Consider the following 57,671-nt stretch of genomic DNA (forward strand, 5'->3'; position numbering starts at 1 on the left):
CCCTTTGGGGCGAGCAGTAACAATAGCCCTTTGGAGGGCTAATAATAAACCACCAGTTGAACTGGTGGTTGCTAACTTAGTTCTTGCACTGTCAACCCTCCCTTCTCTGCCTGTCTGGGAGTGGCAACGTTCATTAGTATAACATACAATTCTTATTTCTAAAATAAAAAAATTCCCTGTTTTTATAAAAATTCAAGGCTTCGAAAAAAAGTTCTTGCCCGGTAGTTACTACCGTACGGTATGCTAAGGATAACAAAGCAAATCAGCGAAAGGGGAATGTAGTATGAACATTACGATGGAGAATTTTAAAACCGCAAAGTATGATGTGTTTTCTATTTTTGATGACCGCTGGGGTTTGTGTACTGCGGGTACGCCAAGGGAGTATAATACGATGACGATCGGATGGGGTACGATGGGGACGATCTGGGGACCGCCAAAGAAAGGAAAGCAGATCATTACCGTATTTATCCGGGAAAGCCGCCGGACGCATCAGATTCTGCAGAAGGAAGACGAGTTTACGGTCTGCTTTTTTCCAGAGAAATATCGGAAGGATCTTGGAATCCTGGGATCAAAATCGGGAAATGATGTGCCGGATAAGATCAGTCTGACCAGTCTGACACCGAAGATGCTGGGAAATGCGGTTGGATTTGAAGAGGCAGAGCTGACCTTTGTCTGCAAAAAAATCTATGCGGTCAGAATGGAGAAAGAAGATCTGCCGGAATTTACGCGCGATACTTTATATAAAGATGGCGATCTCCATTATCTGTATATGGGCGAGATTGAAGATGTCTTTGGCATGATTGAGGAATGAAACAGGAAAATTGGCGTGATGTATCAGTATTTCTTATCACAATCTTGTATATACTGCACCGGGCAGAAAGGCATCAGACTGCGTGAAATGCGGAAAATGTGAGAAAGTATGTCTGCAGCACCTGCAGATCAGAAACCTGCTGGAGGATGTGGTGAAAGAGTTTGAAGCGGAGCGTGCTTGAAAAAATTTCCGAAATTTACAAAAAGTATATCAGAGTTTGATCCAAGGGGACCATTCTGCTGCAGAATAATTGGATTAATAGTTGGCTTTATAAGAATTTCTCTTTTCCGCCGTTACGCGGTGCATCCGCTCTGCCATTACAACCATCAGAATCAAAATGGCCATCAGGAATACCGGATACAGTCCGAAGGAAATATGCTGGCCGAGAACACCGAAAACCGGCGGCATCAGGCAGGTTCCGACGTAAGCAAAGGCCATCTGGATGCCGATGATTCCCTGGCTTAAGTCGGCACCGAAGTTTGCCGGTGTCTCATGAATGATGGAAGGATAAATCGGCGCACAGCCAAGTCCGATCAGGATCAGGCCGATAAAAAGAAGGGAATCGCCAAACGGCAGCAGCATCAGAACCGCACCAACGGCGATGAAAAACTGTCCCAGACGAATCATATTCTGATCGTTCAGCTTCATGGTAACGAAACCGCAGATAAAACGTCCGATGGTAATACCAATGTAAAACAGGCTGGCCCAGCTTGCGGCACGCTGTGCATCAATACCGCGGAACAGCGTACAGTAACTTGCAGCCCACATGCCAGCAGTAGATTCCACTGCACAATAACAGAAAAAGCAGATCAGCACCTCTTTGACACCAGGAACACGGATCAGACTGGAAAAACTCCGCTCCGCCGGAACAGAGGTATCCTCTTCGGCAGCTCCGGCAGGTTTCTGCCAAAGAGGAAGGCTTAAGAACAAAACCAATGTCAGCACAATCTGGAAAATGGAAATGATAAGATATCCTTTGTTCCAGTTCAGGTGACTGATTGCCCAGCTCATCACAACAGGGCCGGTACTGCAGCCAACACCCCACATGCAGTGCAGCCAGCTCATATGGCGCGCCTTATAATGAAGCGCAACGTAGTTATTCAAAGCGGCATCGACGCTTCCGGCGCCGAGACCGTAGGGAATTCCCCAGAGGCACAGGGCCCAGAAAGAATGGCTGATGGAAAAACCAAACAGTGCCACAGCGGTTGTCAGAACACTGACAGCGGTGACCTTTCCGGTGCCAAACCGTGTGTTCAGCCGGTCACTGTTCAGACTGGAAACAATTGTTCCGGCAGAGATAATCATGGAAATGATACCGGCTGCGGAAACGGAAGTTCCCAGTTCCTGGTACATGACCGGCCACGCAGAGCCGAGCAGAGAATCCGGCAGTCCAAGACTGATGAATGCCAGATAAATGACAGGCAGCAAAAGTGAAACCATAGTAAAACCCTCCTAATAAAAAAATCATCGTAAGAAATCAGAAAAAAGAAAAGATATGCTTATTTCGGATTTCTGCAGATAGCAAGCAGGTACAGAAAATTTTCGTTAAGTTTAACGCAGAACCTCTGTACGCAATAATTTCAAGGTATCATACTTGAAAAAAAGAATCAATACTTTCTTTTCAGAAAACAAAAAAAGCGATATAGTAGAAGAAAGAAAATTCTTTCCCAAAAGCAAAGCGTGTTTGAAAAACATTTCTGCAGTTTGCAAAAAGCCTTTTTCAAATATGCTTCAGGAAAGAAATAAAAAACGAAACAAATAAAACGAGAGGGAGACATATGGAAACAAGAGTACTTCGCTATTTTCTTGCCGTAGCACGGGAAGAAAACATCAGCCGTGCGGCAGAGGTCCTGCATATCACGCAGCCAACCCTAAGCCGTCAGCTGTCCCAGATGGAAGAAGAACTGGGGGTAATCCTGTTTGAACGGGGAACTAGGAGAATCCGGCTGACAGATGCGGGGGTCCTGCTGCGCCGCAGGGCAGAAGAAATTATCGGGCTGATTGATAAGACAGAAAAAGAACTGGCAGAGCAGGAAGCACTGATCGACGGACGTGTGACAATCGGATGCGGAGAGACAAGGTCTGTGAATGTTCTGGCAGATCTGATCGAAACTTTCAGCCAAAAATATCCGAACGTGACGTTCGATCTGGTGACGGGAACCGCAGATGTATTGAAGGAGCAGATGGATCGTGGTCTGATGGATGTTGCACTGCTTCTGGAGCCGGTTGATGTGGGAAAATATGAGTTTGTGCGTCTGAAAGAAGGGGAGCGGCAGCAGGTGCTGATGCGTCCGGATGATCCGCTGGCACAAAAAGAAGTCGTACATCCGGAAGATTTAAAAGATCTTCCGCTGATTCTGCCAAGAAGACAGGATGTGCAAAATGAAATTACCAACTGGTTCGGAGCATATTATCAGAAGCTGAACATCCGATTTACCTGTAATATGCCGACAAATGGAGCAAAAATGGTTCGGAAGGGACTCGGTTATCTGATTACGGTGCAGGGCGTTTCCGAGCTATGGAAGGAAGAAGAGATTGTCGGACGATTCTTAGATCCGCCGATCATCTGCCGCAGTGTGTTTACCTGGAAAAGGGAACAGCCATTCAGCCTTGCTGCGACGAAGTTTATCGATCATATCCGGGAAAATTTGTGAAAACAGCCAGAAAATGATTTATTAATGTAAGTTATTTTTGTAATCTAATTTATTAGAAAAACTTTACAATCCGGGAAAAATCGTGTTACACTATAACAGGACAGAGCGTATGTGTAAAGAAAAACTGTGGAAACAGGGCAACCGCCCGAATTGCATATGCGTTTCGTATGATAAGGGAGAAAAAATACAAAAGAGAGGTAAACGACAAATGGGAGGCTTTTTTGGAGTTGCATCAAGAAAAGACTGTACACTGGAACTGTTTTATGGAGTAGACTATCACTCACATCTCGGAACAAGAAGAGGCGGTATGGCGACATACGGAGCAAATGGCTTTTCACGTGCTATCCACAACATTGAAAATTCACCGTTCCGTACAAAATTTGAGCGTGATGTGGAAGAAATGGAGGGAAACCTCGGCATTGGCTGCATTTCCGACTATGAACCGCAGCCGCTTTTGATCCAGTCACACCTTGGAAGCTTTGCGATTACCACGGTTGGAAAAATTAACAACATGGATCAGCTTTTAAAAGAGGTTTACGGCAACGGCCGCACCCATTTCCAGGAGATGAGCACCGGTCAGATCAATGCAACCGAGCTTGCGGCATCTCTGATCTGCAGTGAAAAGACGATTCCGGAGGGCATCCGCCATCTGCAGGATGTTGTAGACGGTTCCATGACGTTGCTGCTGCTGACAAAAGACGGTATCTACGCTGCGCGCGATAAAAAAGGCCGCACCCCGCTTGTTATTGGAAAGAAAGAGGGAGCGTACTGCGCATCCTTTGAAAATTTTGCATATCTGAACCTGGGTTACACGGATTACCATGAACTCGGACCGGGTGAGATTGACTTTATTACACCGGAGAGCGTCGAGATGCTCGTGCCGCCACAGGAAGAGATGAAGATCTGTTCCTTCCTATGGGTTTACTATGGTTACCCGACTGCGTCCTACGAGGGAATTAATGTCGAGGAGATGCGGTATCACTGCGGTGCCATGCTTGCCAAACGTGATGCGGGAAGCAATGTCCACCCGGATCTCATTGCAGGCGTGCCGGATTCCGGAATTGCCCATGCAATCGGCTATGCGAATGAGTCCAAAGTTCCGTTTGCAAGACCATTCATCAAATATACCCCGACCTGGCCACGCTCCTTTATGCCGACAAATCAGGAACAGAGAAATCTGATTGCCCGAATGAAGCTGATCCCGGTGCAGGCACTGATCGATCAGAAAAAACTGCTGCTGATCGACGACTCCATCGTGCGCGGTACGCAGCTCCGTGAGACAACGGAATTTTTATATCAGAGCGGTGCAAAAGAAGTTCATGTCCGCCCGGCGTGCCCGCCGCTGTTGTATGGCTGCAAATTCCTGAATTTCTCTCGCTCCAAATCCGAGCTGGATCTGATCACCAGACGGATTATTCTGGAAAAAGAGGGAGAAAACGCAGAGAAAGTACTGGAAGAGTATGCAGATCCGAAGAGTGACCGCTACGAGTCCATGTGTCAGGAAATCTGCCGCCGTCAGAATTTCACCAGCCTCAGGTATCACCGTCTGGACGATCTGGTAGAGTCGATCGGACTGCCGAAATGCAAAATGTGTACCTATTGCTTTGACGGAAAAGAATAAACAGGTTATAATGGTTTTTAAACAGGCCAGCTGACAGAAAAATAAGAGTCTGTCGGCTGGCTTTTTTTCTGTAGGAAAAAGAAGAAAAATATATTGGGGGCTTACCTATGGGAATTAGTATTCTGATTGTAGATGATGATAAGCTTCTGGTGGAAAAGCTGGAAGAAACCGTCAACTGGAGCGGAATTGGAATTGATATGGTATTTACGGCAAACAACATCCGCCAGGCGCAGAAGCTGCTGGAAGAGTATCCGATTGAAATGCTGCTGTGTGACATTGATATGCCGCAGGGGAACGGGCTGGAGCTTCTGGAATGGATCCGGTACAAAAAGCTGGATATCGAATGTACCTTCCTGAGCAGCTATGCAAATTTCGAGTATGCGCAGATGGCGCTGAAGCTGTCATCAAGGGAATATCTGTTAAAACCGATTTCCAATGCGGATCTGGAAACAGCGCTGCGCAGAATTGTCGGGATTGTGCAGGAAAAACATCAAAAACAGAAGAAACAGGAGAAAAAAGGAGAGAATGAAAAGCAATTCTGGGAGGATCTTCTGGTTCAGTGTCTGCAGGAGGAGTATTGGATTGAAAGGGCAAAAAAGAGCGGATATTGTACTCCGGATGAGACCTTCCGTCTGATTCTGCTGCGGGTACTGGAAATTCCGGATAAGGAACATTATAAAAAAGAGATCAGCTTATATAATTTTGTGATTACAAATGTTCTGACGGAATATGTGGAAACAACAGAAATGCAACTGGAAACCGTGGTACATGTCAGTGATCTGGAATGGGCAGTTGTGTTGCGAAATCACGGAAGTGCGATGGGAACGCAGGAGGAACTGGCAGGACTGCGGACCTGTCTGGCGGGCGCGTTTCCGGCAAGATTCTGCATGTACATGGGAAAACCGGCGGTACTGGATGAGATTTCAAAGAGCCGCGATCAGCTCGAAGAGATGGAAAAGTATGTAGTGCCGGATGAAACAGGGATTCTGTATGAGACACGCTGGTCTTTCGTAGAGCGTGATTATCAGGAAGTGCCGTGGAAAACGTATCTGGCTGAGATGGAGCGATCCGATTCCCTTGCAGCTGTGCGGGAAAAGCTGCAGGAATATCTGAGAAAGCGTGAGAAAAGCGGCGGTCTGCGAAAAGATTTCACAAGTCGTTTTTTTGAAGAAATGATACAGAATATATATGTTTATTTAAAAGAAAGCAATATCGTTTTCGGACAGATTTTTGACAGTGAAGAGTATGAAACGAAACGGAGAGAGGCGGTTCTCTCTGTGGTAGGTGCCCATGCGTTCATCGATTATCTGTTTGATGTGCTGGAAGGTCAGAAAAAGAACGAATCCCGCAGTGACAATGTGGTGGAGCAGCTAAAAGACTATATCGAACAGAATCTGAACGAGGATCTTTCAAGATCCGTGCTTGCAGGAAAAGTGTTCCTCTCAGAGGACTACGTTTCCAAAATTTTTATGAAAACAACGGGAATGTCGCTTCCGAATTATATTGCCGAGCGGCGCATTGAGCGGGCCAAGGAGTATTTACGCAGTTCCTCACTTCCGATCAGCAAAATTGCGATGGAAGTCGGCTATGGAAATTTTTCTTATTTCAGTAAAACGTTCCGGGAGCTGGTCGGATGTACACCAAATGAGTACCGGAGCAGACAAAAATAACAAAAAAACGATGTCAATAACAAAAAAACGTTCTGCTTAAAAAAGAGATGTGAAAAGACATCTCTTTTTTAATATACAGACTGCCGGAAAATGATAGAAAAACACCCATCTTTTTTGTATAATATGTTCATCGGTTGAAACGAGAGCATGAAAAAGAAAAATGGTAACTGTTTCAGAGCCATGCGAAATGGAAGAAAAATCGAGATGGGACTCTGAACAGTTACGAAAAATTTAAAGGAAAGAAGGGATGATATGTGAGCGCCAACCATAGTAAAACCAAAAAGAAGAGCTCTATAGGATTTGTAGAGGGAGTGAGAAGAAGCAGGCCATTATACTTACTGATGCTTCCTTCCATCATCATTTTTGCACTGTTTACGTACTATCCGATGTACGGAATTGTGATTGCATTTAAAAACTTTACACCTGCGGATGGAATTATGGGAAGCAGCTGGGCTGGACTGAAATACTTCAAACAGTACTTTAACTCCTATCAGTTCGGTCTGACCATCAAAAACACAATCATCATCAGTCTTTACACCATCGCGGTAACATTCCCGCTTCCGGTTATCATGGGACTGCTGGTTAACCAGATGAAGGCACAGAAGTTTAAAAAGTTCTTCCAGGTATCAACCTACCTGCCGCACTTCATCTCTACCGTTGTTATGGCCGGAATGTTGATCCTGTTCCTCTCCCCGAGTACAGGTATTATCGCAAAGCTGGTCGGACTGCTTGGATTCAAGCTCCCGAACCTGATGGGAAGCGCAAAAGCATTCCCGCACATTTATGTATGGTCTGAGGCATGGCAGCATGTAGGATGGGACAGTATCCTCTATATCGCAACACTTTCCTCTGTAGACCCGACCCTGTATGAAGCGGCAACAATGGACGGTGCCAACAAATGGCATAAAATGATCCACATCGATGTTCCGGCTCTGCTGCCGACGGCAACCATCATGTTTATCATGAGAATGGGAAGCGTCATGAGCGTTGGATTTGAGAAGGTTTACCTGCTGCAGAATACACTGAACAGTACCTCAAGTGAGATCATTTCCACCTATGTGTATAAGATGGGTCTTGTGAGCAGCCAGTACAGCCTTTCCGCTGCAATTGGCCTGTTTAACAACATTATCAACCTGGTTCTTCTTCTGGCAGTCAACTTCATTTCCAGTAAAATGAGTGATACCTCACTGATCTGACAGAATTTTGAGCCTACATAGGAATGGAGAGCAAAGATATGAGTAAAGCAAAAGCAGTATCAACAAATAGAGTAAAAAAATCCAGAGAAGACTGGATTTTCGATATCATCCTGTATACGATCGGCGTGCTTCTGATCATCATTACCCTGTATCCGATGTACTTCATCGTCATTGCATCGTTCAGTGATCCGGCAGCCGTATCCAACGGACAGATTATGTTCCTTCCAAAAGGAGTTAACTTCAAAGGGTATAAGCAGCTGGCGAGCTACGCAAAGCTGTGGACCGGCTACCGGAATACGATTGCTTACGTAATTATGGGAACGCTTGTGACACTCGTTGTCAATATTCCGGCTTCCTACGCGCTTTCCAGAAAGCATTTATATGGAAGAAAATTCTTCACGGCATTTTATCTGATCCCGATGTTCTTCACCGGTGGTCTGATCCCGACCTACCTGGCAGTACAGAGATTTCATCTGCTGGATACCTTCTGGGTTATGGTTGTTCCGTTCTCCGTTGTAACGTATTATATCATCGTAGGACGAACATTCTTTAATAACAGTATCCCGGAGGATCTCTGGGAGGCGGCGCAGCTCGATGGATGCGGATATCTTGGCTTCTTCTTCAAGATTGTCCTTCCACTTTCCAAAGCCGTTATCGCTGTTATCGCCCTGTGGGCAGCAGTAGGACAGTGGAACTCCTACTTTAATGCATTGATTTATATCCGAAGCGAAAGTCTGCAGCCGCTGCAGATTGTCCTTCGAAGCATTCTGGTCGGCAATCAGACCATGAGTGCCATGAGTACCGGCGCTGCAGCCGTTGAGGCAAAGCAGATGGCCGACCTCATCAAATACGCGATCATCGTGGTTTCCTCCGCGCCGATCATGTGTATGTACCCGTTAGTGCAGAAATACTTCAATCAGGGTGTTATGCTCGGATCACTAAAAGGCTGATCCTGCGGACAGGAGAGAAGTATTGCAAATAAAAAATCATAAAGGAGAGATGATGATGCGAAAGAAAACAAAAATGGCCTGGAGCGTTGCTCTTTCGGCCGCAATGGCAGCCGGACTGCTTGCAGGATGTGGAAGTAATGGAGGAACGGAAAGTAAGAGTGGAAGCACTGCAGCAAGTTCTGCCAAGACAGAATCTTCTGCCAGTGACACGACAGATACCAGTGACCGCCCAACCTACAAAATTGCAACGGTAAGATGGACCGATACCTGGCCGACCGATTTCCTGCATGAAGGCGTCATGAAGGAAATCGAGGACAAGATGAATATCAACATCGACTGGCAGGTTTATTACAACAGTGACTGGTCCGAGCAGAAATCTCTGCTGCTGGCTTCCGGAGACCTCCCGGATGCATTCCTTGGATCTATCTGCTTAACACAGGCAGATATGGCACAGAACAAATCGGCATTCCTGGATCTGACAGATCTGATCGAAAAAGATATGCCAAACCTGAAAGCAGCCTTTGAGGCTGATCCGGAACTGAAAGCAGTCTGCACCGGCCGTGACGGAAGAATCTACAGCTTACCGAAGAAGCTTCCGCTTCGTCCGAAGGTTTGCGGCGATGTTATGTGCATCAACCAGGAATGGCTGGATAACTTAGGACTGGAAACTCCGAAGACCTATAAAGAACTGGAAGAGGTTCTTGTTAAATTTGCGACAGAAGATGCTGACGGCGATGGCGATCCAACCAATGAGATCGGTATCACAAATGCAGCAAGCAGCGGACTGTTAAGCGGTGATCTGCGCCACATCCTTTCCCCGTTCGGAACCATGGTAAGCCGTGACGGAAACTACATGGGACTGAATGGCGAAGGAAAACCGGTCTTCATGCCGATGGAAGAAAATTACAAAGAAGCAGTAAAATGGATGCGTCAGTTATGGGAAGAGGGCGTTGTTGACCCAGAGTACTTCACACAGGATGGCTCCATGCAGACAGCAAAACAGCAGGCTGATGGCGGTTCTCAGGTAGGTCTTATCTTTGGATGGACTGCAGACGCTCAGGTTGGTCCGAACGTAAATCAGTTTAAGACTCTTGAGGCAGTAGAAGGCTACGATGGAAACCACTACGTAGAAGCAGCAACCAATTACCTTGATATCTCCGACCGTGAGCTCATGATCTCCAAAGACTGTAAAGATCCTGACACCCTGCTGAAGTGGGCAGATGAATTTTACACCGATCTTGCATCGTTACAGACCTTCTATGGTTCCGTTGGAAGCCAGATCACAGACAATGGCGACGGAACCTACAATGTAGATGTACCAAGCGATGGATCTTCTCTGGATACCTCTGCATGGTCCAACTCCTTACGTGATTTCGGTCCGAAATACATGAACGAGGATTTCTATGACAAAGTTTCTCTTCCTGAGGATCAGGGCGACGGTGTCAAACTGGCCGATGATGCAATCAATGAGAAATACGTTGATACTGAGAAAAACTGCGGATTCCCGATGGTTCAGTATACCGACGAAGACCTTTCCAGAATCACGGCAATCGGAACCGATATCTACAAATACGTAGAAGCACAGTATGCTCACTGGGTAGTAGACGGCGGCATCGATGATGAATGGGATTCCTACATCGATCAGCTGAAAGCTATGGGTATTGATGAGTTCCTCCAGATTCAGACAGATGCTTACAATGCATACAAAGAAAATCTGGCAAAATAAACAGAAAAAATATTACCTGTAAGAAGCAGGCGTTGATCCGGCGGGTCAATGTCTGAGGTGCAAAACAGCAGGAGAAACGGCAGGCCAGAAATGACCTGCCGTTTTTGAAAAAAGGAGGATTTTTACATGTTTTGGGAAAAAGAGGGTAAGTTAATTTATTCTTACGATGGCGAGACCGTCTGCATCGAAGCGTGGGGAAAAGATGCACTGCGTGTGCGCGCGACAAAAAATCGAAGCTTTACCGGCCGCGACTGGGCGCTGGAAGCAAAGGACGCGCATGCGGGAGAGGTTGAAATCTTTGAGGATCCATCAGCAAAAGGCGGAGCCTTTGCCAATATGTACGAGGGAACGGATACTTCCTACGGAAAAATCACAAATGGAAAGCTTCATGCAGTGATCGATTCCGGCAGCGTCATTACGTTCTATCATGAGGATGGAAGAGTTCTGTTAAAGGAGCATTTCCGCCGTCTGCGCGATGAGGAAAGCATGCCGCTCAACATCATGGGACGCGAGTACAGCAACGGCGTCGGGGATAATTTCCGTATTGTAACGCGGTTTGTAGCAAGAAAAGGTGAGAAAATCTTCGGAATGGGACAGTATCAGCAGCATGAGCTGGATCTGAAGGGCTGTATGCTGGAGCTGGCACAGAGAAACTCACAGGTCAGTGTTCCGTTTTATCTTTCCAGTATCGGCTACGGCTTCTTATGGAACAATCCGGGCGTCGGACAGGTGATGTTTGCGAATAATGGAACGGAATGGGTAACAGAATCCGGGAAAGAAATCGATTATCTTGTGATTGCAGGTGATACGCCTGCCGAGATCGAGGAGAATTATATGACGCTGACCGGAAAACCGCCGATGATGCCGGAGTACGGTATGGGCTTCTGGCAGTGCAAGCTCCGCTACTGGAACCAGGAGCAGCTCTTGTCTGTAGCAAGAAAATACAAAGAGCTTGGCGTACCGCTTGATGTGATTGTCGTCGATTTCTTCCACTGGACGAAGCAGGGCGAGTTCAAATTTGATCCGAAATACTGGCCGGATGTGCCGGGCATGTGCCGCGAATTAAAGGAGATGGGAATTCAGGTTGTTGTGTCGGTATGGCCGACCGTTGACATTTATTCCGAAAACTTCGAGGAGATGAAAGAGAAGGGCTATCTGGTTCGCACGGAGCACGGTGTACCGCTGACGATGCTCTGCGGCGGAAATGAAGTTTTCTTCGATGCGACTAACCCGGATGCAAGAACATATGTCTGGGAGAAGATCAAGAAAAATTATTATGATCAGGGTGCCAAGCTCTTCTGGCTGGATGTGGCAGAGCCGGAATACAGCGTTTATGATTTCAAGAACTACCGTTATCAGCTCGGAAGCGTACAGGAGGTCGGAAATATTTATCCGAAATATTATCTGAAAGCGTTCTATGACGGCATGACGGCAGAAGGCGATACCATGCCGATCAGCCTGATCCGTTCTGCCTGGGCAGGCAGCGCGAAATATGGTGCACTCGTATGGTCTGGCGATATTGTAAGTACCTTCGAGTGCTTCCAACGTCAGGTACAGGCAGGTCTTAACATGGCGGTTGCCGGTATTCCGTGGTGGACCACTGATATCGGCGGCTTCCACGGCGCAAGAACCGATGACCCGGATTTCCATCGTCTGTACATCCGCTGGTTTGAGTACGGATGCTTCTGCCCTGTCATGCGTCTGCACGGAAACCGCAACCCACAGGAGGGCTACGGTGCAGAACAGATCGGATCCGGCAGTGACAATGAGATCTGGAGCTTTAGCGATGAGGCATATGAGATTTCAAAGAAATACATTTTCCTGCGTGAGCGCCTGAGAGATTATATCCGGGTACAGATGAAGAAAGCACATGAGGACGGAACCCCGGTGATGCGGCCTGTTTTCTATGATTTCCCGGCCGATCAGGAAAGCTGGAATGTGGAGGACGCTTATCTGTTTGGACCGGATCTCTATGTTGCACCTGTGATGGAGGATCACATAACGGAGCGCGAGGTTTATCTCCCGGATGGAACGGCATGGTTTAACGCATGGACCGGAGAAAAGTATGAGGGAGGACAGAACGTAACGGTTGCTGCACCGATGGATATCATTCCGGTATTCGTAAGGGAAGGAGCAGATACAGAACATCTGCTGAACATTTTTTCTGAATAAGAGAATGTTACCGCTCACCGGTAGCAGGCGAACGGTAACAAAGAATCCTGTTCTTGCCATGTGAAACACGGACTCTGCATGGACAAAGCAAAAAAATGTGATATAATGGACTGTGTTACAAAGAACATAGCTGCAAATATATTCCGTGAGTGTAAAATGACTGCCGGAGCTGCGCGGTAAGGTGCGGCGTCCGGCAGTCGCTCTGCAGAAAGAAAAAAGGAGGGGTGGATGCGCTTATGAATTTCTGGCAGAAAGGAAAACGAAGGATGCTGCATAGCGTTCGAATACGCAGTATGAAGGATACGTCCCTGCGGCTTGGAACTCCGGTTTTTCTGGTCCTGATGGGGCTTGTTGTCTGCCTGCTCTGGGGCGTTTGGGAAAACCGCAAGCTGGCAGATAAATACATTGCCGATACGGCAAAGCTCTATGTCGATCAGATCAACCGTGATATGTCGCAGATCAACAGTGAACTGATCTATCTGCTGGATTCTGACAGCAACATCAAAGAAATCCCGGATCAGATAACATCGACAGATGCTCAGTATTATGAAATGGAGCAGACGCTGCGGGAGCGAAACCGCGTGCTGAAGATCCGTTACCATGAGATACAGACCTTCTTTGTCTACGGCCAGAAAGCCAATGTTCTGATTACGGACAGCGGAACTATGTTTACCGAGAGTAAGGGAATGACAACGCTGAATCAGATGCTGATGTCCTATCTGCAGATTATGACATCCAAGGATTCGATCAGCACACAATGGACCGTGATTACGTTTGGCGACGACGACTATATTGTCGGCTGGTACGCGAAAAACAAAAAAGTTATCGGCTGCGTCATCAATCTGAATCTGATTTTCCGGACCATCCGCGCCAAAACAGAGGAGTATGATGTCATTCCGTTTATGGTAGATGCCAGAGGGCGCGTGATGACGCAGGCAGACACATCGGAAAAATATAAGAATGAGATTATCGATTTTTCCAAAGCGGGAAAGAAAAAGGAGAAAAATGCGACGGTCTATTCCTACCAGCTTGGCACGGTCGGAAAAATCAATCTTATGGTTCTTCCGGGAGGAGGTATTCTTGAGAATGTACTGATTATGCAGATTGCATTCGTCGTCCTGATCGCGGTTCTTCTGATTGTCTGCGCACTGGAAATTACAGCATATTACCACCGGATTCTGGAACCGCTGGAAAAATTCGGACAAAAACTGGAGGAGCTGGAAAAAGAACAGAGTCTGAATGACGATGGAAGCAACAATCTGTTAGAGCTGGAGTCTGTGAGCGGCAAATTCAAGGAACTGCTGCGGAAAATACAGGGATTGAAAATTGCAATCTACGAAAAAGAGCTTGCCGAACAGAAAGCCGAGCTGGAATACACGCAGGAACAGATCAAGCCGCATTTTTTCCTGAACTGCCTGAGCCTGATCCATGGCATTGCGGATAAGAATAACGAAGGCGAGATCGTTGAGATCACAACGGTGCTGTCCGACTATATGCGCTACATTTTCCAGGATTCCAAGAAGCAGCGCGATGTGGAGGAAGAGCTGGAACACATTGAGGCATATATCCGCATCCAGAAGCTGCGGTACGGAGAAGAAGCCTTTTCCTTTGAAGCAACGACGGATGGTGATATCGGAGAATGGAAGGTTCCGTCTCTTCTGCTACAGACACTGGTGGAAAACTCCGTAGTACACGGTGTATCCCTGGACCGGAAGAGCGAGATTTCCCTGTATCTGACAAATGAAACGTACGAGGACGGTGAGTACCTCTATATCTGTATTTCCGACACCGGAAACGGATTTTCGAAAGAGGCACTGGATGCAATCGAAAACGACACGCCTATCATCTACCACGGCCGTCACCATGTCGGCATCTCCAATATAAAACGCCGCCTGGCGCTGATGTACGGCGAACGGGCGAGCATTACGTGCTCCAATATGGATGAAAATTACGGAGCCGTCGTAGAGGTGCGGTTGCCGAAAACAGAATAAAGCGAAAAGAAAAAAGGCGGGAACCCGGAGAAACATAGAGGGTTCCCGCCTTTTTGCGTGAAAAAACTGCAGGAGCTTCCGGAACCTGATGGCTCCGGGAAGCTCCTGCAAAAGGGGAGATGATTCAAAAACTGTTTTCTGTATCAGATACGGGAAACTCCGTCATCGGTATAACGCTCATAGGAAGCGCCTTCGTATCCGACCATGCGGATGCTTTCCTCTTTGATATCCGGTACGGATTCTGCAAAATCGGCAACCGGGATTGCGCAGCCTTTGCGGATGAAGAGCGGAACCTCATTCAGGGCAACTTCTACATAGTGGATACCTTTCGGAAGAATCTCCTGGAACATGTTTCCGTTGCCGAGAAATTTTACAAACATCATTTCTTCCGGCAGATATACGTAACGGCCGATGGCATTCTGGGTGTAAACCGGTGCGATCATGATCTCATTACCGATCATCAACTGATCTTCTGTATTTCTTGCCAGCTTGTCATCCGGGTAAACGAAGGCAAGCGGTTTGAAGTACATATCATCGTTTAAAGCAGCCTTCATGTACTCGCTGTACAGATACGGAACGAGGCGGTAGCGGACGCCGATGACGTTGCGGAAGTCCTCGATATGCTCAAACTGGTAAGGTTCCTGCTCACGTGTTCCAAGTGCGGCATGGTTTCTCATCAGAGGAGTGAAAACACCAAGTGCCAGCCAGCGGAGCAGCAGGTCTCTTGTGGTATTTGCACCGAATCCGCCGAGGTCGGCTCCGGTATAGAGGAAACCGCACATGTTGAGGGACGGCATCATCTTCAGGTTCAGCAGGATGTGTGACCACCACGAGCAGTTGTCTCCGGTCCAGATTCCACCGTAACGGTGCATGCCGATGTAGGAAGAACGGGAGAACATCAGGATTCGCTTATCCGGGGAAATTCGTTCAAAAGCTTCACCGGCAGAACGGGTCATGTTGTAGCCAAACAGATTGTGTACCTTGTCATGGCGGACCTGTTCGCCGTTTACGTTGTGATAGAAGCGTTTATAGTCCTCATGGTTGTTTGCCAGTGCCTGAAGCTTTCCGCCTACCATGTAGTGCGGAACCTCCGGGTCACCTTCCACATATTTCTTTGCAGTCTCCTTGAAATCAGCAAGGCCTTCCTGGGAATAGAAGATGGATGGCTCGTTCATGTCATTCCAGAAGGCATCGATTCCCTTGGAAACGAGAACATCGTATTTGTCACCAAACCATTTTCTGGCATCTGCATTTAAGACATCCGGGAAATGAGTCCAGCCCGGCCATACAGTAGCTTCGAAGTAGGAGCCATCCTCGCGGCGGCAGAAGTAGCCTTTTTCACAGCCCTCTTCGTAAATGTCATAACCCTCTTCGACTTTCACACCGGCATCGATGATCGGAACGAGATGGATCTTTTCTTTTTTCATATCCTGTACAAATCCCTCGAAATCCGGGAAACGTTCTTCATTTACGGTGAAGTCCTTGTAATCCTGCATGTAGTCAATATCCATGTAAACCATATCGAGCGGCACATGGTTTTCGCGGTATTTTTTCACTACCGTGCGGAAATCATCCTCTGTTTTGTAGCCCCAGCGGCTCTGACCGTAACCGAAAGCAAACTTCGGAGCAATGTAGCTGCGTCCGATAATGCCACGGAACTGTTTTACGATATCAAGATCGGAATCACCGGTGATCATGTAAACGTAGAGATCTGCGTTTTCGCAGGAAACGGTCATCGTATCGGAAGTTGTGTAGCCGATATCGAAACGCAGGGTGCCCGGATAATCGAAGAAGAATCCTACGTGTGTCTTGCCGGAGATGATGATGAAGTTGTGTGCTGCATACAGAGAGGTTTTGCTCTCTACGTGGTTTGGATCATCAGCGCAGTCACTGATGTAAAGAAAGCCGCGTTTGTTGATACCGCGGTTGGCTTCGCCAAGTCCGAATACCATGTCATCGTCAGCAAGTTTTGTGGTGAAGGAGAAGCCGTTCTCGGTGGAGAAGGTACCGTAATCCGGGTTTCCTTCAGAAGAGGGGATCTTTTTTACAACGGCTTCGGTTTCAAATGGGGTTCCGTAGACAAATTTTTTTACCATGTCATCCTCCTTGTAACATAAATGGAAAATATAGTGTTTTGGTGAGGTTTAGCGCAACACCTTTATAATTTTATTATAACAGGGATCAGGAAAATGTCTAGCAAAAATCATCCTTTTTTTAACCGAATCAAGTAAGTCCCCTGCTTCCATTGCGAAAAGCAATAAGCAGTGGGTGGGGACTTGCTTGTATCAGGAGTGGTACAAGCCACTCCTGATAAGCTGCGAAGCAGCTATTCGGTTATGAGCAAGTAGCGAAGCGGATTGCGAATATCCGCTTTGACCAAAAAACGCGGTAACTGCGCAGAGTCATGCGAAATGGAAGAAAAATCAGTCTTTTTCGGAAGCTTCGGCTGATGTTTTCTCTTCTGTGCGTTTTCGGAAATCCCGGGGGCTGCAGCTGTAGGTACGAAGGAAGATTTTGGAATAGTAGCTCTGATGATTGAAGCCGCATGCGGTACAAATTTCCGCGATCGACAGTTTCGTATTGTTTAAAAGATGGCAGCTCACCTCCAGGCGGTAATGGTTCAGAAAATCGATCGGACTCTGGTTCAGATAACGGCGGAAAATCTGACAGCACTTGTTGCGGCAGACTTTTCCGGCGGCTGCAATTTCGTCGAGATTGATGGACTCGCTGTAGTGGCTGTAAATATAAGACACCATATCACGCTGTACGAGAAGATCCGGCTCCTTCGGTTTTGCGGCCGCCTCATTTGGCATCATCGGATGGCTGCGCAAAAGACGGCACCATAAAAGCGATAGAAGTGCGGCGGCTTCTATTTCATAGGCGGCCGGATGCTCTTTTTTGATGCGGAGAATTTCAGGAAGAAGCTGCAGGGCTTCGGTATCCTCCGGAAACTCCGGTTTAAAATGAAGATATTCCAGAGACGGATTCGAGAGGACCGGTGCAATATACGACTGGTACAGAACACTGTTCGTGATGAAAATTTTGGGATGACACAGAATACGGATAAAATCGCAGTCCTGCCCGTTTTCGGAATATCCGTAGTGCATCTGGCGGGAATTGACCATGAGGGCTTCACCGGTGTTTAACAGCACACGTTTTCCATTCATATAATAGTTCATCTGTCCGGAGCGGATATACACCCATTCGATGTCTTCATGCCAGTGGCAAAGTGCCCTGTGATTCGGGTAGGCGGAAAGAAGTCCTTCCCGAATAGAAAGCGGAATGCCGACTTCATCGTAACGGACGATTTCAGATGCATCCCGCATGATTTTTGTTATAGGATCATTGACCATAAAAAGCTCCTCTTTCGTCTTGTTAAAAAATACAATAATTATAAAAATACGGAATATTGTCATTGAAAAAACGCTAAATTCTAGATAATATGATTATAACATATCATAATGTTGAGGTCAAAAGGTGTTTAGCCCCCTTTGATACTATAGCAATCGTCGAAAACAATATGCACAAAGAAAAGGAGAAAAGGGAAAAACATGAATCAGGTAGAACGAAGAAAAAAACAGATGGAGCGTTTGTAAATCCGCCGTTTTACTGCGATTACGGAAAAAATATCGAGGTCGGTAAAAACTTCTTTGCAAATTATAATTGTATGATTATCGATGTGGCAAAGGTTACCATTGGGGAGAACTGTATGATGGCGCCGAATGTTGCAATTTATACCGCTGGTCATCCAATTCATCCGGCAGCAAGAAATTATGCTTATGAATATGGGATTGAGGTAACGATCGGTGATAATGTATGGCTTGGCGGAAACACGGTTGTTGTGCCGGGGGTACATATCGGAAGTAATGTGGTTATCGGAGCAGGAAGCGTCGTGACAAAAGATATTCCGGACTGGAGCGTTGCCGTGGGAAATCCGTGCCGTGTGGTAAAAAAGATTACAGAAGAAGATAAACAGTATTATTTCAAGGACAGAAAATTTGATGATGAGGCATGGGAAGTCATCAAAGATCTGTAAAAACGAAAAGCTTTCCTGGGCAGTCATGCGATGAAAAAACTCTGTACCGTATCCATCTGGGAATTTCCGGGGATGCGATGCAGAGTTTTTTACTTTACCTATGCGATAGGAGACAGGAAATTCTGCCGGATTTTGCTATGGCAAAAAAAATGTGAATCCTATTTTGGGCAGCAAAAAATGCCCAGAGCCGGAATCGAACCAGCGACACGAGGATTTTCAGTCCTCTGCTCTACCAACTGAGCTATCTGGGCATTTGGATTTCCTGTTGGAAACCTTTGTTAATATAACATGAATTCACGAAAATTGCAACTGTTTTGTTGAAAATCGTGAAAAAATTGTGCTTTTTGGGGAATGGCGGTGTATTTTCGTTCGAGAATGTGGTAGTATAAAAGGTATGCAAAGAGGAAGCAAGGAGAAGTATTAAAAAGATTATGAAAATTATTCTGACTGCGGTCAACGCAAAATATATTCATTCCAATCTTGCAGTTTACACGCTGCAGGCGAGCGCGGAGAAAGCCGGTGTGTTCCCGGAGATCCGTGAGTTTACGATCAACCAGTCAAAAGATTCCATGCTGCGGAGTCTGTTTCTGGCGTATGCGGATGTCGTCTGTGTGTCGTGTTATATCTGGAACATATCTATTGTGGAAGATTTGATTACGGAATATCACAAAATCAGCCCGGAAACGAAGATCTGGCTTGGCGGGCCGGAGGTGTCGTACCACGCGGAGGAGATGCTGGAGCAGTATCCGTTCCTTGACGGAATCATGAAGGGTGAGGGCGAAATTACCTTCCGTGAACTGGCAGTGTATTACCAGAATCAGGAGAACGGCACGGAGGGGAAAACGCTTGAAGAGATCCACGGCATTACATACCGTGATGCAGAAGGAGCCATCAAAAGCAACCCGTGGCGTCCGGCCATGGATCTGTCCGAGGTGGATTTTCCGTATGCGAATCTGAAAAAATTCGAGAACCGCATCATTTATTATGAGTCAAGCCGCGGTTGCCCGTTTTCATGCAGTTACTGTCTTTCTTCTATTGATAAGCGGCTTCGGTTCCGAAATCTGGATCTGGTCAAAAAGGAACTCGCCTTTTTCCTGGAACAGAAAGTACCGCAGGTCAAATTTGTGGACCGTACGTTCAACTGCAGGAAAGACCATGCAATGGCGGTCTGGAAATTCATTGCAGAGCATGACAACGGCGTGACGAATTTCCACTTTGAGATCGCCGCTGATCTGATGACTGAGGAGGAACTGGAACTCTTAAATACCCTGCGTCCGGGGCTGGTACAGCTTGAGATCGGCGTTCAGTCTACGAATCCGCAGACGATCGAGGCGATCCACCGGAAGATGGATTTTGGAAGAGTCACAGAGATTGTAAACCGGATTGCGAAGGGAAGAAACATCCATCAGCATCTCGACCTGATCGCGGGCCTGCCGTATGAGGATTATGACAGTTTCCGCCGTTCGTTTGCGGATGTCTATGCACTGCGTCCGCAGCAGTTACAGCTGGGATTTTTGAAAGTGCTGCGCGGTTCTTTCATGTATGAGCATACCGAGGAATATGACTGTCATTATCAGGAGCGCGAACCATATGAGGTACTGTACACGAAATGGCTGCCGTACGACGATGTGCTGAAGCTCAAAGACGTGGAGGAGATGGTGGAAGTCTACTACAACAGCGGCCAGTTCGTCCACACACTGCCGATGATCGAGCGTCTGTATGAGAACCCGTTCGATTTCTTCCAGGAGCTCGGCGATTTCTACCGGGCAAAGGGCTACAGTGAGGCGGCACATAACCGGATTCAGCGGTATGAAATTCTGCTCGAGTTTTTGCAGGACGAAAAACAGCAGGACGAAGCATTCTTCCGTCAGATGATGGTGCTCGATCTGTATGCGCGTGAAAATATGAAGACACGGCCGCGCTTTGCAAAAGATCCGTCCGAATGGAAAAACGAGTCGCGTGACTTTTATCAGAAAGAAGCCGAAACGAGAACACTTCTGCCATCGTATACGACATACGATTGGAAGCAGCTGCAGCGCATGACGCATGTGGAAGTTTTTGATTACGATGTGCTCGGAAACGGGGAAAAGGCGCGTACGGTACTCCTGTTTGATTATCAGAAGCGCGATCCGCTGACGGGAAATGCGGAGATGATCGACTGCAGTGAGTTTTTTTACGCTTGACATTTCAAAAGAACATGAGATACTAGAAAAGGTAATAAAAGATGAAAATACAAGATTTTGTAGTGCTCGATCTTGAGACAACGGGTCTTTCTGTAAAGGAAGACCAGATTCTGGAGATCGGTGCAGTAAAAGTGCAGGGCGGAGAGGTCACGGCATCGTATGAGACTTTCGTCAATCCGGGCAGAAAAGTGCCGGAGCGGATCACGGAACTCACCGGAATCCGGGATGAGATGATTGCGGATGCGCCCGATGTGGAGACTGCTGTCCGCGGCTTTCTGGATTTCTGCGGCGGCCTGCCGCTTCTGGGGCACAATATTCTGTTCGATTACAGCTTCATCAAGCAGGCAGCGATAAATGCCCGTCTGGACTTTGAAAAAGAAGCGTGGGATACGTTGAAAATTGCACGGAAAGCCCTCCCGGATCTGGAGAGCAGAAGCCTTGAAGCACTCTGCGGCTACTATCAGATCCCGCGGGAACACGCACACCGTGCAATGGACGATGTGCTGGAAACGCTGGCACTGTTCCGAAAACTGGAAGAAGGATTTTCGGAAGATCACCCGGAATGGTTTGCCGCAGCGCCTCTGAAGGCCAAAATGAAACGCGAGGTTCCGGCGACGGAGGCACAGAAAAAATATCTGGCGGACCTGATCCGGTACCATGAGCTGGATCTCGAACCGGAGTGGGGAGCACTCACAAAAAGCCGTGCATCCCGCATGATCGATCAGATTATTCTGGCACATGGAAGAATGGAAAAACGACAGAGAACTGAGAAAAAATAGAAGAGAAAAAGAAAGGATGGAACGATGAGTAATAAAGTCAATCGAAAAGCCCCGACAGAGGCACAGAAAAAGAAGAAAGATCCGCTGGCAAAGAAGAGAAATGCAGCAAAGATGCTGGCATTGATTCTTGCAGTGGTTATGGTGCTTGGTATGGTTCTTCCAGCACTTTTATGGCTGGTGTAAAGAGATTCTGTAAAAGACAGAGTGAAATGGGAAACGGATCAAGAAGAGGCACAGTATGAAAAACAGCAGAAAAATGAGAGGCCTGCTGGTGATGCTTATCGCATTCGCATTCTGCTTTCTGGCAGAACCAGTCAAAGCGGATGACCGGACAGCGCTGGACGGAATCTATGTAGAAGACATTTCCGTCGGCGGTATGACCGAAGAGCAGATCACACAGGCAGTAAACGACAAAATTGAACAGTTAAAACCCTCGGTTATCAACCTGTCTGCCGGAGAGCAGAATGCACAGGTGACAGCAGGGGATCTCGGACTTTCCTGCGCCAACCCGGAGGTGGCAAGAGAAGCCGTCACAATCGGGCAGGAAGGCAATGTACTGAAGCGGTTCCTGACACAGAACCGGCTCAAAAATGGAGAGACGGTGACGTTTTCCCTGAAATATACAGTCGATGGCGAGGCAGCGCGCCAGGCGGTAGAAAACAACACGGCCGTGCTGAACCGCGAGGCAACAGATGCAACGCTGACCCGCGAAAACGGCGAATTTATCGTCAATCCGGGCCAGACCGGATGCAGCGTCAACGTGGATGAGTCCACGGCGAAGGTTGTCAATTACCTGACGACAAGCTGGCGGGGCGGTATCGGCGGCGTAGAACTGGTAACAGAAGAAACACCGGCAGGCGGCAATCCGGAGCAGCTTGCACTTGTCAAAGATCTGCTCGGCGAGGGTATGACGGAGTATGGCAACGGTACGAGCGGCAGAAAACAGAATGTCGCAGTCGGCGCAGAGAAGATTAACGGAACGCTGGTACAGCCGGGCGAGGAATTTTCCGTAGAGGCGGTCGTTGTGCCGTTTGATGCGGAAAATGGTTATGCACTGGCAGCATCGTATGAGATGGGCAAGGTCGTCGATTCGTACGGCGGCGGTATCTGCCAGGTTTCCACAACGCTCTATGTTGCTGTCTTAAAAGCAGAGCTTGAGGTGACGGAGCGGTACAGCCATTCCATGATTGTCCACTATGTGGATCCGTCGATGGATGCGGCGATTGCAGAGGGATTGAAAGACCTGAAATTCATCAACAATACGGATGCGCCGATTTATATTGAGGCGAGCGCGGACGGAAGCACCCTGCATTTTGCCATCTACGGCCATGAGACGAGAGATCCGAACCGCACGGTCCGCTATGAGAGTGAGACGACAAGCACGGAGGATCCGACGCCGGGCCTGACGGAAGATGCGAATGCATCGTTTGGAACAATTGAACAGACATCGTACGGCTATCAGGGTTCGACGGCGCGGCTGTGGAAGATTGTGAATGACAATGGAAATGAGACGAAGGAGCAGGTGAATTCCAGCACTTACCGCATGACATCGGATGTCTATACCGTGGGAACAAAGACGGACAATGCAGCGGCGCGTGCGGAAATGCAGGCGGCGATTGCGGCAAATGATCTTGCAAAAGCAAAGGAAGTTGCAGCGAAATACAGCCAGAGCAGTTCGTCATCGAGTTCTTCGGAGAAGAAGGAAGACAGCAGCGATGATTCGGATTCGGATGGTACGGAAAAGACGGACGACAGTAGCGATACAGAGAAAACGGAGGACGATGAGGACTAGGCGTTTTCTGGTTACAATTCGCTGGGAACCAGTGAACTGTAACATTTTCCGTGAAAAATGGGAAAGCAGAGGGAAAAGGAGTACGGATTCCGTCTGCTTTTTCGTTTGAAACAGGAAGTTCGAGGAGGACAAGGAATGCGAAAGGGTAAATTACAGCAGAGCGTGCTGGTGCGCTCGGTGTTTAAGATGCTGGGGCAGAAAAGAGAGGACGCAGCAGGGCCGGCGGTCGGACGCGGGGTATCGGCACTTGCAGGAGAAAAGGAGACGCAGGTGTTTTCGTGTGCGCCGGTGCTGGTGAAGGATCCGGAGGACGCGGTGCTCGCGGTCTGCCGGGTGTGCAACAGTGTGGCCGCGGCGGGGGCATCGGCAAAAGGAGTGCTGGTGTCGCTGATGCTGCCGGAGGCGATGGAAGAAAAGGATTTAAAGGAGCTGATGCGGGCGGTTGACGGTGCGTGTGTGCGGTATGGAACTGCGGTGATCGGCGGGCATACGGAGGTGACGGACGGGGTTTTGTATCCGGTGCTTACCGTGACGGCGGCAGGCGGGACAACGCGTGCGGGGCTGTTTGATCCGTCGTGTGTGACAGCGGATTTGGATCTTGTCGTGACGAAGGGGATTGCGCTTGGCGCGGTGTCTTATCTGGCAAAGACAAGAAGGGATGAGCTTCTGACGAGATTTTCTCCGGGATTTATCCATGGGGCGGCGGATTTTTCGGAGGATTACTCTGTCTGCCGTGAGGCGGAGATTGCGATCGAGCACGGTGTGGCTGCGATGCAGGATCTCTCGGAGGGCGGGATTTTCGGGGCGCTCTGGGAGATGGCGGACGGCGCGGGTATCGGGCTTGATGTGGCGCTGAAGAGGATTCCGATCCAGCAGGAGACGGTGGAGATCTGTGAGTTTTTCGGAGTGAATCCGTATCAGATGCTTTCGACGGGGGCGCTGCTGATTGCAGCGGCGGACGGCGAGGGGCTGGTGCAGAAAATGGCACTCGAAGGGATTCCATCGGCGGTGATTGGGCGGACGACATCCGGGAAGGAGAGGATTCTCCGGAACGGGGAAGAGGTCCGGTATCTGGATAAGCCGCAGATGGATGAGATGTATCGGGTTGGCAGATAAGGCTTAAATATACGACAGGAGTGATTGGTAAAATGGCACATTTGAATATTGTTCTTCATGAGCCGGAGATTCCAGCAAATACAGGTAATATCGGACGGACGTGTGTGGCGACGGGGACAAGGCTGCATCTGATTAAGCCGCTGGGGTTTGATATTTCGGACAAGGCGGTGAAACGCGCGGGGCTGGATTACTGGCCGAAGCTGGATGTGACGGTGTATGAGAGTTACGAGGATTTTCTAGAGAGAAATCCGGGGGCGAAGATTTACTATGCGACGACGAAGGGGCCGCAGACGTATGTGGATGTGCAGTATGAAGAGGACTGCTTTATCATGTTCGGAAAGGAAAGCGCGGGGATTCCAGAGGATATTCTGTACAATAATCAGGAGACGGCGGTGCGGATTCCGATGATTAATGATATTCGTTCGCTGAACCTTTCAAATTCCGTGGCGATCGTACTGTACGAGGCACTGCGGCAGAATAACTTTGACCATATGCAGCTCGCGGGGCATTTGCGGACGCATGAGTGGAGGTAGACGGACGGGACTCTGGTGATCGTAGACGGAACTGCATTCTTTTTATAAGGAAGAAGTTAAGATCATTTCCAATTCGGCGAAGACCTGCTCGGCGTAAAGCTGTTTGATTTCGTGGCGGGTCATGCCGGAGACGTTGGTCTGGAAGGTGAAGGTGTGGGCTTGGGTTTTGTATAAAATACAGAAGTACACGACGCCCTGTACGCTGTCAGCGTTGTTGGGGTCGAGATTTCCGGTTGTGCCGGTGATTCCGATGGCGATGGCGGTGTGCAGGTTTTCTTGTACTGTGCGGGCCATGGCTTCGGCGCATTCGGGGGAGTAGACGCCGTGGATTTCGATGACGGAAGGGTCGACGCCGACGAGGACTTTGGTTTCGTTCAGATACGTGACGTAGCCGCCGGGGAAAATGGCGGAGGCGCCTTCGGTGTCGGTGATTAGGGAGGCGATCAGGCCGGAAGTGCAGCTTTCCATGGTGGAAATGGTGGTGTGGGATGCAATGAGCTGTTTGATGATGGAATCAATGGTGTTTGGGTTCATAGTGAAAATTACCTCCAGAGTTAGTTTGATATGTCTGGCAAAAAAGCCCCTCGGCGGAGGGGCTTATTTTGGTGCTTCGCCTTTGGCGAGTGTAAAGATAAATTCGGTACCAACGCCCTCTGTACTGATGACATTGATATTCTGGTTATGCGCAGTGATGATCTCTTTGACGATCGAAAGCCCAAGTCCCGTTCCTTTGCGGTCCTTGCCGCGGGAGGCGTCGAGCTTGTAGAAGCGCTCCCAGATTTTCGTGATGCTTGCCTTTGGAATGCCGCAGCCGGTGTCCTTGACGGAGACGAAGACTTTGCCGTGCTTCTCCGTTGTCTCAACTGTGATGGTGGAATCGTTGTTGCTGAATTTGATTGCATTATCAATGAGATTGTACAGCACCTGCTGGATTTTTCCCATATCGGCGCAGACGTATAAGGTGCGCGATGCGAGGATCAGTGAAATGGAAATCCGCTTTTTCGTGCAGGTTCCCTCAAACGAAGCGGCGGTATCCTTGATGACGGCGTTGATGTCAAACGAGGTCAGATCGAGCATATTCCCTTTATCGTCGATGTCGTTCAGCGTCAGCAGGCTCTGCGTCAGCTTGTGCAGCCGTTCTGTCTCAAACAGAACGATTTTCAGATATTTTTCCTGCATTTCCGGCGGAATCGTTCCGTCAAGGATTGCCTCCACGTAGCCTTTGATCGAGGTCAGCGGTGAACGGAAGTCGTGAGAGACGTTCGCCACAAATTTCCGCTGGTATTCGCCGGTCTTGTTCAGCTCGCCGGACATGTAGTTCAGCGTGGAAGCGAGATACCCCATCTCATCGTGAGATTTAACATCAATTTTGTGGGTCAGGTTGCCGGAGGCATACTCCTTTGCACCGTTGATGATCTTTTTCAGCGGCCGGTACACGACGAGGGAGAAAAAGATCAGAATCACAAACGAGAGTCCGAACACGAGCAGGAACAGAAAATCAATCCGTGCCAGCAGACTTTCCCTCTGCTGATAGACGTCCTGCAGCGGAAGGTGGATGGCGACATAGCCATTGATCCGGAAATCGGAGGTGACGGGAACCATGACGCTCAGCATCTTGTCTTCGAAATAGCCGAAAAACGTTCCCGTGCTGTAATACTCGCTGCCGAGCGCAACCGGATCAAAACCGTCGATGATCTCCGGGTTTTCCTCATCGAGTGCAGCTGCCGTGTTCAGCAGAATTTCCCCGTCTGCGCTGATGAGCCAGATCTGGGAATTGTGATAGGAAGCCAGTGCACTGAGCGAATTGTAAAGATCCGTCAGGGAACGCTCACTGTGGTAATAAAGGTCGCCCTGTTTGGAAGCGATCTGCGTGGCCTCCCGGTACAGACTGGTGCTCGCGCTGGAGACCAGACTGTCCTCCACCATGCGGGAGCCGACCGTTGAGATCAGCGTAAAGCCGGCAATGGCGAGAATGACATAAATGAGAATTAATTTCCGGTAAAGCGTGCGTCGCATTATTTTTTAACCTCAAACTTGTAACCGATGCCCCAGACCGTCGTGATGGCCCAGGAGGCATGGTCCTTGATTTTTTCGCGGAGACGTTTGATATGAACGTCTACCGTGCGGGTATCGCCGATGTACTCATAGCCCCAGATATGGTCGAGGAGCTGTTCTCGCGTAAAGACCTGGTTTGGTGAGGAAGCAAGGAAGTAGAGAAGCTCCAGTTCCTTCGGCGGCATATCGACGGTGCGGCCCTGGTAAATGACGGAATAGTTCGTCTGGTTGATGATAAGATCCGGGTACTCGACACATTTTCCTGCGGTCGCGGACACCGGGATCGTGCGTGATGGCTGAAATCTCCGCAGCACTGCTTTCACACGGGCAACGAGCTCCTTGGAATCAAATGGTTTGATGATGTAGTCATCCGCGCCGAGTTCCAGGCCGAGGACTTTGTCGAACACCTCGCCCTTTGCCGAGAGCATGATGATCGGAACATCGGAATCGTGCCGGATTTCGCGGCAGACCTGGTAGCCGTCCATGCCGGGCAGCATCAGGTCGAGCAGAATCAGGTTCGGCTGGAAGGAGTGAAACTCCCGGACAGCCTCTTCTCCATCGTTTACAATTTTTGTGTCATAGCATTCCTTGGTCAGATAGAGAGAAATCAGTTCTGCGATATTGTTATCGTCATCGACGATCAGAATTTTCTGTTTGGAAGCCATAAAAGATTCTCCTTCACTGGGGACAGGACGGAACCGCATACAGTATGCGTTCCGTCCCATATTTTCCTGAGTTTTTATTTCTTAAACGTAACAATCGTAACGCCGGCATCGCCCTCGCCGAATTCCGCTAAATGGAAGTCCGCTACGTGTTTCTGGCGGCGCAGATAATTGTGAATGCCTTTCCGCAGTGCGCCCGTTCCTTTTCCGTGGACAACGCGGACACTCGGCAGATGGGAGAGATAAGCGTCATCGAGATATTTGTCGAGTTCGGCAACCGCTTCATCCACCGTTTTTCCGAGCAGATTGATCTCGGTAGAAATCGTGGCAGCCTTGGAAAGCTTCGATTTTCCGCTGCTTGTGCGGGAGATGGACGGGCCGGTGATGACAGCCTCGTCGATCAGCACAAGGTCGGAGATATGCACTTTGGTCCGCATGATACCCATCTGGACGAAGAGATTTCCCTTCGAATCCGGGCGGGTGCTGACAGTACCTTTGAGATTCATGCTTAAGACTTTGACGGCATCGCCGAGATGAAGATCCTGCGGGCGGAGATTTCCGGTGCGCTTCGGTACTTCCTTCGCCTTTTTCTTATCGAGCTTGTTCATCTTTTCACGCAGAGCGGTACGTTTCTGCTCCATTTCGCGGACGGAAACATTCTCTTTTCCAAATTTCTGGAAATCGCGCATCGTCTGGTCGGCGTATTCCTTCGCCTCGCGGAGAATTCTCTGTGCCTCCTCGGTTGCATTGGAGATCATCTTTTCTTTTCTTGCGTCGATCTGTTCCTGATTCTTGGCAAGGCTCTGCTTCAGGGATTCGACTTCCGCGCGGGTGCGGGCAAGCTCTTCTTTTTCGCGTTCCAGCGTGATCCGGTTCTGCTCGAGAGTGGTCAGAACGTCCTCAAACGATTCATCCTGCTCGCTGATTTCGTCTTTTGCCTTGTTGATGATGTAGTCCGGCAGGCCGAGTTTGCTGGAAATCGCAAACGCATTACTCTTTCCAGGAACGCCGACGAGCAGGCGGTATGTCGGGCTTAAAGTCTCGACATCGAATTCACAGCAGGCATTCTCCACGCCCGGTGTGGATAAGGCATAGATTTTCAGTTCACTGTAGTGTGTCGTTGCCATGGTGCGGATGCCGCGCTCGTGGAGCGTAGAGAGGATCGCGATGGCAAGCGCCGCGCCCTCTGTCGGGTCGGTACCGGCGCCGAGCTCATCGAACAGGACGAGGGAATTGCGGTCTGCCTTGTCGAGGAAGGAAACTACATTCGTCATGTGGGAGGAGAAGGTACTCAACGACTGCTCGATGCTCTGCTCATCACCGATATCGGCGTAAACCTCGTCGAAAACGGAAAGGGAGGAGCGGTCGAGTGCCGGAATGTGAAGTCCGGACTGGCCCATCAGTGTTAAGAGTCCGACCGTCTTTAAGGAAACCGTTTTACCGCCGGTATTCGGTCCGGTGACGATCAGAAGGTCGAAATCTTCGCCGAGCGACAGATCAATCGGAACGACTTTTTTCGCATTGATCAGCGGGTGGCGTGCCTTGCGCAGGTGGATTTTACCTTCGGTGTTGAAGATCGGCTCATTGGCGTTCTGCTCCATTGCAAGAGCGGCGCGCGCGAAGATGAAGTCAAGCTCTACCATGTTTTCGAGGTCGTAACGGATCTCATCGCGGTGCAGGTCTGCCTGGGCACTCAACGTAGAGAGGATGACCTCGATTTCTTTTGCTTCTTCAATTTCCAGCTCACGGATATCGTTGTTCAGTTTGACAACGGCCATCGGCTCGACAAAGAAGGTGGAACCGGTCGAGGACTGGTCATGTACCATGCCAGGAACCTGGCCTTTGTACTCGGATTTGATCGGGATACAGTAGCGGCCGTCGCGCATCGTGATGACGGCATCCTGCAGATACGTGCGGTAGGAACCGTTGACGAGCGAGATTAACTGGCTGTGGATTTTTTCCTCACACGATTTGATGGAACGACGGATGCGGCGTAGATTCGGGCTTGCATCATCGCTGATTTCATCCTCGGAGAGAATACAGCGGCGGATTTCCGTGGAAAGCAGCGTCAGAGGCTCCAGTGTTTCGAAGAGATCTTCGAGGCTGTCCGGCGTCTGGTCCGCATTTTCGCGGCGGCCGTACGCTTTGACGCGTGCCGTGTTTTCCAGAAGTGCGGCGGTCTGCAGAAGCTCCGTGATGTTCATGGAGCTGCCGATTTCGAGACGCTTTAATGCGCCGCGGATATCTTTGGCATCACCAAAGGAAATGTGGCCTTTTTTAAAGAGCCGGGTGAGCGCGTCGTGTGTCTCGTGCTGCATCCGCGTAATCTGGGAGAGGGAAGAAGAAGGAACGAGCTCCAGACATTTCTTCCGGCCCAGCGGAGAACTGGCATACGAAGCCAGTTGTTCGATAATTTTGTCGTATTCGAGCGTTTTTAATGCTTTCTGATTCATAATACTTACCTTTTCGTAATTCATAATTCAGTCATTGTCTACAGATAACGCGGTATTTTTGATGCAATACCGCACGGATCTGATGTTACAGTTCACAGGTACCCTGCGAACTGTAACATTCGCAGCCCTCATTTAAAGTTTTGCTTCGCAAAAGGAGGGCTGCTCACACCTGAATCACTTTCTTACGCAGCGAAACAGCAAGTGTTTCACTGCTGAGTGAACAGTAGCGATCTGATCATATATCTGCACGGGAAGTACAGACCGGAAGTGGAATGTGGGTCACAGGTTTTTCCACTCCCCCAATTATACCTTAAAAAAGAAAAGAAAGAAACCCCAAGAACGAGAAAATGCAGGATGTTGCGCAAATGAGAAAAAAATGTAACAGTCTTCATAAAATGTTCATATCTATCTGGTAAAGTTTTTTGTATATGTGAAGATTGCGGAAGCGCATATGCGCAGAGCAGTTCGGTATGGAATACAGATGTATGGAGAAAGAAATGTATGGAAAATGACCCAAAACCTTACAAATTCATGAAAGAGAGCATCAAAAAGCAGCCGCCCGACTGGAAAAAGATTGTTCTTCTGATTGCCGGATGGCTGGCACTTGCGGCGCTTGGCGGTCTGGTTGCGGCCGCGGTATTTGCGGTGACAGAGCCAAAGATTGCAGAAGCAGTTACCAGGGAAGAGCCGCCGGCGAAAGTGGATATCCCGGGAGATGAGGATCCAAACAGCGGACAGGAGCCGGATGAGACAATTACCGCATCTTCGGCGAGTGCGTCGGTAGACAGCAGCGGCTCCGGTTCGGAAATCAGCAGTTCTACAGTGGATAGCAGTACTTCAGAAAGCAGTGTATCCGAAAGTACGGTTTCCGAAAGCACAGAGGAGAACGGAGCGGCAGGGGGAACGGAAAGCAGCACTTCCGAAGAGCCGGAGGAGGGCAGCGAGGTTTCCAGTGTCGATGGGGAAACGGATGCGGAGGAAAAGGACAGCAGCCTGAAAAATTATGAAGCGCTCTACCAGGATATGCTGGAAGTAACGGAAAAACCAAAACGAGCGCTGGTTACCGTCATCGGCATTACCAATCAGATGGACTATTTTAACCAGGACTATGAAAACCAGCAGCAGATTTCCGGTCTGATTGTTGCGGACAATGGGCAGGATCTCTTTATTCTGACGGAATACCGCATCGTGGAAAATGTGGAGCGGATTCAGGTCACCTTCTGGGACGAGACGATGGTGGATGCCACATACCAGCGCCACGATCCGAGCACTGGCCTTACGATTGTGAAGGTGGATGAATCGAAGCTGGATGAGGAAACACGGGACGGTCTTGCGGTTGCGCCGCTCGGCAGTTCGTATCTCGTCAGCCAGGGTGACCCGGTCGTGGCTGTCGGAAGCCCGGTCGGCTACAGCAATTCGATTGCGTACGGTGTGGTGACTTCGGTTACGAACAAGATTTCCGCGCTGGACAATGAGTACAATCTGCTGACCACCGACATCCTCGGCAGCACGGACGGCAGCGGCATTCTGGTAAATCTTGACGGCGAAATCGTCGGCATTATTGCGCAGAGTTACAGCGCCAAAGGAAACAACGTGGTGACGGGCATTGCGATTTCCCAGATCAAAAAGCTGATCGAAAATCTTTCCAACAACGTGAGCCGCGCGTATATCGGCATCCGCGGACAGGATGTCACAGAAGAACTTTCCGATAAAACCGGCATTCCAAAAGGCGTTCTCATCAGCCGCGTCGCAGACGATTCTCCGGCGATGATGGCGGGCATGAAAGAGTACGATGTGATTGTAAAGCTCGGGGAGCACAAGGTTGAGACGATCAAACAGTACCATGAACAGCTTGGCAAATACAGCACAGGAGACGTGGTTACCGTGACGGCGATGCGGAAAGGCGCCGAAGGGTATGCGGAGATGACGTTTGATGTGACGATGGGGGAAGTATAAAAAACAGAGGCTTTCGGGAGCAGAAAAAGCCGGTTTTAGCCGGTGGGGCTTCCGGAAGCTTTTCTTTTCGAATGGTTTTCCACTGGCGGATGAAAAAATACGTGCATTCTGCAGGAAAATCTGGTAGAATTGGTAAGGCATGCAGGAGCACAGGCTTTGCATCATAAAAACGGCATCATAGAAACAAAAACGGAACACTGTGTCCGCATTTATTTTAGAAAAAGAGGATTTATTTTTATGAAGTATATCAACGAACTCCGGGAAGGAAACCGCATTTCCGGAATTTATCTCTGCAAACATAAACAGTCGGCTGTTACCAAAAACGGAAAACAGTACGAAAACGTGATCTTACAGGATAAAACCGGTACGATCGATGCGAAAATCTGGGATCCGAATTCTATGGGAATCCGTGAATTTGAAGCACTGGATTATGTAGATATTATGGGAGATGTTTCCAGTTTTAATGGAGCACTTCAGGTTTCCATTAAAAATGCAAGAAAAGCGGAAGAGGGCGAATATAATCCGGCGGACTATCTGCCAACGAGCCGTTACGACATCAATACGATGTATCAGGAGCTGCTCTCCTGGATCGGAACGGTGAAAAATCAGTATCTCTCCGGACTGCTGACGTATTATTTTATCCAGGATCAGGAGACCGCAAAACGGTTCCGCATGAGCTCTGCAGCAAAAAGCGTGCATCACGGATTCGTTGGCGGCCTTTTAGAGCATACGTTAAGTGTCACCCGTTTCTGCGATTTTATGGTAAAATCGTATCCGATTCTGAACCGCGATCTGCTGATTACGGCAGCGATTCTGCACGATATCGGAAAGACGAAAGAACTCTCCTTATTCCCGCAGAACGATTACACCAATGACGGACAGCTGCTCGGCCACATCATGATCGGTGCGGAGATGGTACACGATGCGGCGCAGAAGATCGACGGTTTCCCACAGGAACTCGAGAATCAGTTAAAGCACTGCATTCTGGCGCACCACGGCGAGCTGGAATACGGTTCCCCGAAAAAACCGGCAATGGTAGAGGCGGTAGCGCTGAACCTGGCGGACAATGCCGATGCCAAAATGGAAACCCTGACCGAGCTGTTTGACGCAGCGCCGGCCGGCAATGAGTGGCTTGGCTACAACCGGTTCTTTGAGTCCAACATCCGCAGAACAGGAGACTTTTCATGAGCTATCAGAAAAATGATGTACTGACGGTGAAAATTGAAGATATGGGACACGACGGAGAGGGTATAGGCAAATGCGAGGGCTATACCCTCTTTGTCAAGGACACCGTCATCGGCGATCTTGCCGAGGTAAAAGTGATCAAAGCAAAGAAAAATTACGGCTACGCGCGCCTGATGCGCCTGATCGAGCCGTCCGTACACCGCGTCGAGCCGGTCTGCCCGGTTGCACGTCCGTGCGGCGGATGCCAGTTGCAGATGCTCGACTATGCGGAGCAGCTTCGCTTTAAGGAGAAGAAAATCGCCGGAAATCTCCAGCGCATCGGCGGCATGACGGAGATCCCGATGGAGCCGATCGTGGGGATGGAAAATCCGTTCCGCTATCGAAACAAAGCCCAGTTTCCGATCGGGCAGGATAGAAATGGAAAGCTGATTACGGGATTTTATGCGGGAAGAACGCATCAGATCATGGAAAACCGGAACTGTTATCTCGGCGTGGAGCAGAACGAGGAGATTCTGAACCGCATTCTTGCCTGGATGGAGGAGAACGGCGTTCCGGCATACAACGAGGAGACCGGCAAAGGCCTGGTGCGCCATGTGCTGATCCGGTTTGGATTTATGACGAAAGAGATTATGGTCTGTCTCGTTGTGAACGGAAAGAAACTGCCGGCCGAGGAGAAACTCATCAAATCGCTGACAGAATTCGAAGGCATGACAAGCATTACCCTAAGCGCAAACCGTGAGCGGACCAATGTGATCATGGGAAAAGAAATCCGCTGCCTGTGGGGACAGGGGTATATCACAGACTATATTGGAAACGTAAAATATCGGATCTCCCCGCTGTCCTTCTACCAGGTCAACCCGGCGCAGACGGAAAAGCTGTACGGTCTTGCCCTGGAATACGCAGGCCTCACCGGAAATGAGACGGTCTGGGATCTCTACTGCGGCATCGGAACGATTTCCCTGTTCCTCGCGCAGAAAGCCAAAAAAGTCTACGGCGTCGAAATCGTCCCGGAGGCAATCGCGGATGCGAAGAACAATGCGAAAATTAACGAGATCGAAAACGCTGAATTTTTCGTTGGAAAATCGGAAGAGATTCTTCCGGCCTACTACGAACAGTACGCCAAAGACCATCCGGGCGAACACGCCCACGCGGACGTCATCGTTGTCGATCCGCCGAGAAAAGGCTGCGAAGAAAACCTCCTCCACACCATGGCCAGCATGCAGCCGGACCGCATCGTGTATGTATCCTGCGATTCCGCAACGCTGGCACGAGATGTGAAGGTGCTTGGGGAGCTGGGGTATGAAGTAAAGAAAGTCCGAGGGGTTGACCAATTCCCGATGACGTGCCATGTGGAGACAGTTGTTCTTTTGTCCCAACAAAAACCAGATGACACGATAGAGATCGACTTAGACCTGGATGAGCTGGATGCCACCAGTGCTGAGTTGAAAGCAACCTATCAGGAAATCAAAGATTATGTGCTGAAGGAATTTGGCTTGAAGGTTTCAAGTTTATATATTTCTCAGGTAAAACGCAAATGTGGAATTGAAGTGGGAGAAAACTATAATCTTCCAAAATCAGAAAATGCAAGAGTTCCACAATGCCCGAAAGAGAAGGAAGAAGCTATCAAGGCTGCCCTGAAATATTATGCGATGATCTAAGGACATCGCTGATTTCAAGGAGGAATAACACATGAAAAGCACATTTGAAAAAATGGGTGGAACCTACACACTTGGTGCAGACGGAATTTACTATCCGAATCTTATCAGTACAGATGAAGAACCGCATTATGGGAAATATGGAATGATGCGGAAAACATATCTGAAAGAGCATCGTCCGGCAATGTATTCACTGTATATGTTGGAAGACAGACTGACAGAACATCTGAATGCTGTAGACAACGAAGCACAGGAGAGGATGGGTATTCTGGTGCGTCAGATGATGGAGAAGCAAGGCGTTACGGAAGAATTGAAAGCTCGTGATCAGATGGAATGGGTCAGAGCGGTAAACAATATCCGGAATGCTGCAGAAGAGATTGTGTTAAGAGAATTAGTGTATATTTAAGGTAATGGAAAGCTCCTTTGGGAGCTTTTCATTGATTATAGAAAATTTAAAGATGATAAAGTGTAAGGTGGAGGTAAAATTATATGAGAGATGATTTTTCACAAAGAACAAAGGATTTGTTAGCTAATAGAGTTGGATGGAAATGCAGTAATCCTAATTGTAGAAAAGCAACTCGTGGAGCAGGAACAGGAAAAGAGAATATCATAAATATTGGAATTGCATCTCATATTACAGCAGCTTCTAAAGGCGGACCAAGGTATGATGAGAACATAACGTCTCAAGAGAGAGCATCAGCAGAAAATGGAATATGGTTATGCCAGTCGTGTTCAAAATTAATAGATTCAGATGTGAATAGATATACGATTGCTAAATTGAAAAAATGGAAGGAAATTTCAGAGCAAATGGCAGTTCTTGATTTGGAAGAAGCAACAGCAGAGGAGCAACATGAAGATAAAGAACTTATAAAGTTCTTTGTGCAATGTTTTGATCGTCCAGCATTTCAGGATAGAATATATCAAGAAGGAAGAATGGAAGATTTTGATAGGGCTATTGAGGATACTATTATCGCTTTAAATACGGGAGTTCTTAGAACCAGAGACGGAAGTATCTTAAAAAAAGCAGACGGAAAATCGTCTGTTGTAAATATAGAGTGGCGGGAGAAGCTTAATACAATTTGTGATATGTTGGTTGCACTAAGAAAACGATTAAAAATTGCAAAAGACACTGGAGCATATTCATTATATGGAGAAGATGATGTGATGTATTGTTTCTATGACAGAGATTTGGCAATATGGTTTGATTCAACAAGGGAAGAAATATTAAAGATATTATCTTCAATTTGTGAAGAAATAGGAATACATGGATTAGGTTTTCCTAGGAAACGGTACGAGTGGTAACTGATAATAATGGATAACTGTCATAAAGGGCTATTGGAAGTAATAAAGAATGATGAGCAGTTTACATTCCTGCGTGAAAAATATAGAGATGAAATAAACATGTTAGAAAATTTAAATAATAATGTGTGAGTATTTAAAATCCCGGTGCCCTTATGGTACCGGGATTTTAGAGTAATGCATACATGAAGATTGATTATAATTCCATATCATGTGACCTTTTCTTAGTTCGAGTAGGTTGATTTCTTCTAACTTCCTGTTTCCTCTGATATTCAAGTTCCCATGCACGATGGGAGAAGACATCAGGATCTTCCACATTGAGATAATCCACCTCATTGGTTGCAATATCACGACGGTGATAGTCATAATACTTACCAAAAGTACTTTTGAGCTGCTCGATCAGCTTATCCCGGAAATCAGAACGTATCTGGATTCTGGTGTCCAGCAATTCTGTATACTGTTCAGGTTCAGGACGAAATTTTTCTTCCCGGAAAGCGGCGGCGTCTTTTTCAAGCTGTTTTTGGAGCGAGATGTCCTGAGAATCCAGGATATCAAGATTGTTATTCATCTGGTCATATTTCTTGGATAGATTTGTCATATCTTTATCGGTAGAGCATTGTGTCTGGAAGATTAGCTGCTCTTTCCTTGATTTCAGTTCTTCAATTTCTTCGGTAACAGTGGTAAGCTGCTGATTCAATTTTATATGCTGAATGGGATTCAAAATACTGGTTTTCTCTTTTTTTACATTCAGCTCTTTCCGTTCTGTAACTTTAGCTTTGAGTTCCTTTTTAACGGTGTTGTATTTATTCAGTATTGGATTAAAATGATTCATCCAGTCATGGATCACTTCTTTTTGCATCTCATTGTGGAGCAAATGATATTGTGTAAAAATCATGTGACTTCGGATTGCTTCCAATGTTTCTGCAATTATCGGAACAGACTTTTCTACAGCTTCAGCCAGTTTTGCTACATTTGCTTTTAATTCTCGGAGCATTTTGTTATCCGCACGAATCTGTCGGTTGATTTCACAGCGGTCTGCTATTATGCCTTTCTTTTCCATATTCTGGGCAATGTAGCCTTCATGGATGGTTGGCTGTTCGGTGATTCCCTGATCTGCAAAGCTGCGGTGATCAATGGTAGCATTTATCTGATTACGTGCAAGCATTTTATTTACGGCATCTGCCCAGTTTGCCCGCCAGATGCAAAGTTGTTCATCACTGTTCCATTGTTCGGAAATAGGATTCTGTCTGCCATATCGGCTGCTCTTGGGGTGTTTATCAATCCGTTCATATCCTTTTTCCTGTGCAACAGAGGAAGTCAGATATTCTTTCTTTTTCCCAATTTTATAGCGATATTGCTTTTCCCATCCCTGTTTCTGAGCAGTTTTAAATTCAGAAGCAGTAAAGCCTTTTTCTTGCCCGTCTTTTATACAGAGATATTCTTTTTCCGTTTTATACTGCCATGTTCCATTTTCATTTAGTGGTCGGACAGTAAGAAGAATGTGAGCATGGGGATTGTGACCATCTGTATCGTGAATGGCAAAATCAGCACACATCCCCATATTTACAAAGTTCTTTTTAATAAAATCTTGAAGAAGAGAAATATTGCTGTCTTTATCCAACTCAACGGGGAGTGCGACAACAAATTCTCTTGCAAGTCGGCTGTCTTTGGTCTTTTCGTTTTCTTCCACAGCATTCCAGAGTTGTTCCCGGTCATTCCATTTCGATGGAGCCATTGGAGGAAGCATCACTTCCTGATAGATCAGACCCTGCTTTCTGGTATAGTCATGCTGAATGCCATCATAATCATTGTACATGCGGCTACAGCTCATATAAGCAGAAGCAGCAACAGCAGACCGACCGGAACCACGGCTGACGACTTTGGCTTGCATATGATAAATTGCCATATCTGGCACCTCCTTTCGATGTTGCCTGCAACAGCGGATAAAGCCCTCGGCAGAGCGCACGAGCCCCGAAGGGGATACCACTGCCTGATTTATCAGGTGGTGAGTAAGTGCGCCCTTCGGGAGTAGAACTTGTGCGTTTACATTCCCCGTAGCCGGATCATCAGCTCCCGTTTCAGGGAATCTAAATCCATTTCTTTAATATGGGGAACAATACTTTCCAGAATGGCTCCTTCCTGGACTAATCGGTGTGTTCTGGCATCACGTTCTTTTTTGCGATTTCTTGCTTCGGCTTCTTCCTGGCGGTGTCTTGCCTGTAAAAGTGCTTTTTCTTCCGGTGTCATGATTCTTTTATCTGCCATATCTGGCACCTCCTTTTTATGCCCGTATCCGGGCAGTTTTGGTTTTAAAATCTTTTGGTTTGGTACTATGGTTTTAGATAACTGACAGTGGCATATTTCTGGTAATAAATGAGGAAAGAAAGTAGTACCACTGTCAGTGAAAAGTAATCATTGTGTTATACTTCTTCGAGTCAATTCTGGTTCGGAGCATGATTGTTCAACAGGATTTTTTTCGCCTGTTTTAAATTAGCTGTTGCATTGTCCTGACGAATATTCCGGTTATTGATACGGACAGGAATACATCTCTCCAGAATACGGTCATAAATTCGTTTGTGTGCGATATCAGCGGCATTATTCAGCTCTGATAAAGTGAGATTGGTCGTTATGATCAGAGGCTTTTTACTGCGATAACGACTGTCGATCACATTGAATACCTGTTCCAGTGCAAAGTCAGAGTTCCGCTCAATTCCGAGATCATCAATAATCAGAAGACTGTAGCGGTTTAAGTTGTTGATGAACTGGTTTCTGTCTTCAAAATGCATTCCGGTAAGGGTATTCAGAATCCGGGAAAAGTTGGTCATCAGTACAGGAACGCCTTTTTCCAGCAGGGCATTGGCAATGCAGCCTGCAAAAAAAGATTTTCCAGTACCGACATCACCCCAGATGAGAAGTCCGGAGGCGTTTGCTTTCATCTCTTCCCAGTTGCTTACATAATTGTGTGCCAGTTTTATTTCCGGATTGATGCCGTTATCCCTGGCAAAAGTGTAGTCATAGAGTGCTTTGTCCTGTAAGCCGCTGGTTTTAAGATGCTCTATTTCCATTTGTTTTTCATGAAGTTTTCTCTGGGCTTCTTCCTGCTCAAAGATTTTCTGCTGGCATTTACAGCGAATAGAAGGAATAAGAACTTTTCCCTGTAATTCATGCCGGCATTGTCTTGGCGTATTGCATTTGGAACAGTAGATCAGGTGGTCTGTTTCGTTAAAATATTCATCAGGCTGAAGCTCTCTGCTTGGTGTTATAGCGGTTGCTTTTTCTGTAAATCTTGTCATAGTGTTTCGTATTCCTCACTTTCGTAATTTCTTTGCCGGGAAGCAGGATGATCCTGTCTTGCCCAACTGATGATGGTAGCTGCATGGTTCTGATATTGCTTTCCGGTAGAAGCCATATAACCGGATAAGCGTTCAATATAATCCTTCCAGTCAGGGATTGTCTGCCGGATATCTTCAAGCTCTTTTTCTGACAGAAAAACATTTTGAAATTTTCCATAGGGTGAGAGTGGCTCCTTACTCCCTCTTTTTTCTAAATTGTTCTTTTTTATCTCTTTCTTATTACCAGACAGTTTTCTGTCTGTATCAGGAAAAGAATCCTGTCTGTCAATAGGACAGTTTTCTGTCTGTCTTAGGGAAAGAAATCTGTCTGTATAGTGGATGGTTTCTTTTGGGAGTTTTACATAAATCCGATTGGGCTGTCCGGGTCCCTGCCGTTTTCGGAAGATAAGCTCCTGTTTTTCCAGTACTGCCAGAGCAGTTTTAACCGTCATCTGGCTTTTATGGAGAACGTCTGCCAGTGCTTCAATTGTAAAGTAAATGAACACATGACCATTGATATCTGACCAGCCCTCATTTTTCTGGGAAAGCCTTGCCCGGTCGAGCAGGATAATATAAAGCATTTTGGCAGTTTCGTTTATTTCCATGTCCAGAAGAAAACGGGGAAACATCATATAAGATGGCAGGTTGGTGTCTGCTGTCAGAAAGTCCGTCATGTGTTCACCTCCAATCAGTTATTCTCCAAGAAAATCCCAGTCTACATCACTATCTGGCTGTGAATTTTCAGGTGTTGGAAAGGACGCCCTGATTTGGGGCTCCCTTTGCGCCATGCCTGTAGTCAGTCCGGAAAGAAAAAGTGGCAATGCCTGTTTCAGACTGTTTTCCACTGCATCTACAATCTGTTTCACAAAAAGTTCTTCCCGTTCTCTTGTTTCCAGATAAGGATCAGCCTGTGTGCGGTAGTAGCGGTCAAAATAATCTACCAGTGCAAGAGAGATTACCTGACTGTAAGATTTAAAATCCTGCCTGTCCATTGTCTGTAAATATTCCCAGGCTCTCCGCTGCTGTTCTTTGCCCAGATTAAAGCGCAGGTTGGTGTTGCGGATATTGTTCTGCATGGTTTATCCCCTCCTTTTCAGGCTCATATAAGCCAGAGATTCGTAACCTTTGGCGGTGGCGCAGATGTCATCAATGATGGTGACTCGTGATTTGTCATACGTTCCGAAGTTACGGATCAGGCATCCACCACCGCCAACCACATACAGGCGCATCAGGTCAGGATTGTATTCATATTTGCGGAGCGTGGAAAAAAGTTCTGCCACATACTGTCTGGCAATAGAACTGATACAATCCAGATATGGTGCTGAAATGTCAGCGGTTCCAAACCGCAGAATCTGTTCTACTGTGGATTCTTCAATTTTCACTCCGAATTTGTCCAGAACAGCGTTCTTTGCGGCAATCATGCATTGGTTTACACCAAGTTTTTCTGTCCAGCATCGGCTCTCCTGAGCTTTCTTATTGTTGATATACAGAATGTTCATGGTTCCGTTTCCGATATCTGCAAGGAGATTGGTTCCCTTGAAATTTCCGAGTTGGTTTACGATAGCCGGATACCCTTGTGGGTAAAGACTGCATCCCGCAAAGCGGAGATGATACTCTTTGCCGTTAAAACGGTAATGGACTTCTGGATTCTGGAGCAGATAGGAACGAAAAGCTTCTCTTTGATTTCTGATCCATGTCAGAGGAAGTCCGGCAGCCAGATGAACATCTGCTTCACGGATGGAAAAGATATTCATTTCCCTTGCAATAGCCATTAGTGTCAGAAGATAATATTCTTCGTCCATAGCTTTATCCGGGATAAATTCTTTGTGTCCTTCGCCAATCCGGTAGTAAATGCCGTTATATTCCAGAATATTTCCGGTGAAGATTGGTTCTGTTTCATAGGCTTTGATTCCGGTTGGCGTGACGGTGTTTGCTGTTTTCATATTGCCGTAGCCATGATCTACAGCAATGATTTTTGTGTTTCTGAGTTCTCGCATAAAAAATACCTCCGTTTTCGTATTGATTGATTCAGCAGGTCGTACCGGTGTGGTACTGCTTTGCTGTGAGATAAGCATACGAAAATCGGAGGAAAAAGGCATTGAGGGGAAATTGAGCTGGAATTGAGAAAAAAGATATATTGTGCTTACGTTCTTCATGTACTCTTGTTGTGATTTCATTGTTTTTTATCGTATAATATGGATACTGGAGGTGGTTTGGATGAAATACAAGATTTTAGTTGTCGATGATGATAAAGAATTGGTGAAAATGCTTTGTAGTTATTTTAATATGAAACAATATGAAACCATTACGGCTACAGACGGAATGGAAGCATTAAATAAAATAAAAATGAAACCGGATATTATTTTGTTGGATATCAATATGCCACGCATGGATGGGATTGAAGTATGTCGTCTGATACGCAGTAAAGTGTTATGCCCGATTTTGTTTCTAACAGCAAGAGTTGATGAAGATGATAAAATTAATGGGTTGCTTTCGGGTGGGGATGACTATATTACGAAACCATTTAGTCTTCGGGAGTTGGAAGCAAGGATTGTCACAAACATAAAGAGAGAAGAAAGGCATCAACAAAAAACGGAATACCGTTTCATGGATGAAATGCTGATTGATTATTCTGAAAAAATAGTAGCTATAGCCGGACACAGGATGGAGTTCACAAAAATTGAATATCAGATTATTGAATTCTTATCCATGCATCCAGGGCAGGTGTTTGATAAAGAACGTATATATGCACAAGTCTGTGGATATGATGCGGAAGGGGACAGTAGAACGATAACGGAATTAGTACGGCGTATAAGGAAAAAAATAGCGGATTATTCAGAAAAAGAATACATAGAAACTGTATGGGGGATTGGATACCGATGGAAAAAATAAGAAACTTGTCACTGAAAAAAACAATTCTGCTTTATTTTGTGATCAGCTTAACGGCAGCATTTCTGTTATCTGGATTTACAGTTCATTTTGCAGGAAATATGCAGAATAAAATATGGGAAAAATATATTGATTATGCAGATTATACGGACGTGTTTCAGCAATATGGAAAGAAATACGAGATTGAGATATCAAGACCTAATCAATCGCAGATGAATCGTTTGGACTATCATCTTTCGGAAATGTGTGACTTTATGGAAACATATTCGGTACTGATTTTTTCGATTGTTGGGAGTGTTGTTGCGGTATTCTTTTTTTATAAAAATAAGTTAAAGACACCTCTACAGGAACTAAAAGATGCCTCACAAATGATTGCAGATAATGAACTGGATTTTCATGTGTCCTATGAAAATAAAGATGAGATGGGAACTTTGTGTAAAGAATTTGAAATGATGCGAAGTGATTTAGCAGATAACAACAGAAAGATGTGGCGAATGATTGATGACGAGAAGGCTTTGCGGAATGCAATTGCACATGATATACGTTCTCCACTTTCCATATTGCGTGGGTATCAGGAAATGCTCTTAGAGTTTGTTTCTGCCGAGAGTATAAAAACAGAGGATGTTATTGATATCTTACAAACAGGCATGTATCAGATTGACCGTATAGAGCATTTCACGGAAAACATGAGAAAAATGTCCCATTTAGAACAGAGGGAACTGCAATGCTCAGAGATAGAGTTATCGGAACTGGCAAAAAAGATTAAGGCAGAAGCTGCCATGCTGTCCAAGAAGGAAAGTAAATTATGTAAGGTAGAAAGAGTGCAGGAACAAAACATTGTGAAAGTGGATGAGGAACTTGTCATGGAAGTGACAGACAACTTACTGGAAAATGCGGTTCGATATGCACAAAAAAGTATTGCTTTGCAGATAAAGAAAAAGGATGGTTTTCTTATAATTTCTGTTGAAGATGATGGAATAGGATTTGTGGATACTGAGGAAAAAGTAACAGAGCCATTTTATCATAAGAATCCACAAGATGATTTAAAGCATTTTGGCCTTGGTATGTATATTTCTCGTATTTTCTGTGAAAAGCATGGAGGAAATTTGAAAATATATAATGCCAGACAAGGCGGTGCTCATGTAGAAGCTCTTTTCAAAGCTGAATAAAAATACTTTATAAGGCTGAAATCACAAATAAAGTGGTTTTAGTCTTTTTTGTTGTGAATTTATTGAGAATTGATTTGTATGATGTTGTTAAAGAAATAAAGAAAGGAAGAGATACAATGAAAACAATCATAAAAAGAAGTATACTTGATTATTTAAAGAACCCTGTTTTGTGGATTGGCTTGATTATTATAGTTGCCAGTATGTATCAATGTCTGTCATCGTATTTGCAAATTCATTATATCAAACAGAATGAACAGATCACACAAAATGACGTAGCATTGGAAGATGCTGATGTCATGGATGGGTACATTCCCACATCTGATGATAAAGAAAGAAGAAGGGAGTGGGAAGATACGATCAAAGAGACGTTAATGGACACCTCCAAAAATGGTTTTGGATTTAGCAGGCAGGAAGCAGATCATGTAATGAAAGAAATTCAGAATATGGATGTAAAGACTGCTTCTGAGTTTTTGGAATCCCAATATGGCTATTATAATGCAATATATGCTTATGAGGACCTTGAAATTCATAAGGGGACAGCAGAAGAAATCAATCATTATATCGAGCGGAAATTATCCGAACATTCTTTTTCCTGGTACTTTGCCAAAAAATTTACGGATTTTGCAGGATTGCATATGGCCTTTTTTGCAACAGTCTTGCTATCATTTTTATTTATTCAGGATACACGAAAAAGTACCTATGAATTATTACATACAAAGCCTGTTACGGCAGTCCAATATATATGTGGGAAAGTAATAAGCGGATTCATTAGTATGCTGGGAGTATTAGTGATTTTGAATGTTATATTCTTTATGCTGTGTTTGAAAACGTCTTTAGAATCGGGCTTTCCGGTAACACCAATTGATTTTTGCGTGAATTCTCTGATCTATATTGTTCCGAATCTTTTGATGATATGTTGTGTCTATACAATTACAGCATTAATATTTAAAAATCCGCTTCCGGCAGCACCAATCTTGTTTTTACACATTATATATTCAAATATGCTGACCATGAAGAATGATATTTATTATATGAGACCGTTCTCTATTATGGTGCGATTCCCTGGCAGATTTTTTGAAACACATGTAGCCAAAATGTCAAACATAAATCAGATTATTCTTGTAATTTCATCAGTTATATTAGTATGTATTTCTGTTACAATCTGGAAAAGGAGGAGGGTTCATTGAAAACGGAACTAAAAAACTGCCTGTCGTTATATAAGATTTTTTATTCATGTGCATTTATACTGATATTGTGTGCTATTCATCCGATTATATACTATGAAGAAATCGGTTCAGCGATTCAGTCGCCAATAGCATTTTTAACAATTATTTTTTGTAGTGACACATATTTGATGGAAGTAAAAAGTAAGCGTGCCGATGTATTTCATTTGTATGATCAAAAAAAGCAGTTAAAAGTAATATCGCAGAGAGTGGGCGTTCAAATATTATATTTATTAATACTTTCCTGTGTTGGATATGTTTTGTTTTTCTGGCAAAAACCGGGCAGTGTAAACGAAGGCATTTCGGGTATTCAGATATTTCTTTTATATTTCATTGCAATGTTTGGAACTATCTGGCTTTGGAGTATATGCTCTGTGATTTTGTGTACATTGCTTCGAAATATGTGGGCAGGTATTGGATGTTTATTTGGAATTGTCATTGGACTTATATCAAAAGCGGGAAGTTCATTTTTCGGAAATCTGGGATTGTTTTCTTTCAGCTTTTGTGAACCTACTCAATTAATGTCCGAGAGTTGGATTTATGGAACGCTTGTGTCTTTTATAGCGGGGCTGTTTTTATTTGCAGTATTACCAATGACTTTAAAGAAAAGAGGATAGATTATGAGTATTAGAATAAATGATTTAACAGTTAGATTTAAAAATGGTGTAGTTGCAGTAAATAAGGCATCTCTTGAAATACCTAAGGGAATTTACGGACTTTTGGGTGAGAATGGTGCCGGAAAAACCACTTTGATGAGGGTTCTTACAACTGTTTTAAAACAAACGGAAGGAATGGTTTCCCTTGATGGAATTCTGTATAACGAGGGAAATTATGAGAAAATACAGAAAAAGATTGGTTATCTTCCACAGGAAATCGACTTATATCCGAATCTTACGGTGAAAGAATGTCTTGTATATATGGGGGGACTGTCAGGAGTAGCCAGAAATGACCTCGAACAAAGAATTACCTATTATCTGGAAAAGACTTCTCTTACAGAGCATCAGAATAAAAAAATGCGGCAATTATCTGGTGGTATGAAGAGACGTGTCGGACTCATACAGGCACTTCTTAATAATCCGGATTTTTTGATTATTGATGAACCTACCACCGGGTTAGATCCGGAAGAAAGAATCAGGATCCGCAATCTTTTGGTTGATTTTTCAAAGGATAGAACTGTGCTGTTTTCCACTCATGTAGTAGAAGATTTAGCAGCAACCTGTACACAGCTTGCCATTATGAAAAAGGGAAGTTTTTTATATTCTGGAAGCGTGAGTGGGTTGCTGGAAAATGCAAAGGGCTGTGTTTGGAATTGTACGGTACAAAATGCAGAAGAAGCCCGTTTGTTAGAAGCCAATTATTCTATACCATCTAAGCAGTATGTAGAAAATGGAATTCATATGAAAGTATTAAGCAAAGGAAAGCCAAATGAGAATTGTGTCCTGGATAATGATATCACTTTGGAAGATGCATATATTTATTTGACGAATAGTTGAATATAACGGCGGGCAAGTTGCCCGCCGTAAATTATGCTTATTTTGTTAAAAGACCGGATAGATTTTTTCCAATGCAAAATCCAATCTGTGGATATAACTCCTGAATTTCCTGATATTTTGCTTCAATCATTTCTGGTTCATCAGCCCAGATCTTTTCATATATTTTGAAAGCTCTTTTAAAATGTGTTTTGGCTTGCGGAAGATTGGCAGTCATCAGATAAATGGTTCCAAGGGTTTCCTGTACTTTGGCATAATCCAGACAGTCATCGGAATGGTATTCCTTGATGATGCCGGATAATTTTTGCAATTCAGAGATGCCTCTTTCGGGTTCCTGCTGTTCTGTCAGGAACATTGCATAATTGGCAATCTGAGGTATGCTGTCATTTATATGAAGCAGGTTAAATTGGTCAAGCAGTGAGATACTTTTTTCCATGTGTTCTCTTGCAAGATCGGGATGACCGTTCATGCGGTAAAGTCCACCGAGATTGGCATGAAGGTTGGAAACAAGGCGAGCATTGTCAGCAGTGATATTTTCTATCTGGGCAAGTGCATCCTTTTCCAGTTTTATTGCTTTTTCAGGTTTGGTTTCAAGGGTTGCCTGAAAATCCAGTAATAACGCCCGGTCAGAGTTGGTGCCAATGCTTTTTGTCTTTAACAGCACCTTCAGTTCCTGAATGATTCCCTTCATACCTTTGTGATAGTTATAGTTATCCATGTATGGAAATGCATTTTCCAGAAAAAGCAGATACTTTGGCATATCATCTTTTTCAATTAATTCTATGATATTTCCGATTGTTTGAAATAGCTTTTTATAATAATCTACTTCCATTCCATGCATTAAACATATGTGCTGTAAAGAATCCAGAAACGTGTGACAACTACTTACAGATGGTTTTGTCTCTGAAAGGGTGATTTCCTGAATCATCGGATGCAGAGAGATAGTGCGACGTGTTGTTGTCTGAACGAAACCAGTCTCAATTAAATCGTTGATTTCATTTAGTGTGGACAGTTCCAGCCATTTGGCAAATATACGGGCAGAAATACCGGTGGAAGGAAGAAAGCACATATTACACATGATATCCTGCTGTTTAAGAGATAAAGTGTATAAAGAAAACAGCGTATGGATATGACTATAATAGGTGGCTTTGCTGCTTTGTCCATCTTTGATTATTTTAATTTTATCTTCGTTATGGAAAGATGCTTTTTCCACCTGAAGTCTTGTTAATAACTGGTCTGGAGTCGAGATTCCATTTTCCAGAAGTTTTGCTGCCAGTTCCACGGCAAAAGTATGAGAGTGAACAGTTTCGATGATCTTTTCAACTGTTGCACGGTATGCGTCTGCCTCTGAATAAAATGCTGATGCCAGCTGTAAGAGAGCGTTCATATCCTCTATTTCTTTTAATGGCAGAGTACAGTATTCATCCAGTTTGCTTCTGGTTGTAAACAAAATCTGGCAGCGATATTTTAATACTACTGACAGAAAGCTGTCCTGTGTGGCAGTGACATTAAAATTATCTATGATAAGCAGAGTATCAGATTTCAGGGAACGCAGGAAACGGTTATGTCTTTGAAACCGTTCCTGTTCAGTGCTTTCCGGAAGATCGTCAATAAAATCCATGTCAGTAATATCCTGATGAAGATTGCCGGTATATTCTACATAAAGGATATTGGTGTATTGCTTTATGTACCGCTTTGCGTAGGCTTTGGCAAGTTCACTTTTTCCAATTCCGGCGATTCCGCAAAGAAAAACATGACGGTTTTCCTCAAGCATGGTATATAATTCTTCCAGTTCTTTATCTCTTCCGATAAAATGACGGCATGGTTTCGGAACCTCACTGTCCATAATATAATCCAGCACAATGGGGGATAAAGCGCCTCCGGCGAGCAGCTTCTGATTTTTGGTATTACGTTTGATGAATTGGCGTTCCATGCCAAAAGAAATCAGTTTTGCAAGAAACAGCAGTCTTGAACTGGCTGGTTTATATAAGGGAGTCAGATTTTTCTTTTTCGCATCTGAGATGCTGTCATCCTGAATGAATAAAGTGTAAATATCTTGTATAACCATATTACAGTCAGACATCAGTGGAAGAAGATTCTGGTGGATGGTATGGGCTAATTTTTCCTGATTGGATGACTTGGAATAGTAAGCGGATATTTTAGGACTGATTTTAGCCTGACCAGTCATCCAGCGGCAAACCAGACCGTTGTCCATTGAAAAATCCTGATTTGTCGGATCATCCATAAAATCTTCAAATAATTCGTATAAAAAATCAGGCTGACTCATTTGATTACTTTCGCTGATATGATTTTTTAAGCAAGTGCTAATAGAAGAAAAATCGCATCGATTCAATAGAAATTCCCCTTTCGTAGTTAAGATTAAGTATATCTATCATAACACGAACATACATTCGATTCAAGAAAATACGGATATTTTTAAAGTGATTGTGTCAATTTACAATCAATTTCTATTCAATGTGGTTTTCCGGCAGGTTCTGTAAAATAAGCTCAGATCAAAACAATAACGGGAGGAGCTTATGCAACAGAATATTGAATTTGAGCGGTGCATTGATTTTCTGGTACGGATGATTGATAAGTACGGCGCTGAAGTCCTCCGGGAGTTGGAGGAAGAAAAACAGAATAAGGAAGAAAAAGAAGCGGCAGTTTCCTGAAATACAAAATGTAAATCAGACTGTCGCTTTTTTCATGCATTTTTAAATCAAATAAATTTTAAAAGCTGATGCAGAGTGTGTGGCTCATTATTCTGAGAAGCGGTAATACGAGTATCAAATGGCTTGAAATGATTCTGCGTATAAAAGCTCAGAAGAAATTCATTATCTTCGCATTCAAGAAACTCCATAACGCCACCTACGGAATATTTGAGACTGGATATGGTTTCCAGTGCAAATCCCAGTAGAATATTTCCAGGAATTCGTTTTTCCTTTGGAAGAGAATAGTTCTTTCCCAACTGGGCGATCAGGTAAGCTGCGGTAGTATAGGATTGTGTTTCTTCATCCAAAATACTGACACGGGACAGCTTTTTTGCCATTGTCTTGCTGATATTTGAAGCACGGACAGAGATGGGTTTTACTGTAAGTGAAAAATAACCAACCAATGAAGCATCTTCAGCATCAAATACCAGATAAGTGATAGATTGATCTTTTTTGGTAAACTCAATCGCATTATGTAATAAAAAGTATTCCACATCGAGATTTTTGGGACAAGAAAAATCGGAGAGTAAGTCGTAAAGACTTTCCTCTCCGATATATGTCGGTTCGTCTTTATCCAAATATGCCCGAATATTAACGGTAAAATATTTATCAGACATGTTTTTTCTTCCTTTTTGACATTAAAGCTAAGATTTCCTGTGGGTTCGTTAACTGACGTCCGGGAAGTGTCTGCTTTGGTGTGCGGTCACGGTCGGCTTCGTCAATTGCTGCGACAAAACGCTTTATGCTATTTGGATTGGATACGACAAAATTATGAGTAATACTTGAAGTAGCCATACTAACACCTCCTCTTTTTTGGCTTTTTTGTGTATTTATAGTATATGCAATGTGTGATAAAAACACAATATCGAAAACAAAAATAATTTCTAAATAATTTTCAAGCCGGACATTTATTAGACGCTTCCGGTAAGCGAACAATATTTTCGAGCCAATCATTTATAAGTCGCCAATGGTGGGCGGGCAATATTTTGATAACAGAAATGCTCTGTATCTAACTTAATTATACGATTGGCGAAGAAATGCGTCAATACGGAAAATAAGTATTGAAAATAGTTGGAACAAGTACTAAAATTAAGTTGGGACATTGAATGGAAGTTATGTTACGAGATAATAAGAATTGTAGGTGGAAGGTTTGAACATAGAAGCATATGATGCTGATTCATTGAGAAAAATGGTTAGGTTGCTTGAATATGAGAACAAGATATTAAAAGATAAATTGAAGAAAGCAGGCATTTCATATGAAGAGGTGAATCCTTTTGAAGAAAAAATAGAAAGTGCAGAAGAATATGACCTGGATCAAGGGAGTCGTATTGTAAATCCGCCATATATTACAGAGAAAATGGCAATACGTTTCTTTTCGATGTTTTGGGGAAGAGAAGATGTATATGCCAGACGGGGAAAGAACGGGGGTTATTTTCCACAATGTGCAAATCGTTGGAATGACCGGCTTTGTCCTAAACAACGTAAAGAGAAGGTATTTTGTGATGAATGTGAAAATACCAAATGGATAAGTCTGGATGTAAAAAAAATAATTGCTCATTTGTTAGGCACAAAAGAAGATGGATCAGATGTAATAGGTGTATATCCTTTACTGCCAAATGGAACATGCAGATTTATTGTATTTGATTTTGATAATCATGAAAAAGGAGCAGAGGTTACGGACTTTGCAAATACGGATAATGAGTGGCATAAAGAAGTGGATGCGCTTAGAAAAATGTGTGAGCTTAATGGTATCAGACCTTTAGTTGAGAGATCTCGATCTGGAAAAGGTGCCCATGTATGGATTTTCTTTAAAAAGGCAATATCTGCGGCAACAGCAAGGAATTTTGGATTTCTCCTGTTAGACAAGGGTTCAACTTCCATCAATCTGAAATCTTTTCATTATTATGATAGAATGTATCCTTCGCAGGATGTGGCAAGCAGCATAGGTAATTTGATTGCATTGCCATTACAGGGGCAGGCACTTAAAAATGGAAATAGTGCTTTTGTAGATGAAAATTGGAATGCATATCCTGATCAATGGGATGCTCTTTTCAATAAAACAAAAAAGCTGGGAATAGAAGATGTTGAACAATGCATGGCAAAATGGCAGGGAGAATTAGCAGAAGTCAGAGGAACGCTTACTAATATTGAGAAGAATGTCAGACCGAAACCATGGAAGAAGAAATGTGAGTTTTGTAAGTCAGATGTTGTGGGCAAGCTTCATATGGTATTGGGCAATGGAGTTTATATTGATACTCTGAATCTTATGCCAAGAATACAAAATCAGGTCCGTAGTTTGGCGGCATTTGATAATCCGGAATTTTACAAAAATAAAAGGCTGGGATATTCTAATTATTATAATTTCAGTACTGTATATTTAGGTAAGGATATAGATGGATATATACAGATTCCGAGAGGACTGCGGGAAAATATTATACAGGAATGTGAAAAAGCAGGCATTTCAGTTGATGTTTCAGATCAAAGAGAAACAGGACAACCTATCAGAGTATCTTTTAAAGGTGATTTGCGAATGCAACAGGAATTAGCAGCAGAAAAATTATTATCACATTCAGATGGGGTTTTGAGTGCGGCAACTGCATTTGGAAAGACTGTAGTATGTAGTTACCTTATTGCAGAGCGAAAAGTAAATACGCTCATTTTGCTGCAAAATAAAGATTTGCTTAATCAGTGGGTTGATGAATTGAATCATTTCTTAGAGATAAGAGAAGAACCACCGGAATATGAAACAAAAACAGGAAGAAAGAAAAAAAGAAATAGTGTGATAGGCGTTTTGCACGGAAATAAAAATACATTGACAGGGATTATAGATGTTGCAATGGTTGGTTCAATGTACAGCAGAGGAAAATTTAATGAACGGATTAATTCTTACGGAATGGTAATTATGGATGAATGTCATCACGCAGCTTCTAACACATCTATGGAATTATTGCAGAAAATAAATGCAAAATACGTATATGGTGTTTCTGCTACACCTAAACGTGGTGACAGTCTTGATCGGATCATCTATATGCTGTTAGGACCTTTGAGACATAGATTTACTGCATTGGAGAGGGCTAAGGAACAGGGGATTGGACATTATTTTGTCCCAAGATACACAAGAGTAGTTGATACTGCAGAAAGCAAGGATAATATTAATAAAGCATATAATTTGATTAGTACCAGTAAGGTGCGCAATGAAATGATCATAGATGATGTTATAACTTGTGTTGCAAGAAAACAAACTCCTGTAATTTTGACAAGATTTAAGGAACATGCAAAATTTTTACATGATGCCTTAAAGAAAAAAGCAGATCATGTATTCCTTCTGTATGGGGATAATTCGGATAAGGAAAATGCTGAAATAAGAGTAAAATTAAAGCAGATACCTGAAAATGAATCGCTTATTTTGGTGGCAACTGGTCAGAAAATAGGAGAAGGGTTTGATTTCCCAAGACTGGATGTATTAATGCTTGCAGCACCTGTATCTTTTGAAGGACGCCTGGAACAGTATGTAGGTAGATTAAACAGAGATTATGTCGGAAAAGAAGCCGTTTATGTGTATGATTATATCGATTCGCATGTGCGTTATTTTGATAAAATGTATGCAAAAAGATTGAGAACATATAGGAAAATGGGATTTTCAATCTGGACGCAAGAGTTGCAACCTAAACAAATAATAAATGCAATATTTGATTCTGTAAATTATACCGAAAAATTCGAGCAAGATATTGTAGAGTCAGAAAAAATGGTGGTAATTTCCAGTCCGGATATCAGACAGGATAAAATTGACAGATTTTTATTACTAGTCAAGAAGAGACAGGAAGTAGGGGTAAAGGTCACAGTTATTACAACAGATCCGGAAGATATTACTTACGGAAAGTCAGATGTATGTTATGAATTAATCAGAGCAATGCAATTGGTAGGAATAAATGTGATAACAAGAACAGAAGTAGAAGAATGTTTTGCCGTTATTGATGATGAAATAGTATGGCATGGTGGGATGAATCTACTTGGAAAAGCTGATGTCTGGGATAACTTAATGCGTATCAGAAATTCACAAGTTGCAACGGAATTGTTGGAAATTGCTTTGGGATGTTCTGAGGAGAGGAGGAAAAGTGAATAAAAAGATAAAATGTGATATCTATACCAGAGTATCCACAACCATGCAGGTAGATGGCTACAGTCTGGATGCTCAGAAAGAAAAACTCGAGAGATATGCGGAATTTCAGAACATGGAAATCGTAAATGAGTATTCCGATGAAGGTAAGTCTGGAAAAAGCGTAGAGGGCAGACCGGAATTTCAGAGAATGTTGGATAATATTGAGAATGGAACAGATGAGGTGCAGTTTGTACTGGTGTTCAAGCTTTCCAGATTTGGTCGTAATGCGGCAGATGTTTTAAATTCTTTGCAGAGGATGCAGGATTTTGGAGTGAATCTGATCTGTGTAGAAGATGGAATTGACAGCTCAAAAGATAGTGGAAAGCTGATGATTTCTGTTCTGTCTGCGGTGGCAGAGATCGAACGAGAGAATATCCTTGTTCAGACAATGGAAGGACGTAAGCAGAAAGTCAGGGAAGGAAAATGGAATGGTGGATTTGCTCCGTATGGTTATGAATTAGTAAATGGAGAATTGCAGATTGCAGAGGACGAAGCAGAGATTATTCGTCTGATCTATGACAAATTTATTCATACCAATATGGGAATCTCTGCGATTGCTGCATGGCTGAACCAGCATGGATACAAAAAGAAAAAACGACAGAATAATACACTGGACGCATTTGCCGCTTCATTTATAAAGGGCGTTCTGGATAATCCGGTATACTGTGGAAAGCTGGCTTATGGACGAAGGAAAAACGAGAAAGTTTCTGGTACAAGAAATGAATACCGCATTGTAAAGCAGGAAAATTATATGCTGCACGATGGTATCCATGAAGGGATTGTTTCAGAAACAGACTGGGAGCTGGCACATCAAAAACGGGAAAAAACAGGTGTGAAATATGAAAAGACACATAGTCTCGATCATGAGCATATTTTATCTGGAATATTGAGATGCCCGTTATGTGGAAGTGGTATGTATGGAAACGTGAACCGAAAGAAAAAGAAAGACGGAACCTTATATAAAGATTATTTCTATTATGCCTGTAAACATCGTCGTCTGGTAGACGGTCATAAATGTGGATATCGTAAACAATGGAGTGAGGAGAAGATTAACAATGCAGTGGAAGAAGTTATTCGGAAGCTGGTGAAGAATCCTAAATTTGAAGAAGCAATTCTGAATAAAATTGGTTCAAGAATAGATACAGAAGAAATAGAAAAAGAGATTGACGGATTGGAAAAGCAGCACAGGCAGCTGACCGGAGCAAAAGCAAGACTTGGACAGCAGATGGACAGTCTGGATATTATGGATAAATTTTATGAGAAGAAATATCAGGATATGGAGACAAGGTTATACCGTCTGTACGATGAGATCGAAGGCGTGGAGAACAGTATAGAGGAAGTAAAGAATCGCCTGTTGAATATTCGGCAACAGAAAATATCAGAAGAAAACGTCTATCAATTTCTTTTATATTTTGATAAACTATATGATAAGTTCACCGATCTGGAGAAGAAAGAATTTCTTAATAGCTTTGTAGAACAGGTGGACATTTACGAGCAGGAGCAGCCAGATGGCAGATTCCTGAAGCACATAAAGTTCCGTTTTCCGGTGTATTTTGGAGACAGGGAAATACAGGAACTTTGTTGGGACAACGAAAGTACCGTTGAGACTGTGTGCCTTTTGGGCAAACGAAAACCAGATGCCAAGGTAAAAATAGGCATTGATATGGATGATTATTACCGTATCAGGGAGAATGCTGAAAGCAAATAAACCTTTGCAAAACCGAATAATACACTGAAACAAAGCAAGACAGAAGCTGTTGATGCGTTAGAAGATAACGTGTCAGCGGCTTTTTCTTTTTATATAATAGGAAAGTTCGACATTCGTCGAACTCTTGATAAAAAGAGCCCGCACAAAAGCGGGCATAGAAAACAGACGATAGATTAAAAGAAGTCGATGTAAAAACCTTCTTCAAATTCATCGTCATCGAGGTCATCATCCTCGGTAAGAAAATAGTGCATATCCAAAAGGTCAGAGTCTGTCATGTTTTTGACCAGATTGGATGTCATTCCCTCTGGAGGATTCTTGCTGTATTTTTGTCTGAGTTCCTCTATAAGCTTTGCATCCATGGTTTAAATTCCTCCTTGTCTGTTAATAAGTTCAGTATGATACAGACAGGCAGAAAAATCAAGCAGAGCGGCATTTAGCTTTTGCCATGGCCCTTTCGTAAAATTCTTGAAGAGGAACTCGTTTATGATTGTGATAGATTTCTACTAAAAGCAATGCTGCGTGGACTTCGGAAGTAGAAGAACAGTTCGAGTATATGTATCGGCTGTTCTTTTTTTGCTTTTGAAGGTTAAAATGGTAATGTTTTTCTTGTGTACAGTAGAGTGCCATAGTATAATAAAATCAGTTTTTTGCATAAGTTTAAAAGCTTAAAAAGGACGATCGGCAAACCAGATGAAAGTCTGGGACGCAAAGCTACAGGGCCTGTAAAATGGCAGCCAGTTGCATGAAATGAGGTGCACTGTCTGTTTGGCAGTGCTTTTTTACGGTGTTATTTCATAGATGTGACTATAACAATTCTATTAGGAGAACTTGTAATGAAAAAGAAAAAATGGAGCAAGGTTTTGTCTGTATTTTTAGTGATGGTGACAGCCGTATCGCTTCTGTCAGGCTGTGGAGGGAAGAGTGCGGAAAAAGAAGATGCAGAAACAATCACAGTATATTTATGGAGCACAAACCTGTATGAAAAATATGCACCATATATCCAGGAACAGCTTCCGGATATCAATGTCGAGTTTGTTGTAGGGAATAATGATTTGGATTTCTACAAGTTCCTTGATGAAAACGGTGGATTGCCGGATATTATAACCTGCTGCAGATTTTCCCTGCATGATGCAAGTCCTCTGAAAGACAGTCTGATGGATCTTTCCACAACCAATGCGGCAGGTGCTGTCTATGATACCTACCTCAGCAATTTCAGGAACGAGGATGGAAGCGTAAACTGGCTTCCTGTGTGTGCAGATGCCCATGGTTTTGTAGTGAACAAAGACCTTTTTGAAAAATATGATATCCCGTTGCCAACAGATTACGAGAGTTTTGTTTCCGCCTGCCAGGCATTTGACAAAGTGGGTGTTCGTGGATTTACGGCAGACTATTCTTATGATTATACCTGTATGGAAACACTGCAGGGTCTGTCTATATCAGAGTTGTCTTCTGTGGAAGGACGCAAGTGGCGGACGGTCTACAGTGACTCGGAAAATACAAAGAGAGAAGGTCTGGACGATACCGTCTGGCCAGAGGCTTTTGAACGTATGGAACAGTTTATTCAGGATACAGGGCTTAGTCAGGAAGATTTGAATATGAATTATGATGATGTTGTTGAGATGTACAAAAGTGGCAAGCTTGCCATGTACTTTGGCAGTTCTTTCGGTGTAAAAATGTTCCAGGATCAGGGCATTAACACAACATTTCTTCCATTCTTTCAGGAGAACGGTGAAAAGTGGATTATGACTACGCCATATTTCCAGGTGGCCTTAAACCGTGATCTGACAAAGGATGAAACACGCAGAAAGAAAGCAATGGAGGTACTGGATACAATGTTTTCAGAGGATGCGCAGAACAGGATCATTAGTGATGGACAGGATCTGTTAAGCTACAGTCAGGAGGTGGATATGCAGCTTACGGAATATCTGAAAGATATAAAACCTGTGATCGAAGAAAACCATATGTATATCCGTATTGCGTCAAGTGACTTTTTCTCTGTTTCCAAGGATGTGGTTTCCAAAATGATCTCAGGAGAATACGATGCAGGGCAGGCATACCAGTCATTTAATTCTCAGCTTCTTGAGGAAGAAACTGCTTCTGAGGATATCGTGCTGGATTCACAGAAGTCGTATTCCAACCGTTTCCACAGCAGTGGAGGAAATGCAGCATATTCTGTTATGGCAAACACGCTACGTGGCATCTATGGGTCAGATGTGCTGATCGCAACCGGAAACAGCTTTACGGGAAATGTGCTGAAAGCCGGTTACACAGAAAAAATGGCAGGTGACATGATCATGCCAAATGGTCTGGCGGCTTACAGCAGCAAGATGAGTGGGGCTGAGCTGAAAGAAATGATCAAAAACTTTGTAGAAGGCTATGAGGGAGGATTTATTCCGTTTAACCGTGGCTCTTTGCCAGTGGTTAGTGGTATTTCTGTGGAAATTAATGAAACGGAAGATGGCTATACATTAAGTAAAGTTACAAAGGATGGAAAG

The 57,671-nt window shown here is 44.9% G+C and carries 47 protein-coding genes, 1 tRNA gene and 1 riboswitch (1 of these 49 running past the window's edge); of the genes, 30 read left to right on the plus strand and 18 right to left on the minus strand.

Annotation, left to right across the window (positions count from 1 at the left end; genetic code table 11):
* Window positions 1-283 precede the first annotated feature (283 nt).
* Entirely contained in the window at window positions 284-811 is a 528-nt protein-coding gene (locus tag I2G42_RS03225; protein ID WP_117509337.1) for a flavin reductase, read from the plus strand.
* Between the two features lie 255 nt (window positions 812-1,066).
* Here I2G42_RS03225 and I2G42_RS03235 read toward each other — a convergent pair whose 3' ends face one another.
* Window positions 1,067-2,251, minus strand: coding sequence for an MFS transporter (locus tag I2G42_RS03235; protein ID WP_055227985.1), 1,185 nt, complete (start codon window positions 2,249-2,251; stop codon window positions 1,067-1,069).
* A 338-nt stretch (window positions 2,252-2,589) separates the two neighbouring features.
* Here I2G42_RS03235 and I2G42_RS03240 point away from each other — a divergent pair, with 338 nt between their 5' ends.
* The 8 genes from I2G42_RS03240 (at window position 2,590) to I2G42_RS03275 (ending at window position 14,791) form a co-directional block, all read left to right on the plus strand.
* Entirely contained in the window at window positions 2,590-3,465 is an 876-nt protein-coding gene (locus I2G42_RS03240; protein WP_055227986.1) for a LysR family transcriptional regulator, read from the plus strand.
* 208 nt (window positions 3,466-3,673) lie between these two features.
* The gene (locus I2G42_RS03245) at window positions 3,674-5,086 is read left to right on the plus strand and encodes an amidophosphoribosyltransferase (RefSeq protein ID WP_055220597.1); all 1,413 of its coding nucleotides are present in this window, start codon (window positions 3,674-3,676) and stop codon (window positions 5,084-5,086) included.
* A 107-nt stretch (window positions 5,087-5,193) separates the two neighbouring features.
* Window positions 5,194-6,756, plus strand: coding sequence for a response regulator transcription factor (locus I2G42_RS03250; RefSeq protein ID WP_195530734.1), 1,563 nt, complete (start codon window positions 5,194-5,196; stop codon window positions 6,754-6,756).
* 311 nt (window positions 6,757-7,067) lie between these two features.
* Window positions 7,068-7,952: an ABC transporter permease gene (locus I2G42_RS03255; protein WP_238061236.1), complete on the plus strand. Its 885-nt coding sequence runs from the start codon at window positions 7,068-7,070 to the stop codon at window positions 7,950-7,952.
* Window positions 7,953-7,990: 38 nt separating this feature from the next.
* Complete coding sequence (locus tag I2G42_RS03260; RefSeq protein ID WP_195530735.1) at window positions 7,991-8,902, plus strand: carbohydrate ABC transporter permease; 912 nt, start codon at window positions 7,991-7,993, stop codon at window positions 8,900-8,902.
* Window positions 8,903-8,957: 55 nt separating this feature from the next.
* A complete protein-coding gene (locus I2G42_RS03265; RefSeq protein ID WP_195530736.1) occupies window positions 8,958-10,628 on the plus strand; it encodes a type 2 periplasmic-binding domain-containing protein in 1,671 nt (556 codons plus the stop codon).
* Window positions 10,629-10,754: 126 nt separating this feature from the next.
* A complete protein-coding gene (locus tag I2G42_RS03270) occupies window positions 10,755-12,800 on the plus strand; it encodes a glycoside hydrolase family 31 protein (protein WP_195530737.1) in 2,046 nt (681 codons plus the stop codon).
* A 236-nt stretch (window positions 12,801-13,036) separates the two neighbouring features.
* Complete coding sequence (locus I2G42_RS03275) at window positions 13,037-14,791, plus strand: sensor histidine kinase (protein WP_195530738.1); 1,755 nt, start codon at window positions 13,037-13,039, stop codon at window positions 14,789-14,791.
* A 143-nt stretch (window positions 14,792-14,934) separates the two neighbouring features.
* Here the strand turns inward: I2G42_RS03275 and I2G42_RS03280 are convergent, their stop codons facing one another.
* Together I2G42_RS03280 and I2G42_RS03285 are read right to left on the minus strand one after the other, a co-directional pair.
* Window positions 14,935-16,887 carry a glycoside hydrolase family 31 protein gene (locus tag I2G42_RS03280; protein ID WP_195530739.1) on the minus strand — a complete coding sequence of 651 codons (1,953 nt, stop codon included), beginning with the start codon at window positions 16,885-16,887 and terminating at the stop codon, window positions 14,935-14,937.
* Between the two features lie 327 nt (window positions 16,888-17,214).
* Window positions 17,215-18,144: an AraC family transcriptional regulator gene (locus tag I2G42_RS03285; protein WP_195530740.1), complete on the minus strand. Its 930-nt coding sequence runs from the start codon at window positions 18,142-18,144 to the stop codon at window positions 17,215-17,217.
* Window positions 18,145-18,311: 167 nt separating this feature from the next.
* Between I2G42_RS03285 and I2G42_RS03290 the strand changes: the two genes are divergently transcribed.
* A complete protein-coding gene (locus tag I2G42_RS03290; protein WP_243277130.1) occupies window positions 18,312-18,827 on the plus strand; it encodes a sugar O-acetyltransferase in 516 nt (171 codons plus the stop codon).
* Between the two features lie 178 nt (window positions 18,828-19,005).
* On the opposite strand, the gene I2G42_RS03295 is transcribed toward I2G42_RS03290, so the two are convergent.
* Window positions 19,006-19,078, minus strand: a tRNA-Phe gene (locus I2G42_RS03295).
* Between the two features lie 180 nt (window positions 19,079-19,258).
* Here I2G42_RS03295 and I2G42_RS03300 point away from each other — a divergent pair.
* From I2G42_RS03300 to trmL, 6 genes are all read left to right on the plus strand, one after another.
* Window positions 19,259-21,010 (plus strand): B12-binding domain-containing radical SAM protein, encoded by a 1,752-nt coding sequence (locus I2G42_RS03300; RefSeq protein WP_195530742.1) that lies wholly within the window; start codon window positions 19,259-19,261, stop codon window positions 21,008-21,010.
* Window positions 21,011-21,051: 41 nt separating this feature from the next.
* Window positions 21,052-21,789, plus strand: a complete 738-nt coding sequence (locus tag I2G42_RS03305) for a 3'-5' exonuclease (protein WP_055227996.1) — start codon at window positions 21,052-21,054, stop codon at window positions 21,787-21,789.
* Window positions 21,790-21,813: 24 nt separating this feature from the next.
* Entirely contained in the window at window positions 21,814-21,972 is a 159-nt protein-coding gene (locus I2G42_RS03310; RefSeq protein WP_156327578.1) for a hypothetical protein, read from the plus strand.
* 55 nt (window positions 21,973-22,027) lie between these two features.
* The gene (locus I2G42_RS03315) at window positions 22,028-23,581 is read left to right on the plus strand and encodes a VanW family protein (RefSeq protein ID WP_055227997.1); all 1,554 of its coding nucleotides are present in this window, start codon (window positions 22,028-22,030) and stop codon (window positions 23,579-23,581) included.
* Between the two features lie 135 nt (window positions 23,582-23,716).
* Window positions 23,717-24,697 (plus strand): AIR synthase-related protein, encoded by a 981-nt coding sequence (locus tag I2G42_RS03320; RefSeq protein WP_195530743.1) that lies wholly within the window; start codon window positions 23,717-23,719, stop codon window positions 24,695-24,697.
* A gap of 32 nt (window positions 24,698-24,729) precedes the next feature.
* Entirely contained in the window at window positions 24,730-25,230 is a 501-nt protein-coding gene (gene trmL / locus I2G42_RS03325; RefSeq protein ID WP_055266343.1) for a tRNA (uridine(34)/cytosine(34)/5-carboxymethylaminomethyluridine(34)-2'-O)-methyltransferase TrmL, read from the plus strand.
* Between the two features lie 42 nt (window positions 25,231-25,272).
* Here trmL and I2G42_RS03330 read toward each other — a convergent pair whose 3' ends face one another.
* From I2G42_RS03330 to I2G42_RS03345, 4 genes are all read right to left on the minus strand, one after another.
* The gene (locus tag I2G42_RS03330; protein WP_055228000.1) at window positions 25,273-25,764 is read right to left on the minus strand and encodes a CinA family protein; all 492 of its coding nucleotides are present in this window, start codon (window positions 25,762-25,764) and stop codon (window positions 25,273-25,275) included.
* A 63-nt stretch (window positions 25,765-25,827) separates the two neighbouring features.
* On the minus strand, window positions 25,828-27,246 hold the full coding sequence (locus I2G42_RS03335) for a sensor histidine kinase (protein ID WP_022461606.1): 1,419 nt from the start codon (window positions 27,244-27,246) through the stop codon (window positions 25,828-25,830).
* Window positions 27,246-27,950: a response regulator transcription factor gene (locus I2G42_RS03340; RefSeq protein ID WP_022461607.1), complete on the minus strand. Its 705-nt coding sequence runs from the start codon at window positions 27,948-27,950 to the stop codon at window positions 27,246-27,248. Before I2G42_RS03340 ends, I2G42_RS03335 begins: the two co-directional genes overlap by 1 nt.
* Before the next feature lie 74 nt (window positions 27,951-28,024).
* Window positions 28,025-30,400: an endonuclease MutS2 gene (locus I2G42_RS03345; RefSeq protein ID WP_055220632.1), complete on the minus strand. Its 2,376-nt coding sequence runs from the start codon at window positions 30,398-30,400 to the stop codon at window positions 28,025-28,027.
* 501 nt (window positions 30,401-30,901) lie between these two features.
* Here I2G42_RS03345 and I2G42_RS03350 point away from each other — a divergent pair.
* The 5 genes from I2G42_RS03350 to I2G42_RS03370 all read left to right on the plus strand — a co-directional run bounded on the left by I2G42_RS03350 (window position 30,902) and on the right by I2G42_RS03370 (window position 36,498).
* Window positions 30,902-32,356 (plus strand): S1C family serine protease, encoded by a 1,455-nt coding sequence (locus I2G42_RS03350; protein WP_195530744.1) that lies wholly within the window; start codon window positions 30,902-30,904, stop codon window positions 32,354-32,356.
* A 237-nt stretch (window positions 32,357-32,593) separates the two neighbouring features.
* A complete protein-coding gene (locus I2G42_RS03355) occupies window positions 32,594-33,544 on the plus strand; it encodes a 3'-5' exoribonuclease YhaM family protein (RefSeq protein ID WP_173815758.1) in 951 nt (316 codons plus the stop codon).
* Window positions 33,541-35,199, plus strand: a complete 1,659-nt coding sequence (gene rlmD / locus I2G42_RS03360) for a 23S rRNA (uracil(1939)-C(5))-methyltransferase RlmD (RefSeq protein WP_195530745.1) — start codon at window positions 33,541-33,543, stop codon at window positions 35,197-35,199. The genes I2G42_RS03355 and rlmD overlap by 4 nt, the downstream gene beginning before the upstream one ends.
* A gap of 31 nt (window positions 35,200-35,230) precedes the next feature.
* Window positions 35,231-35,602, plus strand: a complete 372-nt coding sequence (locus tag I2G42_RS03365) for a TnpV protein (RefSeq protein WP_055266333.1) — start codon at window positions 35,231-35,233, stop codon at window positions 35,600-35,602.
* Window positions 35,603-35,685: 83 nt separating this feature from the next.
* Window positions 35,686-36,498 carry an HNH endonuclease gene (locus I2G42_RS03370; RefSeq protein ID WP_082424684.1) on the plus strand — a complete coding sequence of 271 codons (813 nt, stop codon included), beginning with the start codon at window positions 35,686-35,688 and terminating at the stop codon, window positions 36,496-36,498.
* A 193-nt stretch (window positions 36,499-36,691) separates the two neighbouring features.
* On the opposite strand, the gene mobQ is transcribed toward I2G42_RS03370, so the two are convergent.
* The 6 genes from mobQ to I2G42_RS03400 form a co-directional block, all read right to left on the minus strand.
* Window positions 36,692-38,401, minus strand: a complete 1,710-nt coding sequence (mobQ, locus tag I2G42_RS03375) for a MobQ family relaxase (protein WP_055219549.1) — start codon at window positions 38,399-38,401, stop codon at window positions 36,692-36,694.
* A 137-nt stretch (window positions 38,402-38,538) separates the two neighbouring features.
* On the minus strand, window positions 38,539-38,760 hold the full coding sequence (locus tag I2G42_RS03380; protein ID WP_005362330.1) for a DUF3847 domain-containing protein: 222 nt from the start codon (window positions 38,758-38,760) through the stop codon (window positions 38,539-38,541).
* Between the two features lie 170 nt (window positions 38,761-38,930).
* Complete coding sequence (locus I2G42_RS03385; protein WP_055219547.1) at window positions 38,931-39,788, minus strand: ATP-binding protein; 858 nt, start codon at window positions 39,786-39,788, stop codon at window positions 38,931-38,933.
* Complete coding sequence (locus I2G42_RS03390; RefSeq protein ID WP_055268382.1) at window positions 39,785-40,501, minus strand: replication initiator protein A; 717 nt, start codon at window positions 40,499-40,501, stop codon at window positions 39,785-39,787. The genes I2G42_RS03385 and I2G42_RS03390 overlap by 4 nt, the downstream gene beginning before the upstream one ends.
* Before the next feature lie 18 nt (window positions 40,502-40,519).
* Window positions 40,520-40,903, minus strand: coding sequence for a hypothetical protein (locus I2G42_RS03395; protein WP_055219543.1), 384 nt, complete (start codon window positions 40,901-40,903; stop codon window positions 40,520-40,522).
* 3 nt (window positions 40,904-40,906) lie between these two features.
* Complete coding sequence (locus tag I2G42_RS03400; protein WP_055219541.1) at window positions 40,907-41,824, minus strand: ParM/StbA family protein; 918 nt, start codon at window positions 41,822-41,824, stop codon at window positions 40,907-40,909.
* Window positions 41,825-42,044: 220 nt separating this feature from the next.
* Here I2G42_RS03400 and I2G42_RS03405 point away from each other — a divergent pair, with 220 nt between their 5' ends.
* The 5 genes from I2G42_RS03405 to I2G42_RS03425 all read left to right on the plus strand — a co-directional run bounded on the left by I2G42_RS03405 (window position 42,045) and on the right by I2G42_RS03425 (window position 46,601).
* Window positions 42,045-42,719, plus strand: a complete 675-nt coding sequence (locus tag I2G42_RS03405) for a response regulator transcription factor (protein ID WP_014080778.1) — start codon at window positions 42,045-42,047, stop codon at window positions 42,717-42,719.
* Window positions 42,707-43,885 carry a HAMP domain-containing sensor histidine kinase gene (locus I2G42_RS03410; RefSeq protein WP_055268386.1) on the plus strand — a complete coding sequence of 393 codons (1,179 nt, stop codon included), beginning with the start codon at window positions 42,707-42,709 and terminating at the stop codon, window positions 43,883-43,885. Before I2G42_RS03405 ends, I2G42_RS03410 begins: the two co-directional genes overlap by 13 nt.
* Before the next feature lie 116 nt (window positions 43,886-44,001).
* A complete protein-coding gene (locus I2G42_RS03415) occupies window positions 44,002-45,072 on the plus strand; it encodes an ABC transporter permease subunit (RefSeq protein WP_173829151.1) in 1,071 nt (356 codons plus the stop codon).
* Entirely contained in the window at window positions 45,069-45,725 is a 657-nt protein-coding gene (locus I2G42_RS03420) for a hypothetical protein (RefSeq protein ID WP_008705633.1), read from the plus strand. Before I2G42_RS03415 ends, I2G42_RS03420 begins: the two co-directional genes overlap by 4 nt.
* 3 nt (window positions 45,726-45,728) lie before the next feature.
* Window positions 45,729-46,601, plus strand: coding sequence for an ATP-binding cassette domain-containing protein (locus I2G42_RS03425; RefSeq protein ID WP_195530746.1), 873 nt, complete (start codon window positions 45,729-45,731; stop codon window positions 46,599-46,601).
* A gap of 37 nt (window positions 46,602-46,638) precedes the next feature.
* Here I2G42_RS03425 and I2G42_RS03430 read toward each other — a convergent pair whose 3' ends face one another.
* Entirely contained in the window at window positions 46,639-48,885 is a 2,247-nt protein-coding gene (locus I2G42_RS03430; protein ID WP_155203572.1) for a tetratricopeptide repeat protein, read from the minus strand.
* Between the two features lie 250 nt (window positions 48,886-49,135).
* On the opposite strand from I2G42_RS03430, the gene I2G42_RS16565 reads away from it, so the two are divergent.
* Window positions 49,136-49,270, plus strand: coding sequence for a hypothetical protein (locus I2G42_RS16565; protein ID WP_005348500.1), 135 nt, complete (start codon window positions 49,136-49,138; stop codon window positions 49,268-49,270).
* A gap of 47 nt (window positions 49,271-49,317) precedes the next feature.
* Here I2G42_RS16565 and I2G42_RS03435 read toward each other — a convergent pair whose 3' ends face one another.
* Window positions 49,318-49,926: a hypothetical protein gene (locus tag I2G42_RS03435; protein WP_055157105.1), complete on the minus strand. Its 609-nt coding sequence runs from the start codon at window positions 49,924-49,926 to the stop codon at window positions 49,318-49,320.
* A complete protein-coding gene (locus tag I2G42_RS16320; protein ID WP_009245306.1) occupies window positions 49,919-50,104 on the minus strand; it encodes a hypothetical protein in 186 nt (61 codons plus the stop codon). The genes I2G42_RS03435 and I2G42_RS16320 overlap by 8 nt, the downstream gene beginning before the upstream one ends.
* A gap of 355 nt (window positions 50,105-50,459) precedes the next feature.
* On the opposite strand from I2G42_RS16320, the gene I2G42_RS03445 reads away from it, so the two are divergent.
* Together I2G42_RS03445 and I2G42_RS03450 are read left to right on the plus strand one after the other, a co-directional pair.
* Window positions 50,460-53,432: a TOTE conflict system archaeo-eukaryotic primase domain-containing protein gene (locus I2G42_RS03445; protein ID WP_082424587.1), complete on the plus strand. Its 2,973-nt coding sequence runs from the start codon at window positions 50,460-50,462 to the stop codon at window positions 53,430-53,432.
* Window positions 53,425-55,176, plus strand: coding sequence for a recombinase family protein (locus tag I2G42_RS03450; RefSeq protein ID WP_330611270.1), 1,752 nt, complete (start codon window positions 53,425-53,427; stop codon window positions 55,174-55,176). Before I2G42_RS03445 ends, I2G42_RS03450 begins: the two co-directional genes overlap by 8 nt.
* A gap of 173 nt (window positions 55,177-55,349) precedes the next feature.
* On the opposite strand, the gene I2G42_RS03455 is transcribed toward I2G42_RS03450, so the two are convergent.
* Window positions 55,350-55,535, minus strand: a complete 186-nt coding sequence (locus tag I2G42_RS03455) for a hypothetical protein (RefSeq protein WP_055219533.1) — start codon at window positions 55,533-55,535, stop codon at window positions 55,350-55,352.
* Between the two features lie 311 nt (window positions 55,536-55,846).
* Window positions 55,847-55,922, plus strand: a riboswitch (cyclic di-GMP riboswitch).
* A gap of 87 nt (window positions 55,923-56,009) precedes the next feature.
* Here I2G42_RS03455 and I2G42_RS03460 point away from each other — a divergent pair.
* A protein-coding gene (locus I2G42_RS03460; protein WP_195530747.1) for an ABC transporter substrate-binding protein crosses the window boundary here: on the plus strand, window positions 56,010-57,671 show its 5' portion. It continues 189 nt past the right edge of the window; only the first 1,662 of its 1,851 coding nucleotides appear in the window; its start codon is at window positions 56,010-56,012; the stop codon falls past the right edge of the window.

This window comes from Fusicatenibacter saccharivorans, assembly GCF_015557635.1.
Classification (GTDB): domain Bacteria; phylum Bacillota; class Clostridia; order Lachnospirales; family Lachnospiraceae; genus Fusicatenibacter; species Fusicatenibacter saccharivorans.

Excerpts from the sequence above, each read along its gene's own strand:
- I2G42_RS03415 (WP_173829151.1), top strand. The coding sequence starts at position 44,002 with ATGAAAACAATCATAAAAAGAAGTATACTTGATTATTTAAAGAACCCT.
- I2G42_RS03285 (WP_195530740.1), bottom strand. The coding sequence starts at position 18,144 with ATGGTCAATGATCCTATAACAAAAATCATGCGGGATGCATCTGAAATC.
- I2G42_RS03270 (WP_195530737.1), top strand. The coding sequence starts at position 10,755 with ATGTTTTGGGAAAAAGAGGGTAAGTTAATTTATTCTTACGATGGCGAG.
- I2G42_RS03405 (WP_014080778.1), top strand. The coding sequence starts at position 42,045 with ATGAAATACAAGATTTTAGTTGTCGATGATGATAAAGAATTGGTGAAA.
- I2G42_RS03265 (WP_195530736.1), top strand. The coding sequence starts at position 8,958 with ATGCGAAAGAAAACAAAAATGGCCTGGAGCGTTGCTCTTTCGGCCGCA.
- I2G42_RS03365 (WP_055266333.1), top strand. The coding sequence starts at position 35,231 with ATGAAAAGCACATTTGAAAAAATGGGTGGAACCTACACACTTGGTGCA.
- I2G42_RS03350 (WP_195530744.1), top strand. The coding sequence starts at position 30,902 with ATGGAAAATGACCCAAAACCTTACAAATTCATGAAAGAGAGCATCAAA.
- I2G42_RS03305 (WP_055227996.1), top strand. The coding sequence starts at position 21,052 with ATGAAAATACAAGATTTTGTAGTGCTCGATCTTGAGACAACGGGTCTT.
- I2G42_RS03385 (WP_055219547.1), bottom strand. The coding sequence starts at position 39,788 with ATGACAAGATTTACAGAAAAAGCAACCGCTATAACACCAAGCAGAGAG.
- I2G42_RS03315 (WP_055227997.1), top strand. The coding sequence starts at position 22,028 with ATGAAAAACAGCAGAAAAATGAGAGGCCTGCTGGTGATGCTTATCGCA.
- I2G42_RS03300 (WP_195530742.1), top strand. The coding sequence starts at position 19,259 with ATGAAAATTATTCTGACTGCGGTCAACGCAAAATATATTCATTCCAAT.
- I2G42_RS03395 (WP_055219543.1), bottom strand. The coding sequence starts at position 40,903 with ATGCAGAACAATATCCGCAACACCAACCTGCGCTTTAATCTGGGCAAA.
- I2G42_RS03320 (WP_195530743.1), top strand. The coding sequence starts at position 23,717 with ATGCGAAAGGGTAAATTACAGCAGAGCGTGCTGGTGCGCTCGGTGTTT.
- trmL (WP_055266343.1), top strand. The coding sequence starts at position 24,730 with ATGGCACATTTGAATATTGTTCTTCATGAGCCGGAGATTCCAGCAAAT.
- mobQ (WP_055219549.1), bottom strand. The coding sequence starts at position 38,401 with ATGGCAATTTATCATATGCAAGCCAAAGTCGTCAGCCGTGGTTCCGGT.
- I2G42_RS03400 (WP_055219541.1), bottom strand. The coding sequence starts at position 41,824 with ATGCGAGAACTCAGAAACACAAAAATCATTGCTGTAGATCATGGCTAC.
- I2G42_RS03280 (WP_195530739.1), bottom strand. The coding sequence starts at position 16,887 with ATGGTAAAAAAATTTGTCTACGGAACCCCATTTGAAACCGAAGCCGTT.
- I2G42_RS03355 (WP_173815758.1), top strand. The coding sequence starts at position 32,594 with ATGAAGTATATCAACGAACTCCGGGAAGGAAACCGCATTTCCGGAATT.
- I2G42_RS03425 (WP_195530746.1), top strand. The coding sequence starts at position 45,729 with ATGAGTATTAGAATAAATGATTTAACAGTTAGATTTAAAAATGGTGTA.
- I2G42_RS03235 (WP_055227985.1), bottom strand. The coding sequence starts at position 2,251 with ATGGTTTCACTTTTGCTGCCTGTCATTTATCTGGCATTCATCAGTCTT.
- I2G42_RS03240 (WP_055227986.1), top strand. The coding sequence starts at position 2,590 with ATGGAAACAAGAGTACTTCGCTATTTTCTTGCCGTAGCACGGGAAGAA.
- I2G42_RS03330 (WP_055228000.1), bottom strand. The coding sequence starts at position 25,764 with ATGAACCCAAACACCATTGATTCCATCATCAAACAGCTCATTGCATCC.
- I2G42_RS03455 (WP_055219533.1), bottom strand. The coding sequence starts at position 55,535 with ATGGATGCAAAGCTTATAGAGGAACTCAGACAAAAATACAGCAAGAAT.
- I2G42_RS03260 (WP_195530735.1), top strand. The coding sequence starts at position 7,991 with ATGAGTAAAGCAAAAGCAGTATCAACAAATAGAGTAAAAAAATCCAGA.
- I2G42_RS03275 (WP_195530738.1), top strand. The coding sequence starts at position 13,037 with ATGAATTTCTGGCAGAAAGGAAAACGAAGGATGCTGCATAGCGTTCGA.
- I2G42_RS03290 (WP_243277130.1), top strand. The coding sequence starts at position 18,312 with ATGCACAAAGAAAAGGAGAAAAGGGAAAAACATGAATCAGGTAGAACG.
- I2G42_RS03245 (WP_055220597.1), top strand. The coding sequence starts at position 3,674 with ATGGGAGGCTTTTTTGGAGTTGCATCAAGAAAAGACTGTACACTGGAA.
- rlmD (WP_195530745.1), top strand. The coding sequence starts at position 33,541 with ATGAGCTATCAGAAAAATGATGTACTGACGGTGAAAATTGAAGATATG.
- I2G42_RS03340 (WP_022461607.1), bottom strand. The coding sequence starts at position 27,950 with ATGGCTTCCAAACAGAAAATTCTGATCGTCGATGACGATAACAATATC.
- I2G42_RS03225 (WP_117509337.1), top strand. The coding sequence starts at position 284 with ATGAACATTACGATGGAGAATTTTAAAACCGCAAAGTATGATGTGTTT.
- I2G42_RS03410 (WP_055268386.1), top strand. The coding sequence starts at position 42,707 with ATGGAAAAAATAAGAAACTTGTCACTGAAAAAAACAATTCTGCTTTAT.
- I2G42_RS03435 (WP_055157105.1), bottom strand. The coding sequence starts at position 49,926 with ATGTCTGATAAATATTTTACCGTTAATATTCGGGCATATTTGGATAAA.
- I2G42_RS03335 (WP_022461606.1), bottom strand. The coding sequence starts at position 27,246 with ATGCGACGCACGCTTTACCGGAAATTAATTCTCATTTATGTCATTCTC.
- I2G42_RS03345 (WP_055220632.1), bottom strand. The coding sequence starts at position 30,400 with ATGAATCAGAAAGCATTAAAAACGCTCGAATACGACAAAATTATCGAA.
- I2G42_RS03390 (WP_055268382.1), bottom strand. The coding sequence starts at position 40,501 with ATGACGGACTTTCTGACAGCAGACACCAACCTGCCATCTTATATGATG.
- I2G42_RS03430 (WP_155203572.1), bottom strand. The coding sequence starts at position 48,885 with ATGAGTCAGCCTGATTTTTTATACGAATTATTTGAAGATTTTATGGAT.
- I2G42_RS16320 (WP_009245306.1), bottom strand. The coding sequence starts at position 50,104 with ATGGCTACTTCAAGTATTACTCATAATTTTGTCGTATCCAATCCAAAT.
- I2G42_RS03250 (WP_195530734.1), top strand. The coding sequence starts at position 5,194 with ATGGGAATTAGTATTCTGATTGTAGATGATGATAAGCTTCTGGTGGAA.
- I2G42_RS03310 (WP_156327578.1), top strand. The coding sequence starts at position 21,814 with ATGAGTAATAAAGTCAATCGAAAAGCCCCGACAGAGGCACAGAAAAAG.
- I2G42_RS03380 (WP_005362330.1), bottom strand. The coding sequence starts at position 38,760 with ATGGCAGATAAAAGAATCATGACACCGGAAGAAAAAGCACTTTTACAG.
- I2G42_RS03370 (WP_082424684.1), top strand. The coding sequence starts at position 35,686 with ATGAGAGATGATTTTTCACAAAGAACAAAGGATTTGTTAGCTAATAGA.
- I2G42_RS16565 (WP_005348500.1), top strand. The coding sequence starts at position 49,136 with ATGCAACAGAATATTGAATTTGAGCGGTGCATTGATTTTCTGGTACGG.